We start from the raw sequence: 57,671 nt of genomic DNA, 5'->3' as shown, positions 1-57,671 counted from the left end.
CTCTTATTATCCCTGATCCTCTGGTTCTTCCGCAGGTAAGGCGGCCCGCAGCGGCACGATCTTCCCCCCCTTCTCCAGCTCGAAGAGGTCCCCGCGCCAGCGCACGCGGTTGCCGACAAGAGACAATCCCCACACTACGAACGAAAGCGCGTCGCGCAGCGGTACGAGCCACAGCCAGCGCGGCAGAAGCCGGTCCTTGACGAGCGCCCGGCTGTACGCCGTCGATACCAGGGAGCGCACGAGGTAGAGAAGCGCCGCCGCCCCCCACCCCACCGCGGAGAAGCCGGAAACGAGAACCGCAAGGAGCGCCCCAGGGAAAGGGAGCGTGATCCCGGAGGCGAGATACCCCCCCGGGCGGGAGACGCGCATGGTGCGCCCCCAGCGCAACTGCCGCGACAGGAGTTCGGAGAGCTTCTCGTCCCCGCGCATCATGCTCTCCACGAAGTACGGTGAAAGCTCGAGCCGGTACCCCGCCTTGAAGATCATGTTCCCGAGTTGGTAGTCGTCGGCCAGGTAATCGACCAGCGCCTCGAAGCCCCCGATTTTCTCCAAAGCCTCCCGCCGCACCGCCATCGACGCCCCAAGCGCGAAGGAAAGCCCCTCGAGCTTCAGCGCCGTCATCACGTTGGGCATCATCTCGCAGCAAAAGCCGAGCGCCTCGATGGCGCACCCCGCCCCCCGCACCTCGGTGCTGCGGTATAGCGAGGTGACCAGCCCGACCTTCGGATCGGCGAAGGGGGCGCACACCGCGCGCAGGTACCCCTTTTCCACCCTGATGTCGCTGTCGCAGACGACGATGAGCGGGTGCTTCGCCCTCGCGTAGGCGTGCATGAGGTTGCAGACCTTGTAGTTCGAGCCGTGTATGGAGGAATCGACGACGAGCTCGATGTCCCGCTCGGGAAAGGAGTCGATGAGGCGGCGGATGATGGGGATCACCGGATCGTCGCCCGAGGCGACGGCGAAGACGATCTGGTACTCGGGGTAGTCCTGGACGCAGAAAGAGGCGAAGTTCTCGAAGCTGTCGCCGTCGACGCCGCGCACCGGCTTCAGGATGGAGACCGGCGGTGCGTGATCGGGCAGCGGTTTTATGCCGCGGAAGAAACTCCGCCCGCAGTGCAGGGTGATCGCGGCGTAGGCGAGCGAGGGGGCGACCAGGAGAAACGGGAGGGCGTCGCGTAACATCAGCGGATCCTTTCCACGAAGACGAGATAAGGTGCGATTTCAGGGCGGTTCAACTGCCGGTGGCGCCAGACGTTGAAGCGGCCGGGGTGCAGGGAGGCCGCCCAGTTCTCGACAGCTTGCGCCTCCTCGGGACCGCCCTCGTGCCCGGTGTATAGGGCGACGGTGAGGATGCCCCCCGGGGCTAGGAGTTGTGCCGCCTGCTCCAAAGCGGCGACGGTATTGGCCGGGTCGGTGATGAGGGAGGCGTCCCCGCCCGGGAGGTAGCCCAGGTTGAAGACGGCCGCCGCGATTCCCTCCGGCACGAACTCGCCGAGCCGTTCGTGTCCCGCCTCGATGAGACGCACCGGGTCGAGGCATCCTTCCCGCTCGAGGAGTTCCCGGGTAGCTGCGATGGCGACCGGCTGGACGTCGAAGGCCCATACCGTTCCGGCTTCCCCGACCAGTCGGGCGAGCAGAAGCGTGTCGAACCCGTTGCCGCAGGTAGCGTCCACGACCAGATCCCCCGGTCGCACCCGCCCCCTCAGGAAGTAGTGCGACAAGGGCACCGCCCCGCGCAGGGTTTCAGGTTTTTTCGAAGTACTCAAGACATCCCCCACAGTCTGGATACGAGGGCCGGCCCCAAAGTCGCCGAAGCGTAACAGTCCCCGCCCCCGGAGGGGGAGGGACGGGAGGGGGATGATTTGCTCAGTTGCGCTTCCCCCCTCCCGACCTCCCCCCTCCGGGGGGAGGAGTTATTTATTTTTTCGCAGCCAGCGTCAGCACCGCCGGCAGCGTGACCATGAAGGCGATCTGGCAGGCGACCATCCCGAGCGACATCACGGCACCGATGCTGAATACCCCTTGGTGCCGAGCCACCATGAGTGCGCCGAAACTCGCCATGATGGTCAGCGTGTTCAGCAATACGCCAACGCCGGTGGAACTTAGAATCACGCTCCCCGCACTCCCCTCCTCACGCCGATAGCGGTTGATGATGTAGATCCCGGAGTCGACCGCGATACCGAGCACCAGTGGCATCACGATGATGTTCGCGGAGTTGAAGCTGATGCCGAAAATCCACATGCCGCTCACCATGAAGAGGAGCCCGACGATGAGCGGAACGAGCCCGATGAGCGCGAACTTGACACTCCTGAAGGCGACGAGCAGGATGCCGACGATGGCGGCGAAGGCGTAGATGAAGGCGAGGCGGTAGGAGTCGCGCATGATGGTCATCGACTCGTAGACCATCACCGGCTCCCCGGTCGCATGGGCGTCGACGCTGCGCACGTCTTTGAGGAACGCCTCGAGCGGCTCGCGGTTGAAGATCTCCTTTTTCGGCGCCACCTGGAGCATGAGTTTCCCGGTCTTGCCGACGAAGCGCGAGCGTAGTTCCTTCGGGACATCCGCCTCGGTCACCGGCTTCGCGGCGAGGCTTTGCTTCAGCATTTCTATCTTCGCAGGGAGGTCACGGAACATCCCCCCCTGGAAATCCTGCAGCATGCCGACGGCGTTGCGGTCGCGCTCCTTCTCGAGACCTGCGAAGAACCGGTCCAGGGTTGCCACGAAGGCGGCCGCCTGCTTCGCCTCGGGGCGGTGCTCCTTCTCGAGGCGCTCCTTCACCGCCACTGAGGCGTTCCTGAAGGCCTCGAAGACGCGCGGGAGCTCCATCAGGGAGAGGTCCTCCTCGTACGGGGCGGGCTTCACGTCGGCGAGCTCCCGGCGCACCGCATCGAGTTCCGCGAGCTTCTCCGCCTGGTGGTCCGGCACGAGCGTATTTATGCTCACCACGTGGTCCACGGTCGGGAGCGCCTCGAGCCTCGCGCTCTTCGCGCGCGCATCCTCGGCGTCCTTCGCCATGACGACGGCGAAGTAGCCACTATTCTCCTTGCTCCTCATCAACTTGTAGGCGTAGTTTACCGATTCGAGCCCCTTCGCCTGCAAGTTCATCAGGTTGTAGTCGAAGGAGACGCGCGAGAGGGGATAGAGCGAGGCTACGCAAAGAAGGGCGGTAAGTAGGATCACGCTCTTCGGGTTGCCGAAGACGCTGCGGGCAAGCAGCCTGTCCTCCAGCTCGATGGATCCTTTAACCGGAGATGGCTTCTTGCGGTAACGCACCAGGAGAACCAGCATGGCGGGAAGCACCGTGAAGGTGACGAGGACGCAGATGACGACCCCCCCGGCGGCGATGATGCCGAGTTCGGAGATGCCGCGGAAGTCGGTGAAGACGAAGGTCAGAAAGGCGGCGGCGACGGTGGCCGCTGCCATGACGATGGCCCAGACGTTGCGGGTGAGCCCGGTCTCGAGGGCGGGAAGCTCGGGGGCACCCCGGCGCAGCTCCTCCTGGTAGCGCAGCACCACCTGGATGCCGTACTCGATGCCGATGCCGATCAGCATGACCGCGAACACCATGGAGAGTATGTTCAGGTGCCCGACCGCGACGGTGGCGAAGCCGAAGGAGACCGAGATGGCGACGAGCAGCGAGACCATGGCGGCGACGACGTTAAGCACGCCGCGGAAGGCGAAGAGAAGCAGGACCGTGGTGAGCGCCAGCGAGACCACGGTGGCGAGCGTGATGTCCTTCTCGCTCGTCGCCATCTCCTCGTTTTCCAATACCGGTGTGCCGGTGAGCCCGACGGTCACCCCTTTGAACTCCGGAAGCGCCTTAAGCCGCGCCACCTCGCCCCGCACCACCGCGATGGCCGCCCCGGCCGGCACGAAGCCAGACATGTCGCGCACCGGGAGCGCGGTGAGGATCTGCTGGCGCCCCGCACGTGCAAAGGCCGAATCCTGGTTCATGAAGACGCTTTCCATGGAAGGGACGCTCCCCTTCCCGGTCCCGAAGCTCGTGAACCCGGCGCCCAGCTTGTCCAGCATGAACATTATCTCGGGGAGTTTCTTCTCATCACCGGCCAGGTACTGATCCATGCTCCCGGTCAGATGGGTGAAGAGGGTCTGCACCGAAGGCTTTGCGGAAAGCGCGCGCAGGACGGGTGCGGCGAGGGTCAGGTTGCGGCGCAACTCCTTTATGTCCTCAAGCGGCATGAAAAGCAGGCCGTTGTCCCGGAAAAACGGCAAAGCGTACGGGTAGAAGACGTCCGAGAAATGCGCCTTGTCCTTGGCTAGGACGTCGTGCAGCCGGGTTCCGAAGGCCCCGACCCGCTCCGGGTCCTGCCCCTCGATGACCACGACGATATCTTCCATGCTGCCGAACTCGGCGCGGAAGGCCTGGTAGTCCCGGTTGAAAGCGGTGTTGCGGGGCATGAGGTCGTCACGCCCGGTCAGAAACTCCATACGCTGCGATGTGAGCCACAGCGAAAGTACGGAGAGCACGAGTGCGACGGCGAGCACCAGCCAGGGGCGCCGCGCCGCGAAGGAGAAGAGGAGGCTGCTTTTAGCCGATTCTTTCATGGGAGAGTTGCCTTTGCGTGCGAAAAGTTAAGACGCCGCAACCTAGCACACACTACCAGCACAATCAACACCGCGAAGCAACTCATTGTTTTCATTAGGAAAAAAAATAATATTTCGGAAAAAACAGTGTATTTTTCTGGAAAAGCGTGATAGATTTCGATCCTTGTAACTATCTGCAAAGAAGCTACACTGAGTTAAACTAGACCAATCCGGACCAAAGGAGTATGTGGTGAACGCACCATTCAAACACCCCATATCACATGCACTCACCTCATTTAACGGCATCGTTAGTGAGCCGGAGCAGACCGTCGAACAAAAGACAGGGGCAACGGTACATCAGTTTCCCGCGTCGCTCTGGAAGAGTAAGCCGGGAAAGGCAAAGAGTCCCCTCGATGTCGCGATAGAAGGATGCCGTGACTTCTTCTTCAGGGAACAGCTCCCCAAAGGTTACTGGTGGGCGGAGCTCGAATCCAATGTCACCATCACGGCTGAATATATCATGCTGTTCCACTTCCTCGGGCTCGTTGATCGTGAGCGCGAAAGGAAGATGAGTGCATACCTCCTCTCCAAACAGACGGAGGAGGGTTCGTGGACCATTTACTTCGGTGGCCCCGGGGACCTTTCCACGACAATCGAGGCGTACTTCGCGCTGAAACTTGCCGGGTACCCGGCCGACCACCCCGCCATGGAGAAGGCCCGCGCCTTCGTCCTCCAAAAGGGGGGCATCATCAAGGCGCGCGTCTTCACCAAGATCTTCCTCGCCCTTTTCGGCGAGTTCGACTGGCTCGGCGTCCCGAGCATGCCGGTGGAGTTGAACCTGTTGCCCAACTGGGCCTACATCAACGTGTACGAGTTCTCCAGCTGGGCGAGGGCGACCATCATCCCGCTCTCCGTCGTGATGTACCACCGCCCGGTGCACAGGATCGCGGCTTCCCAGCGGGTGCAGGAACTCTTCGTGAGGCCGCCGCGCGCCATCGACTACACCTTCACCAAGGAGGAGGGGATCCTCACCCTGAAGAACTTCTTCATAGGCCTCGACCACGTGCTGAAGGTCTACGAGAGAAGCCCCATCCGCCCTTTCCGCAAGAAGGCGATGGAGAAGGCGGAGGAATGGATCCTGGAGCACCAGGAGGAAACCGGGGACTGGGGAGGCATCCAGCCCGCCATGCTGAACGCGGTCCTGGCGCTTAGCACCCTGGGCTACGAGAACGACCACCCCGTGATGGTGCAGGGGCTTAAGGCCCTCGACAACTTCTGCATCGAAACGGACGACCAGATCGTCCTGCAGTCGTGCATCTCGCCGGTGTGGGACACCGCGCTCGCCTTGAAGGCCCTCGTGGACGCGGGCGTCCCGACCGACCACCCTTCCCTGGTGAAGGGGGCCCAGTGGCTTTTGGAGCGCGAGGTGAAAAAGCCGGGAGACTGGCGCATCAAGTCCCCCGAGCTCGAGCCGGGGGGATGGGCCTTCGAATTCCTGAACGACTGGTACCCGGACGTGGACGACTCCGGCTTCGTCATGATGGCCCTGAAAGACATCAAGGTGAAGGATCCCAAGGCGCTCGAGGAGTCGGTGCGGCGCGGCATCGCCTGGTGCCTCGGCATGCAGAGCAAAAACGGCGGCTGGGGCGCCTTCGACAAGGACAACACGAAGCACTTCCTCAACAAGATCCCCTTCGCCGATCTCGAGGCGCTCATCGATCCGCCGACCGCGGACCTCACCGGGCGCATGCTCGAGCTGATGGGGAGCTTCGGCTACCCGAAGAGCTACCCCGCGGCGGTCAGGGGCCTCGAGTTCCTGAAGAAGAACCAGGAACCTGAAGGGCCCTGGTGGGGACGCTGGGGGGTGAACTACCTCTACGGCACCTGGAGCGTGCTTTGCGGCCTCTCCGCCATCGGTGAGGACATGGAAGCGCCCTACGTCAAGAAGGCGGTGAACTGGATCAAGTCGCGCCAGAACATCGACGGCGGCTGGGGCGAGACCTGCGAGTCGTACCACGACCCGTCCCTTGCGGGGATGGGAGAGAGCACCGCTTCGCAGACGAGCTGGGCGCTTCTCGGGCTCATGGCGGCGGGCGAGGTGAACTGCGCCACCGTGGTGCGCGGCATCCAGTACCTCATCTCGACGCAGAACGCGGATGGCACATGGGACGAGACGCAGTACACCGGGACCGGGTTCCCGAAGTACTTCATGATCAAGTACCACATCTACCGCAACTGCTTCCCGCTCATGGCGCTCGGCACCTACCGGACCCTGACCGGCGGGCTGTCCGAGGAGTAGATGAAGGCTTTCGTCACCGGAGCCACCGGCTTCATCGGCGCGAGCATCGCGCGCGAGCTCATCAAGGACGGCTGGCAGGTGCGCCTGCTCGTCCGCCCCGGCTCGGACCGGCGCAACCTGAAGGGGCTCGACGTCGAGCTGCACGAGGGGGACCTCTCCGAGCGGGAGCCGCTTGTCAGGGGGCTTGCCGGCTGCGACGCACTCTTTCACGCCGCCGCCGATTACCGGCTCTGGACGAAGACGCCGCAGGCGATGTACGACGTGAACGTCACCGGGACCCGCAACATCCTCTCCGCGGCACTTGCTGCCGGGGTGGGGAAAGTGATCTACACGAGCAGCGTCGGCACCCTGGGGAACCCGGGCGACGGGACCCCGGGAAACGAGGCGACGCCGGTCGGCTTCGACGACATGGTCGGGGACTACAAGAAGAGCAAGTTCCTGGCCGAGCGTGCCGCCGAATCGTACCTCGACAAGGGGCTGCCCCTCGTCATCGTGAACCCGTCCACGCCGGTCGGGCCGATGGACGTGAAGCCGACGCCGACGGGAAAGATCATCGTCGATTTTCTGAACGGCAAGATGCCGGCGTATCTCGACACCGGGCTCAACCTGATCGACGTCGAGGCCTGCGCCCGCGGTCACCTGCTCGCCGCGCAGAAAGGTAGGATCGGCCAGAAGTACATCCTGGGGAACAGAAACTTAACCCTCGCCGAGATCTTCGAGATGCTCTCGGCGATCACGGGGCTCAAGGCGCCGCGGGTGAAGCTCCCCTACTACCCGATCCTCATGGCGGCCTACGCGAACCACGCCATCTCCGCCGTCACCGGGCGGGAGCCGCTCATCCCGCTCGCCGGGGTGCAGATGGCAAAGAAGTTCATGTTCTTCGATTCCGGCAAGGCGACCGCCGAGCTCGGATTGCCGCAAAGCCCGGTGGAAGACGCACTCGAGCGCGCCGTGCGGTGGTTCAAGGATAACGGTTACGTCAAGGCATAGCCTAATCAAGCATCATTCTCAGCGACATAACGTCCACCTCCCCTCGGGAGAGGGCCAGGGTGAGGGCGTCGGTAGCAGCAACGCTTCAGTTCAGGGCGACTCCCCTTCACAGAGTAAAGGCTAACGGGGCAGGCGCTGAGAGAGAGGGAGCGGAAGATCACGCTATTCTGGAAGTCTGGCAGCAGCTGTTGGCACGAGATTAACAATGTTACGGGTTCTCAAGGAGATCCATGTACAAACTGCTAAGTAAAATCAACGGTCCCGACGACCTGAAGAAGCTTGATGCCGAGGAGCTTACGCCACTCGCCGACGAGGTGCGCAGCTTCCTCATGGAGAGCGTCGCCAAGACCGGCGGGCACCTCGCGTCGAACCTGGGCGTTGTCGAGCTCTCCATCGCGCTGCACTACTGCTTCAATTCCCCGAAAGACAAGATCGTCTGGGACGTCGGCCACCAGGCCTATACCCACAAGATCCTGACCGGGCGGCGCGACAGCTTCCACACACAGCGCTGCTACAAGGGGATCAGCGGCTTCCCGAAGCGCTCCGAGTCCCCCCACGATCCCTTCGGCGCGGGGCACTCCTCCACGTCGATCTCGGCGGGGCTTGGGCTTGCGGTCGCCAACTCCCTCAGGGGGGGTGACGCGCGCACCATCGCCGTCATAGGAGACGGCTCACTCACCGGCGGCATGGCGCTCGAGGCGCTGAACCAGGCGGGGCACCTCAAAAAGAACCTGATCGTCGTCTTGAACGACAACGAGATGTCCATCTCGAAGAACGTCGGCGCCCTCTCCTCCTTCATCTCCCGGAAGATGACCGGCACCTACTACCGGAACCTGAAAAAGGAGATGGAGGGGCTTCTTGCCGGCATCCCCGCCATCGGCGGCAACATCCTGCACTTCGCCAAGAAGGCGGAGAACTCGCTGAAGGGGTTCCTCACCCCGGGGACCCTTTTCGAGGCGCTCGGCTTCGAGTACGTAGGTCCCATCGCCGGGCACGACATCCAGAACATGCTCGCGGTCCTCGAGAACGTGAAACGCCTGGAAGGGCCGATCCTCGTGCACGTGATGACCAAGAAGGGGAAAGGGTACGCACCGGCCGAGGACATGCCGGACAAGTTCCACGGCGTGGCACCGACGAAACCCGCGAGCGCCGCCCCGGCCAAACCGGCGCCCCCCTCCTACACCCAGGTCTTCGGCGACACCCTGGTGAAGCTCGGCGAAAAGGACGACAAGATCGTAGCCATCACCGCCGCCATGCCCGACGGCACCGGTCTCACCCCCTTCGCGAAACGCTTCCCGGAACGTTTCTTCGACGTCGGGATCGCCGAGCAGCACGCGCTCACCTTCGCGGCCGGCCTCGCCGTGGAGGGATTCCGTCCCGTCGCCGCGATCTACTCGACCTTCACCCAGCGCGCCTACGACCAGGTGTTCCACGACATCTGCCTGCAGAAGCTCCCGGTCACCCTGGCCCTTGACCGCGCAGGGCTTGTCGGCGACGACGGCCCGACGCACCACGGCGCCTTCGACATCTCCTACCTGCGCCACCTCCCGGAACTCACCGTGATGGCCCCGAAGGACGAGAACGAGCTGCAGCACATGCTGAAGACCGCCATCTACCACGGCCGTCCCATCTCGCTTCGCTACCCGCGCGGCGCGGGATACGGCGTCGCCATGGACAAGGATCCCAAGGGGCTCGAGGTCGGCAAGGGCGAGCTTCTCGTAGAGGGTAGCGATCTGACCCTGGTCGCCATCGGCTCCACCGTCTACCCCGCCCTCGAAGCGGCATCCATGTTGAAGCAGAAAGGGATCTTCGCCTCCGTGGTGAACGCCCGCTTCGTGAAGCCGCTCGACCGCGACCTGATCCTCGCCCAGGCGGGGCGTACCGGCTGTGTCGTCACCGTCGAGGAGAATGCACTGCTGGGCGGCTTCGGCAGCGCCGTCCTCGAGGCGATCGCCGACGCCGGGATGACCGCCGTGCGCGTGAAGAGGATCGGGATACCCGACAAGTTCATCGAACAGGGGAGCCAGGCGCAGTTGCGAGCCGACCTCGGCATCGACGCCGCAGGCATCGCCGCCACCTGCCAGGCCTTCCTGCAGGGCGCGGGGAGCACGCATCCCCAGCTTACCGTAGTGAAGTAACGAAACTTTTGAAGCGGACCGGCAACCAGAGCGGGACAGGCTGAAAGAAGAGTAACCTCGGCCTGTCCCGCAGCCGTGTCAGAAACAGAAAAAACCAGAGACGAGAAGGATATATCTACGATGCGTTTTCCGATGCGACTGAATTACGACCTGACCCGCTACATCATGAGCAACAAGATGAACAAGGTGGAGAAGTATCCCCTCGTTCTCATGCTTGAGCCCACCCACCTTTGCAACCTGGCATGTTCCGGCTGCGGCAGGATCCGCGAGTACGCCGACACCATTCAGGAGATGATGACCCTTGAGGAGTGCCTGGACTCGGTGGACCAGTGCCCGGCACCGGTAGTCACGATAACCGGCGGCGAGCCCTTCCTCTACCCGCACATCTTCGAGCTGATCGACGCGGTCCTCGAGCGCGGCAAGCACATCTACCTCTGCACCAACGCGCTGCTTTTGGAGAAGGCGCTCGACACCCTGAAGCCGCATCCGAACTTCGTACTGAACGTCCACCTGGACGGGATGGAAGAGACCCACGACCGCATCCTTGAGCGTCCCGGCACCTTCAAGATCGCCATGTCCGCCATCAAGAAGGCCAAGGCCCTCGGCTTCCGTCTCTGCACCAACACCACCATCTTCAAGGAAACGAACCTCATCGAGATCGAGATGCTCTTCTCGCACCTGCGCGACATGGGCGTCGACGGCTTCCTGGTCGCCCCCGGTTTCGGCTACGAGGCGGTAGGCGAGAAGCTTTTCCTCGAGCGTCGCGAGATCCAGAAGAAATTCGAAGAAGTGTACGAGATGAGCAAGCGCTTCCGTTTCTTCTCGACGCCTATGTACCTGAGATTCCTGAAGGGAGACAAGGATCTCGAGTGCACCCCTTGGGGGAACCCGACCCGCAACCCTCGCGGCTGGAAGGCCCCCTGCTACCTGATCACCGACGAGCACTACGGCAGTTTCGCCGAGATGATGGAGAAGACCCAGTGGGACAAGTACGGCGTAGGCAAGGACCAGCGTTGCGCCCAGTGCATGATGCACTGCGGTTTCGAGCCCACCGTCGTCTCCGAGATCGGCAAGAGCTGGAAAGACATGTGGGAGATGTTCCTCTGGAACCTGTCCTAAAACGGAGAGTTTGATCATAGTTAGAAAACAAGAAGGGGCAGCCTCACGGCTGCCCCTTCCTCGTTTGCACTGACGGCAGATTAAATTTATAATCCTGAACGCCCTGCGCACTCGGGAAAACCTACTTACGTCGCCGTTTGGGAAGAGATAGGCGGAGAGATCCGACTTGTGGAGCTAACTTATGTTGGAACGCACGAAAAAGCCCCCTACTGACAATAAAGCAGAAGCCCGCTTCATCGGCAGCCAGGACAAGATCAGTATGCTCCGGCACTACGCCAAAGAAATCGGTGTGTTGGAGGCAAGCGAACACCTCACCGTCGAAGAAGCATTTCCGGGGTATGCCGAAAACCCTAAAGGGATGGCCCTGAAAGGTGCACGGCACCGTGAAGGCCTGACTCAGCGGCAACTTGCGGAGTTGACAGGTATTCCGCAAAGGCACATCTCGGAATTGGAAAGTGGCAAACGGCAGATGGGAAAGGAATGGGCCCGAAGGGTTAGTAAAGCGCTCAATGTAAGCGACTATAGAGTCTTCTTATAGTTGGTTTGTGGCAAGCTGTCTCAGTTGACGCGAACATGGTGGTACTGCTTGAAAGAGAGCGTCGGGTGAAATTGTCAAGAATCAAGACCTGACCCTCATGCGTTCTTGCGTTGCAATGAACTGCACGCACTCTCTCGCGTGGCTCATCGCGATGAGGTGCCCACCGTCGACCAGGAGGTCTACTGATTTTGGCGGTGGGATTACCATGTCGTGCCTACCGTGGAGTCGTAATACCTGTGTAGTGGTTCGACCGAGGCCATCCCATTTGAATATTGCAGCGCACATAGTCCGGACAAATGCTGACTCAGCGTCTGCAAACATCTGTGCCAACTCCAAGGGGACTTTACCGGCAGATAGTCTCACCAACTCGATCGGAGCAACCTTTACGAGGGGATGTAGAAAGGTGAGAAGTCTACTGACTTCCTCCTTTTGGGCTGCACTACCGATCAGATACAAGCGACGGATTTTCCGAATCTTTGTTATCTCACAAGCAACCATTCCGCCTAGGGAGGAGCCAATCAAATTGTCTCCATCCTTGATAAGGCAGGAATCACACATCGACTCTGCCATCTCCTGTAAGCTTGTTTCCCCCGAATACCTTACCCAGTTATGAGGCACAAAATCGGGAAGAGAGGACCAGGGTACCGGATACATTCTGTTATCTGCGCCCATACCAGGCAGTGCATGGATCATACATTTCCCGTTGCACCCACTTTCTGCGGGTTTCTTTGCGTCCTCTGCGTCTCCCCGGTTCAATGCCTTGGGTTTTACCAACGGCTGTCGGATGACCGGCGGAGCGTTCAACTTGTAGCACCGGGGGACGTTGGAGCACCGGGGGACGTTGGAGCACCGGGGGACGTTGGTAAGTTAAGTTATGTAAGTTATTTTATTTTCGCCCGTGCCTATCCTTCTTTGCCTCTTCAATCGCGAGCATCACGGCAACGTGAGAACGGGCGGTTATCTTGGCCAAAACAGCTAGTGTGGCTCCTGTCCTTTCGTGAGCAGAGAAATAAAACTCACGTCGGGCTCTGCTGTCTCGGCATATCTCCTCCACGCCTAAAAACTTACATAACTTACCAACGTCCCGTCCCCTCCGTCCCCTCTTATAACTTACCAACGTCCCGTCCCCTCGTCCCCTCTTACTTGTTGGTGACCCTCTTTTTCCGTAAGTCCATAAAGCGCCTCGGCCTATTCGTCTCACAAAAATTCCCGATCCCTTTTTTAATCACTAGTGCTGTAAGACCAATAGCTAAAGAGGGAACAAAAATCTTAAAATCAGCTAGTACTCCAATGACCGCATTAGCCATAAAGCCTTCGTTACATAGGGCATTCAGCCCCCCGTAAACCCAAGCCTTATATGTCTCAGAATTTTCGTCACAGACATAGCCGTACAGCTTTCGCTTAACACCACCGAAGATAATTTGTGAGGCATGTCGATTTTTTACGACATCAGCTGAAGTTGGAAGCAGAAGTCTAGTTTCGTGAGGTAAGAGCTTGCGTGAAAGTATGTCAACCTTCAAGATGAACTCTTTTACCTGTTGTGGGATTCGCGCCCCCAACTCTTCCTCGATATCTTGCTCATTCAGTCCCCTTCTTAGCAGATTCAGAGCGTCTTGGTGAATCTGTGCCTCATCCATTACTTCTGGGTGTACTTTGGCCAGCGCTGCAATAGCGCCCTCTTGGTCAAAGCGGTCGATGGCCTCGCGACGAAAGATGTCTCGTTGTGATTTAGACGTAATGACATTTTCATTACGAAGGGCTTCTGCCATGAGTGGTTCAGCTGAAATCAGATCCTGACATCTGAGGTGAGTTACTGCCAACAATACGGTAGCTTCTAAAAAGAGGCGGGTATTTTTGCTTGCCTCGCGGCGAACAAAGCTGAACCCTTGTTTCGCAGTGTCTAGATCCCAAGCTTCAAGAGCTGATTCATATAATTTAAGATAGGCTTCAAGAACTCGATGCTTATGCTGGTAGCGCTCCAAGATGGGACGGAGGTCATCAAGTGCAATTTTTGCCTTTTTCAGGTCTCCGGATTCTGCTGCAGTTGCAAGAATGTTCTCAAGCCGATGAACTCGCTCAAGTTGCTGCTCGGGAATTTTTATTGGTCTACTCATTCCTTATCCTTCATGCAACGGGATTGCGGATGACCGGCGGCGGGTTTATCGCCGACTGGTCCATGCGCATGTTATCCGTTCCAGATGCGAAAACCTTTAATCGCAACAACAATTCCTATGATAGCTGCAACTCCTAGAAGTATAATGGCTGGCACAGCAATAAATGGATTGTCGAACAGAGAATTAACTATTCGTTCTTTGAGATTCTTCCCTTTTGCCTGATTATGTTCATGTAAATAAAGATCGATTTGTAGTTCAAATTCCGCCTGAACTCTCTCAATTTTGTGTTGTGAATCAATAGCATCCAGAAGAGGTTGGCTCGCCACGTCACGAAGCATCTTCTGCAATTCCTGAACCTTGTATGTTTCAACTTCCTGGAGTCGTTGGTGGAGAAGGCTGCGAAGTATCGCTTTAATATCGCCTTCTTTGGCTTTTTTCCCGTGAACTAAGTGAACATCCTTTAGAACTTTAAGAGCCTCGTCCCCAGACGTATGTAATTCCTCTTCGACAACCTCCTGAACACCTCTTGCAGTAATTCCTGATGGCAATATTCCACGACCATTCATTACTTCGAAAACTCCGTTAACTCTTTGTTTGAAGGCAATATCCCTCTCACAAAAACGTCGCGTCCAGGTTTCCTTAATTTTAGATTCAAACATTTTGGCTCTCTTCGGATAACGGCTTGGGAGAACAGCGGCGGTTTTAGGCCGCTGCTTCTGCCCGGTTGGGCATGATTATCCTTTTCCGTTTTCCGGTTGCGCTTTCTCTTCCTCTAGCTTTTTGAAGAACTCATCTCTGGCTCTTTGGTTGTCTTCCATGTTCTGAAAATAAACAGAGTAGCCACCAAAGTTTGAGTAGGTTCTGAGTTCATCAATTGCAGCTTTGTCATAAATCATTCCGCTGTTTTTTCCCAGAAAGTAAACATTGATGCCTGTAAATATTAAAGTCAGGACCGACAGTAAAGCTCCCTTGAAGCAGAATATGTAATCAGGGATGGCAGTTATTCCCAAAGAAATTGTTGCGTTTTGAGGTAGCGGCATGAACCCCAACGGATAGACTACCCCAATGTAAAACAGGGACATCGAGGCGATAATTGACCATCTGATAACAGGTGAGGATTCGGCGTTGTCTGATAATTCTTCTACGAGGTCATTTAGAAGCATAATGTGGTGTTTGATGTCAGCTATTAGGTCATAGATCTCGTTTTGTTCTTCTCTTATTTGGCTTTCTTCTGCGATTTCGGCCACAGATTTGACATGCATAAAGGCATCAGCAGTTGATTTAGAATAGGCCTTGAATTTCATGATTTGGTCTATTCTCTCTATAAGACCAGCCCTTTTGACAAACAATGGCAGGGTGCTTGTAAAATAATATTCTTCAGCAGTGGCTGGTAACTCACCCGATTTTGCCTTTTCTTGGATTTTCTTGGTTTCCTTGTTGAAGCAATACTGGCAATACCAGCCAATTCTCCGGTATTTTGCAAGTTCCATATATTTCTTGGATTCGTTGAGGAATGAATTCATCCGGCGTTTGTTGCTCTCAAATTGAGCCTGATTACTGATAATTTTGGTAATTATGAAGGCAGAGAATACGGCCACAATAGCCGCCGCCGATTGTGCAGTAGAGCTGAAAAACCAGTTCCAATCCATTACGTTTTCTCCAGGGAATTTGGAATGCTCTAACATCCTGGCCATTCATCACATTTTTTCTGCATAACATAGTATTGACCGGTCAGGAAAGTTACCTATATAGGATGCTGGCTACCTATATAGGCAACTTGTTTCTTATACAGGTGACCACCATCGGCTACCTATATAAGAAACTTCCGTATTAGAGAGCGGAAATCGTGGACGCCCATAAAAATATAAAAAAGTGACCACCTCTGCGTGTTTGGGTGTCTTCCACCAAAGATGACTGAGACGACTGGGGCAGGCTTGCAATGCAGCAAAGTTAACTGTCTGAACGGTAGAGATTGTACTTCGCAAGCCTCAGCCCAGATTTCCCCAGGCCCACCCCTCTCACATCAAACCAAGGGAGCTCTTGCTGAACGCCTTGGCATAGTAACTGTCGTCGGGCTTGGCAAAGACGACAATATTGCTGCCGGTGTCAAATACCCGCTTCGGCTCGGCGATGAGATCCAGCGACAGAACGGTGAATAGACTGTCCTGCTTGATCAACAGCAATTTCTTGATGTTGTCGCTGTTCAGCATGTAGAGGTAGCCCAGGACATCGTCGGAAACCAGATCTGTGAAGGTATGCCCGAGATTGCCGGCATAGGTGATGTCGTCGGGGGAAGATGAAGATGAGATGAACATGTTGCCTGATCCGGTGACGACACGGGTGCCGCTGTTGATGATACGGATGGGCGCCCCGAATAGGTAATCGCCATGGTAGCGGGAATCGCCGATGGCGTCGATGCCGCCGGTCGTGGTGTTGAGGGTCAGGCGGTGCATGTCCGATGGAGACAGGTCGCTGTCCAATGCATATGCAACACCGACACCCGGGTTGTAGGTGAACTCGCTGAGAGGGTACCAGTAGCTTTTAGTCGAGACTACCTGTCCGTTTTCAAGGTTGATGGTCTCATAGGTGTTGGACGGCCCCCAGGTGCTCGCGCTGGCCACCAGCACGAATTTGGACGTCATCGGCACCAAAGCGGTGACCGAGACCAGGGAGTCGGCGAGATAGGTCAGTGTCTCATCGGATACCTTCAGTCGGTAGATCTTGCCCGTCGGGTACCCAAGCAGCAAAGATCCGCCGGTGTTCTCTACCGCCAAAGCCTGCGGTGCGGACGGCAGCACTATATCCTTTTCACGCACCAGGGTATTGGCATTGTAGACTGCGAGCGTCTTCGCGCTGGAGTCGAAAATGTAGAACTTCTGGTCCACCTTGTCTTGAAGGATCTTCGTAACGAACTGCCGGATCTTGGTGTACCCCGGGTACTTGTTCAAGGCCACGGTCAGATTCATCGATCCGGTGGTGGCGGTGGGATCCGACGGAGCAACCGGATCAAAGAGAATTTCCGCTGCGACCTCGGCACCGGCAATCACGTTGACATCCACGGCCCCGTTGTAGAGAACGGATTCACCGCTGAAGACCTTTGCGTCAACGTGCCAGTACCCCTTCTCCAAGTCGGTTATGGTGCCCGTTGCCACGTTGTTAGTCACGGTCATCTGTTTTACGATGTCGGGATAGCCGGTTCGAGAAAGGATAGCCTCTACGCTGGTGATGGTTGTCTCTACGGCCGTCGTGGCCGCGACAGCCTTCGCCGCCCCCTGCGCGCTCTGCTGCAGGCTGGCCAGATCGATCTTGAAAGAAACTGCTCCGGTCGGCCCGTTCGTCGTCGATGCCCCGCCGCCTCCGCCGCATCCTGCCATGACCAGCAGCACCACCAGCAAATACCACATTCCTCTTCTCATCTCTCCTCCTTTTGCCATCTCCTTCTCTGTGGTAGCAAATACCGCAGGGAAGCTTGGCCCCGGCGGGATTGTAGTTATCCTTAACGCACTTCTAAGCGCAGACAGACTCAACACCCAAAAGGCCTGGTGTGGACATCCCGTACAGACATCGGATTCACAGTCGAAATATTTCTGCAATACTAAGGAGAAATACTGATTCCTGAAGGAGGCCACATGGCGCTGAAAGATAACTTTCATGCCTTTGCCCGTTCATCGGCTGAGGCGCTCGGTTCCCCCTATGCGTTCGCGATTGCCATTGTGGTGCTGGTACTTTGGGCGGCAATGGGGCCGGTTTTCGGGTTTTCGGACACGTGGCAACTGATCATCAATACCGCCACGACCATCGTCACGTTTCTGATGGTGTTCCTTATTCAGAACACACAGAACCGCGATGCGCGGGCTCTACATCTCAAGCTCGACGAGCTTCTCAAAGCCCAGAAAGGCGCACGGAACTCGCTCGTAGACCTCGAGGATCTGACCGACCATGAACTGGACCGTCTCCAGGCGGAATTTGCACGGATAAGAAAGAAGAAGTCGCCGGAGAAATAGCCCCACGGTCCCTGTTCCATGTCGCGAGGTGACCGACGGAGTACCAATTCAGCGCCTGCGCGTTTTAATGCACGCGTTTAAATTCACTGCGCCCGCGTTGCAATTCACCATGTCCACGTTGCAATTCACCATGTCGACGTTGCAACTCACCACGTCGACGTTGCAACTCACCATGTCCACGTTGCAACTCACCATGTCCACGTTGCAACTCACTACGTCCGCGTTGCAACTCACCATGTCCACGTTGCAACTCACCATGTCGACATTGCAACTCACCATGTCCACGTTGCAACTCACCACGTCGACGTTGCGACTTACTACGTCCGCGTTCCAATTTGCCACGCCTACGTTTTAATTCACTACGTACACGTTTCAATCCACCATGCACGCGTTCCAAATTTGTCCGCCCCGTTGCAGTTTGTAATATACGGGTGGGAATTCGTAGTCCTAAAGATCTTCCGCGGCGGTCGGGAGCACGCCGCATGCCTCGCGCAGTTGACGCGCCACTTCCTCGGCGACACGTCTTCCTTCCACGCCATCGCCAACGGTGATGCCGGTGCCGTCACTGCATTGGGCGGTGATACGGTACAGCAACCGCGCACAGGGACCTGTACCGCGCGCGCCGCTTCTCTCCGGCTCGACCCGCCTCACCGCTACCGCCGCGATGCGGGATGCGGGGAGGGAGAGCCCCATGAAACGGCGCACCACGTTCAATTCACCTGCACCGGCGCTCACTTCAAGGGAGTTCCCCGACAGCCAGACGGAATAGAGCAGCAGGCCGCCACCGATCAAACCGAATAGCGGCAGCATGACGGCTTCCGCCCCCGGGTTCTTCAACACGACAATGATGACGCCCCCCAGAAACCACGCGCTGAAAAAGGCGGACAGCAAGGCGCTCTTCGCGTTGCGCCGACAGGGAAAGAGCAACTGCACTCCTGCTGGATGGTGTCGGACTCGGACCGTGCGGGGGGGGAGATCCATGGGGGGCTTCAGCTCGCAAGCCAAGGGAACCGTCAGTTGGGAGCGCTTGGGCCGTCCGGCCCTCAGCACCGGTATGATGAAGCTTCGGTCGAGTTCCAGACCGGGCAGTTCGGCGGTTATCCGTATCGTCCAGACATGCACGTTGCTGCTCGACATCTGGTTGGCGGGAACGGCAAAGCGAAACGCGATTCTTGTGCCGACGCCGGCCGGCGTCGATGTGGCATATCCTCTCTCATCCCACATCAGTTCCATGTGGGTGTCATCATCCCTTTTGATGCCTCTTTCGCAGCGAAGGGAAACCAGAAAGACGTTGTCGGCGCTGTAGCGGACCGGGAGGTCGATACTCCCTCCGGCTTCACCGCCGATCGACGCTGGAAAAGGGTCCATCTGCAGACGGATTTCACCGAGATCCCGCATCTGGCGCCTTTTCTTGAACGCCTGCCAGAAAAGCCGCAGCCCCACCAACGGGAACAGCAGGCCGAGTGCCGCCAACGCCTCGCCTTTGATGAGCGCATTGAGACAGATGAAGCCGGTAGGTTGCGCGACGGCATTCCACAAGATGGCACCCCACCAGCAAAAGGCTACCTCCCGGCCGTTTGCCGGTGGGATCGCCGCATCCCCGGTCGTCGCCTGCTCCTGGTTAAACCGGATCATGAAATGGTTCCCTCCTGAGCCAGACATTTTCCTACAAGTCTTTTAATTCTTTTTCATTTTTCTGTCAAAGAATATCTAAATATTCAGTTATAAACCCCGGCCAATTGGGCAGGACAAAGAAAACTGACATCCTCAAGCAGCAAAGCAAACAGGAGACGAAGTGCTATAGTCATATCTGCGGGTTGATGTCACAAATCACGGAGGAATGGAAGATGGGGCAATACCAGATTGGAGTAATCGTGGGGAGTCTGCGTCGGGATTCCATCAACAGAAAGCTTGCCAATGCACTGGTAAAGCTGGGCCCTGCGGAGTTCTCTTTCAAGTTTTTGGAAATAGGCGACCTGCCGCTCTACAACCAGGATGACGATGACAAGCAGGCCCAGTCGGTGGTCCGGCTCAAGAGTGAAGTACAAGGATGCTCCGGTCTCATCTTCGTGACGCCGGAATACAACCGCTCCATGCCTGGCGTACTTAAAAACGCGCTCGACAACGCCTCGCGCCCCTACGGGACGAGCGCCTGGACCGGCAAACCGACCGGCATCCTCGGGGCATCGATCGGGCAAATCGGTTCCGCGATGGCACAGCAGCACCTGCGCAACACGCTCGCCTACCTCGATGCACCGACCATGGGGCAGCCCGAGGTGTTCATCCAGGTGAAGGATGGCTTCTTCGCCGGGGATGGGAACATCGCGAGCCCCGACACGGTTAAGTTCCTGCAGGGGTGGATGGACCGCTACGTCCAGTGGGTGAAGAGGCACGCGGAATAAGCCGTCCGCGAGGAACAATATGGCGCAGACAAGAAGGCCCCCGTCGCACAGACGGGGGCCTTCTTGTTGACGGTGGTCCGGTTCGACCTGCTCGGGGCGGGACGGGGGAGGCGGTTTGCTAGTAAAGGCAAATCCCCCCTGTCCCCCCTTCGCCAAGGCTATGGGGGGCAGGCTCCCCCTTCGCCAAGGCTATGGGGGGCAGGCTCCCCCTTCGCAAAGGGGGGGACGTTATGGCTCAGGTGGCACTTCGTGGATAACTGCACTCGCTGTTCCAGATTTCCTGAAGAACCTTCGCAAGGGGTGACTCGAAGCTTCGGGCTCCACTAGCAGGTTCCCTTTTACGGGTAAACATGCTATTAATGAGCGCCGAGAACCCCTATGAGAAGTGACCGCGTCAACCATATCCGTCCCCAGGCCCTGGTGATTTTCCTGGTCATCCTGTCCCTGCTCTTTGCAGGTGCGAGGGTGCCCGACCTCTCGCGTCCCCATCGTCCGAAGCCGCTACATCGCGTCACCTTCGAACTCCAACAGAAGAATATTTCCAGCCAGTTCAAGCAGCACCACGACCTGGTCGCCGTGTTGCCGAAGGTGGTCGAGTCCGTTGCCGTCACCGGTTACGGCACCGTCGTCCAGGCGACCCCGACGCTGCGCCGCTCCCCCGCCGTCATCCCCCACTCCGGCCGTGCCCCTCCTAGACAACCCCAAGGCTGATCCACACTGACAATTCGTATCCTGCACCGACCGACGTCGGTAAAGGAAATCCGGCTCGCGCCGCGTCACCCGGCACAGTACCCGAATGCGCCACGCACAGCGCTTGGCTCATCGCGTCCATGGTTCGAAGCCGCATGCGCGCTCTGAGTGCCGTCGCGACCGAGTGCCGTCCTGCCGGGATTCGCCGCGACGCACCGCTTTGAGCGCGGGTAAGACGCCCAGGTGCACCTCTGCGTGCTGCACCGCTCCAGCAACTCGCCTGCCGGAGCTGCCGAGCCTTCGTCTGCGCATCTCCTGCGCCGGACGGCAAAGCCTTATGGAGAACCGCATGAAAAGCAGTGTTTTGGTCTTTCTTTTTCTGACGATTTTCGGCATCCGGACCTCTCATGCCGCCTGCAACTGCGAGGACTGGATGGACCGGGGGGGATATTGCGTCGATTACGTCAAGTCGAGGATCCCCTCGTTTCCCATACCGATGCGTGACGACATGCCAACCCTCAAGAACGCCGAGGTCACCGAGATCACCGAGGGGGACGTCGCCATTTTCACCGTCAAGAGCTACTGGCACGTGGCTTATGTGGAGAGGGTGCACCGCAACGCACAGGGCGAACCGATATCTATAGATGTGAGCGAAATGAACTTCGGCGACGAGCCGACCTTCCAGGAGTTCAGGTCAAAGTGGAGAACGACGAGCCGGGAGGAATGGAACCGGGCCCTTTGTTGCGGGATCACCGACAACTACGACGAGATCACCACACGTAAAAACGTGGACATAGCGACGGTGCGCCAGATCTGGTCCCCCGACGATGCCGCACGCGAAGAGACTGCCCGGGGCCGCCTCAAGGCGCTCATGGGAAGGGTGAAAGAGGTCATCAACCGCTTCTACGACCTTGCGGACATCTAGAAAGGGAACATGGCGCGGCGAGACAGGAACGGGCCCAACGCTTTAGCAGGGTCAGATGACGCGTTTCGCCCCAAGGTACCGGGAGTTGTAATAGTCGCTATTCATGTCGGAGACGGTGACCTCCCCCCTCCCGGATGATGCATGGATCATCTTGCCGTCGCCAAGGTAGATGCCGACGTGAGACGGATAGGAGGCGTAGGTCTGGAAAAAGACCAGGTCCCCCTTTTGGAGGTCGCCCGGGGCGACATCGCTGCCCACGGCGATCTGTTCGCGCGCCGTCCTGGGGAGGCTTATGTGATGAGCCTGGAAGACCTGCTGGACGAAGCTCGAGCAGTCGATGCCGCTCGGCCCCTCCCCGCCAAAAAGGTAAGGCGTGCCGAGGAACTCCGAGGCGGTACGGCTGATGCCGTCGGCCTCGGCGTCCCGTGTCGTGGAAGAGGACGGCATCGACGCCTCCCACTCCTGCGCTTCCGCCGTCTCCAGCGCCGCGGTGCTCCGCATCTGCCTGCCGGGTGTCCGGTCGAGGCCCTGCAGGAGCGCGGCAATGGCCCGCTCGCTCCGGGTGGCAGCGTCCTGGCGATCGCCGGACAGGGCGAGGGTACTTTGCATCATCTGGATGCGGAGCAGTTCCGCGGCGGTCTGCGGCGATACCGGCTTCGCCTCTTCGGGGGTGCTCATCGAATTCAGCAGGGACTGGAAATCCGTAGTGGCGGAGTCGTTCTTCTTCTGCACGCGGACGTCACGCGGCGATGCGGTCAAGGCTTGTGTCTGCAGCGGGTTGATTGCCATCGTTTTTCCCATCCGGCCGGGTCCGCATACGGAGGACACGGCGGGTGTTTTTGACACGGAGTCAACGCTCCGTCACCGAAAAGGGTGTCCGGAGCCATAATCGACCGGCTTTGCCGGCGAAAGTGGTCGGTACCGCGTCATGTGTTGCAAATTGGCAGCCAACTTGGCGTGGGGGAAAAGCGCTACTGATTGGCGGGGATCGTGGACGGGGTTTCAGTCGCCGAAGGCTTCGCTGTCGTAAATCTCCTGGGACTCGCGTGAGGTCTTTACCACGGTCCCCCGGTACAGTATGTACTGCCTATGGCAAGCGCACGAGTATGACAGTTTCACACTCCAGTGAGACTGGACATAACCCGGATATTCGTTGCGCAGGCCGCACTCGCATGTGAACCCGCTTTCGTCGTGCTCTATGTCAGCCATGACGTCCTCCAGCCTGCCACCACAACAGAATGAGGAAACTAAAGAGATAGTATCGTGCCGGCATTCATCCTTCTGGTATATAAATCATATTACTAGAGACAGTGCGGGTAAGTCCCATTAAAAGCGACGAACTTTTTCCGTATACGATTCTATGCGCCCTCCCTCGAAAGTCAACTTCGCCGCTCCAAAATGACAGGAATTTTCTCCCTGTCCGTTTCGGATCATCCCGTCGTCCCGCAGCCGCTTCTGTGGACAAAAGGCCATTGCTTTACCATATGCAATCAGTGTAATGTATTCAGGCTTCTACACAAAGGGTCCGCTCTGCGGCCCCCTCATACCGACGATACACGACAATACTAAACCACCCGCGAGGGTGGGGCGGAAAGCCCATTGGGTCTCATGCAGACAGCCGGGTTGCCGAAATATCATTTATAAGGCGACGCGGTTTTTTTATTCGGTAACCGATTCATTCAAACGGGTACTGGAGGTCTCATGCTGGCACTGGATAGCACCATCGGCTGTATCGAAGTCGCGGAATCCGAGGTTCTCGACCTCTTTCGCTCCGCACCCGTCACCCAAAGTTCCTCGCCCGGTTCCCGCCCCGAATCGATGGAGGCGCACGTGTGCGCCATCAGGAAGAAGACGCTGGTAAAGGTCTATCTCACCTTCGTCGTCAACGACCGCAAGATCTTCGTCTATACCGCTCCCGGCAAGGGAACAAGTGAAGCCGAGTACTCCGGTGACCTGGATGAGGCACTGGAGTGTGCCAGGGCCATGGGTTTTTCCCCCGAGCGCGTGGACATGAGCTACAGTCCCGCCATGCGCGAGGTAGTCGTGCGCAACTCGAAAATCCTGCGCCTCCCCGGGGCCAAGGGGACATCCGCCTTGAAACAGGGGCTGGCCGGAGCGCCCACCCTTCCTATCGCCCAGAAGGCCTCGGCAAAGGACTCCACAGCTGCCCCCTCCTCGCTCCTTTCTCCTACCATCCCGGCACCACCGGCATCCCGACCGGAAGCATCGGAGCCGGTCAATCAGTCGAAGACCGAGGCGGGCAAGGCGCACAAGGCCCTTCTAGCGGAGCGCGACGCCCTTAACACCCAGTTGCAACAACTCTCCCTCCAACGCAAGCAGGTCGCGGAAGAACTGTCCTCGGCAATGAAGGCATGCGCCGCCCTGACCGCCGAGAAGGAGGCAATCCTCGGTCAAGCAAGAAAGGCAGAGGAGGAGCTGCGCGTAAAGGAGGCCCAGACCGCTCGGGCCCTCGACGAGGCCGCCGGTCTGGCGACGCGGCTCGACGAACTCACGCGACAGCACGCCGGTACGGAGCAGGAGCACGAGGCCATGGTGGAGAACCTGGCCCAGGCGAGACAGGATCTCTCACTGCTTGCAAAAGAGCGTGATGCGGCACTCGAGTCGGAGCGAAAAGCGGGGGAGGTGCAGCGAGAGACGGCCGCGAAGCTGGAAGAGGCGCACCGGGAGCTGGAGCGGCTGAGGCGGGAGAGGGAGGAAGCTTCGCAGCGGTTGGCCGAGGTGACCAAGGAGAAGGAGCGCCAGGAGCAGGAGCTTGCCGAACTGCGCCGTCACCTTTCCGAGGCGAAAGCGGCGCAGGATGCCGCACAAAACCGTGTCGCGAAGCTGGAGGAGCAGAAAGCGCCCGCCGAGAGCGAGCCGGAGGACCTGCACGGAGAACTCCGGCGGATCGGAGAAGAAAGGGACGACGCCCTGCGACGCGCCACGGCCTCGGATGAAAAGCTCGGCAGCGCCGAAGCGGAACTCGCGGATCTGCGCCGCGAACTGGCCGATCTGCGCCGGGAACTGGAGCAGGTCCGGGTCGAACGCGATCAGCCCCTTTTGCCGGCGGCGGCACCGCAGCTGGAGAAAAGTCCCGCCGAAGACTGGCCCTACCGGCCGCACCTCGAGTCCCCCAAGGTACAGCAAAAGGACGACGGGGCACGGCAGTCTCCTCTCCCCCTCCCCCCGAATCCGGCCTTCGGCGAGGTGCCGCGCTTCGAGGAATTCAACGTCCCGCAGCAGCAGGAGCACGACTGGTCCGCACCGCCCCCCTCAAGCGGCGCCTCAGCCTCAGCCTCAGCCTCAGCCGATGCCGATGCCGACGCCGACGCCGCATTCCCGCCGTCCGGCCAGGAGGCGCCTTTCTTCGTCCCCTTGGGGGACCTTGGGGGCGGCTTCAACTTCGGGGCGGACGACGGAGCGCCGATCCTGTTCATACTGGAAAGCAGCCTCTCGGCCGTCGAGGTGCAAAGTACGGAGGACGTGCTGGAACTGCATCACTCGATCAACAACGCCTACCTGTCGCCGGAAGGAACCGGAGGTCAGGAAAGCTGCCAGGGGTATATCTGCTGTTTGCGCAAAGGGGAGAAGAAAGAAGTCTTTGCGGCGATCTACGGAACGCAGAGCAAGCGGACCCGGGTCTACCTCCCTGAAGAGCAGCCGCAAGACGACGATTCCTATGCGAGGACGGTGAGGGGGGCTATCAGTTTTGCCGAAGAGGTCGGCTTGATGATGGAGCCGGTCTCGCTTGAGGGCTCGGCTGCGAAGAAGATGGAGCGTCTCAAGCGATGCCCGGCCTTGCATTTGGTAGGACCTGCCTGAAGCTAGGACTGCTGGCTTCTCTTGAACAGGAAGTCGCTCCACCTCTCCCCGGATCTGGTAAGAGGTTGCTGCGATTTTCTGATCGGATCACGCCCGATTTCCACCCACCCCGAAGATCTCAAAAAGGCGACGATCTTCCTCTCCCTGATCAGGTAGTCCAGCATATAAGAAGGGACATTCTTCTCTTCGCCGTTTTCAAAAATCACCGTAATTCCCATCTCTAACACGCTCCTTTGTTCCTGGTGAAACTCTTCCCGCCTCCTTCCTCATGAATCATTCTCATCGACCAGTGTCATTCTAGCCTACTCCGGCTATCTATTCAACAAGACATCGCCCTCGACGATACGCCCCATCGCCGGACCCGATAACGGCCGACATCCCTCGGTTCGTCACCCCCTTTCGACCTCCCAAAAAACCGCCTCCAACCGCTTGCCATTTCATGAACAACTGCTAAGTTTCTTCACTGTGTTTGAAATCACTAATAAAACTGAGGAGGTGCTCACATGAACGTGACGGCCTACGACAGCTCATAAGTCACCCCTCCCCGCTCTCACGTAACGCTCTGATCCGGTTATGCAGGCCAGACCCGAGACAAGGAGGAATTATGCAACGCAACGTTTTAGGGAGATTCTCGTCATTTTTGATTGCCTCAACCGCTGCAGCCGCACTTTTCCTGGGCGGCTGCGAAGGGGACAGGGGTCCCAAGGGGGAGCCCGGTGCACCCGGCGGCGCCTTTACCAACCTGAGCACCGCCACCACCGATCAACTGGCAAACATCACCTTCGACCAGAATTCCAGCACGGTCGACAGCGTCACCATCCAAAGCCCGCCCGTAGTCACCTTCACCTTGAAAACGACCAGCGGCCAGGCCGTCGAAGGGATCGGGAGCAGGGATACCTCGGGGCGGCTCAACAACCTCGGTTTCTCGCTCGCAAAACTGATACCCGCATCAAACGGCACGCCTTCGCACTGGGTGAACTATATCGTGACCACCGTCCCTACCGGCGGTGCCGCCGTAGCCGCCTCCAGGCCGACGTCGGACCGTGAAGGGAAGCTCGAATACCTGGGCAACGGCAAATACCGCTACACCTTCGCCCGCGACATAAAGCTGATCCAGGGCCAGGTCAACGCCATGACCTTCACCGGCAACAACCGCAGAAACGATCTTGGCGATCTCACCTACGATCCGACGAAGACGCACCGCCTCGTGGTGGCCTACGGCGGCAACATCCCCGGCACGAGCCCGGCCGTCGCGTACAAGAACGCCATCAACCTCGTCTACGACTTCGTTCCGGCCACCGGGACCCGCGTGACCTCGTCGACCTCCAACGCGGCGCAGCGCAACATCGTGCTCACCAAGTACTGCAACGAGTGCCACGGCAACCCGGGCGACCCGAACAACCTCAACGAGCAGGGCTGGGGCTTGGGCGTCACCACGCCCCACCTCGACCGGGTCGACACGCGCTACTGCGCGATCTGCCATACGAGCCAGCGCGCCTACGGAAGGGCGATCTCGACCGCGACGAGCGGCGCCTTCACCGGCAACACCTACGTGACCGCGGACGTGAGCACCGCCGACCCCTCCACGGACGAGGCCCAGATCTTGGGCGAGTTCGTGACCATGGTCCACAAGATCCACATGGGGAGCAACCTCACCCTGACCGGCTACAGCTATGCAGGGGTGCACTTCAACGAGGTCGCCTACCCGCAAAGCGCCGCACTTTGCCGCAAGTGCCACCGCGCCGACACGGCGAAGGAGCAGGCGGTGACGCCGCAGGGCAACAACTGGCGCACCATGCCGAGCAGGAAAGCCTGCGGTGCCTGCCATGACAACGTCCATTTCTCCACCGGCACCATCACCGAGGGGGCCACCACGATCACGCATCCGGTGCAGTTGAACGATGCAAGCTGCAACGCCTGCCACACCCCGACCGCGATCACCGAATCGCACGCGCAGGCCATCGTGACTCCGCTCAACCCCGAAGCGCCGGCAGGCCTCACGAGCTTCACCTACGACCTGGCCGGTGCCTCCGTCGATGCGAGCAACAACCTCACCATCAAGTTCCGCATCCTGAACCAAGCCACCAACACGCCGATCACCCTGGCAACCCCGGCGGCAGGCCTTACCGCGGCACTCCCGGGCTTCACAGGCAGTCCGAGCTTCCTTCTGGCCTACGCCATGCCGCAGCTCGAGACCGGCACGGCGATCCCGGCCGACTACAACAACCTGGGGAAGGTCGCGGCGCAGCCTGATGCGATCTCCATCGCAACCCTGCTCAACACGAACAACGCCGCGACAGGCAGCATAACCGGTCCGGACGGCAGCGGTTACTACACGGCGACCATCAACGCCGCCTCCGCCTTCCCGGTCGGCGCCAAGATGCGCGCCGTCGCGATGCAAAGCTACTTCAGCCAGACCGGATTCGACAGCTCGATCGCCGGGCGCCACACTAAAGCGGTGATCGTTCCCGTCACCGGCGACGCCGTGCGCCGCACCGTAGTCGATCCTGACAAGTGCAGGAACTGCCACGAGTTCTTCGAAGCCCACGGCGGGCAGCGCGTCTACCAGACCCAGGTCTGCGTGACCTGCCACAACCCGAACCTGACCACCTCGGGGCGCACCATCAGCAATACCAAGCTCTCCGGCTTCAACTTCACGCCGGTCCAGCTCGGCATCCTGACCACCTGGGATCCGGCCTTCAACAAAACTACCGCCGGGTACGCGCTCACCTTCCCCGAGTTCTCCAACAACTTCAAGGACCTGATCCACGGCATCCATGCCGGTGCCACCCGCACCGATCCGATCCGCGACGTCCGCAACGGCCCGAGCACCGGCATCACGCTCATCGCCGGTGAGGAGATCACCTTCCCGAACATGCTGGGCAACTGCGAGGCCTGCCACGTAAGCCAGCAGAGCTACACCCCTGATGTGGTGAGTGCGCTCGTCCCGAGGGCGCTCCCGTCGACCCAGGTAACCCGCAGTGCGACCTCGATAGCGACCCCGACGACGGCGACCCTCACGGCGGCACGCGCCACGGTCCCGAACCCCGAGGACCTGGTGGTGGCGCCGATCACCGCGGCCTGCGTGAGCTGCCACGACACCCCGCTCGCCAAGGCCCACATGCAGGCCAACGGGGCGCAGCTGGGCGCGGCTCTCAACGGCCCGTCCTACACCGACATGGGTACCCTCCGCACGGACCTGCCGTCGCTGACCGAGCAATGCGTGCTCTGCCACGGCCAAGGGAAAGTGGCCGACGTCATCACCATGCACGCGGCGAACCGCCCGGCGGTGGTTTCCGTCACCCCGACGACCACGACCACGAGTGCGACCAAAGCTCTCATCAAGAAGATGTTGAACTGGTAGCAGCACGACCGGCCGGGGGCTTTGCGCCCCCGGCTTTTTCCACTTTGCATTTCCCCACGGCAACCTGAGACAGCATCAAGAAAGGAGGAAATGTCTTGAAAATTAAAACCGCGAAAAAGACGGGAGATCCGCCTCCCTTTGCCTCAAAGCCCATGCGGACCGTGCTTTTGTCCTGCTTCCTGGTGCTCCTTCTCCACCAGGCCGCGAGCGCAACCTCGATCTCGGGGAACTCGACCACCATCCTGCGCATGAGGGAGGGGATGGACGACGAAAACCTCTTCCCGCTTTACGAATACCTGCACCTCTCCGCAAGCGACACCACGAAAAACGGCGCCATCTCACTGGAGATCGGCGGCTGGGGGAGGGTCGATCTGGGCGATCGCAGCTTCGAGCACCGCGAGGAGGGGGACATCCAGTACGGCTTTTTAAGCTACCGCGCGAACCGCAACAACTTCCGGGTGGACGCGGGGCGTCAGTGGGTCGTCGAAGGTGTGGCCACCGAGCGGATCGACGGCCTCTCCCTGCGCAGCGACCTGGCCGCAGGGTTCACCGCCGCCGCCTTTGTCGGCTCGCCCGTGGTGACGCAACCAAACTTCAACGACGGAGATCTCATTTACGGCGGGCGGCTCGCCCACTCCGTCCCCATGTACTACACGATCGGCGTGAGCGCCCTGAGGGACGAGGCGAGCCCGGACGCCGTGCGCGAGGAGGAAGGGATCGACCTGTGGCTGCATCCCATCGCCATGGTCGACATAAGCGGCCGATCGACCTACAACTCGCTCAGCGACGGGTGGATGGAACACTCCTATACCGCCAGCGTCACGCCTACGGACTCCTTGCGCTGCAGCGCCTCGCTGCAGAACGTGCACTACGACGACTACTTCTACCACGTCACCACGAGCGCACTGAGCCTCACCAACGGCATCATCCTTCCCGGCGAGGAGATGTGGAACGCAGGCGGAAGCATCGGCTACAGCGCCACCAAGAGCATCGCCGTTTCCGCCGAGTACAACCACTACGAGTACGACATCGCCGGCAACGCCGATTACTACGGGGCGACCGGCAGCTTCGGCACCGCAGGAGGGCTTGCCGCCGGGGTCTCCTACCACCGGATGGACGGCTCCACCAACCGTCTGCGCTACAACCAGTACCGCGTATGGGCGGCACAAAAGTTCGGCCCCGTCGACGTCGCCCTGGATTTCTTCGACGTCGACTTCGACAGGAGCATCAACGGCAGGGAGAACACTTTTTCCCTGGCCGGTGCGGCCGGATATGATCTCACGCCGAACCTCAGGGTGGCCGCCGACCTCGACTACATCCGGAGCGCCGATTTCGACAACGAACTGCGCGGACTGGTGAAAGTCACCTACGCCTTCGGCATCGGAAAGGAGGGGAAATAGTGAAAAAGACAGCCTTCATCGCCCTGATGCCCCTGATGCTCTCCCTGCTCTACGCCTGCGCCAACACGACCAGCGTCGCCCGCGTGCATCCGGAGGAGGTCAAGGGGCTTCCCAGGTGCGCCGAGTGCCACACCGATCAGTGGGCGGCGCTGAATCACCAGGCACAGGATTTTTATCTGAAGCACAAATTCTACGCCGCCCAGCAGCGGGAGGCCTGCAGCGCCTGCCACAAGGAATCCTTCTGCGTCGAATGCCACGCGCACAAGGAAGAGATCCTCCCGAGCGACAAGTACAAGGAAAGGCCCGAACTGGCGCTCCCGCACCGGGGGGACTACCTGAGCCGGCACAGGATCGAGGGGCGTATCACCCCGGCCTCCTGCCTTAAGTGCCACGGACGGCAAAACAACGAGAGGTGCAAATCATGCCACAAGTAACCAGACCAGCCCGAGCTACCGTGATGCTTTGGTGCCTGCTGCTGTCGCTTGCCGGCTGTGGGGACACCAACAAACACGCAAGTTTCGACCCGGACAAGGGTGAACATCCCGACGACTGGCTCCCCGCCCGCCACGCCGTGGCCGCCATCGGCCGCCTGCAGGATTGCACGCCCTGCCACGGCACGGACTTCAAGGGGGGGATCTCCAAGGTAGCCTGCACGCAGTGCCACCTCGGCAACGAGACGGATGTTCATCCCCTTGAATGGGACGGATATGACTACGCGCGACATGGCGCGTGGATAAGAAGCCGCGTCATCGCCTCCGGGGTACCCTCAGCCGACCTCGTCCCCGGCGCGCTCGGCACCATCTTTACCTCCCATGCGAAAACCGCGACGGCCGGATGCGCCAACGTGTTCTGCCACGGCGCCGACTACCGGGGCGTCCGCGGCTCCGGCCCTTCCTGTTTCGACGACCAGCCGGGCGTCGTCGATTCCAGCTGCCACGCGGGTAACGCCTTCTCCTTCCACCCGTTAAGCTGGTTCCCGGCAAGGCTTACCACTGCCCCCGGCATCGCGCCGACCATCCTCCCCGCCCACGGCTCTTACGTGCAGACCTACGGCGCGGCGGAGTGCTCCATCCCGGTCTGCCACGGCACCGGGAGTCCGCCGACCATATCCGTCGGCATCGGCAGTACCCGGATCACCGGCACCACCCCGACGACGCCGAACTACCAGAGCTACGGCCCGGCCTTCACCGGATTCACCACTGCGAGGACACAGGTCGTGGTCACCAACACCGGACGCCTCTGCGCGGCGTGCCACTTCTAAAAAGTCGTACCGGAAAGAACAAAGGGGGGCCTGCCGTCGCAGCGCCCCCCTCTTTTTTCACTTTCCTGATTACGGCGATCCTACGTCCACGTCCCCTCTCTCTCCGGGAGAGGGCCAGGGTGAGGGCGTCGGCAGATGCAACTACTCACTTCGAGGCAGCGCCCTCACCCGCCCTTCGGGCACCCTCTCCCGGAGGGAGAGGGTATGCGTTACCAAGGCGTCAATTGTCCCCCAACCGCTCATGCACCTCTTCGCGCTCCTTTGCCTGCCGCCCCCTGTCCCAGCCGAGCTCGGACGCCATCAGCTCGTGCACGGCGGCTGCGGCGGAGCGTGCCCCCGCACGGTCCAGGAGAGCGAGCGGAACACGCCGCTCGACGAAATCGAGCACGGTAAGCGCCATCTCGCAGCGCACCGCGTAAATGACCTCCCCCTTCAGGTACGGATGCCCCGGAGCGAGCCTCTCGCCCAGCCCCCCCTTACAAAGCCGCGCCACCTCGAGGGCATGGTCGCCGTAGGAGCGGTGCAGGTGCAGGGCCACGTCCGGGTCGAGATCGAAGTTGCGGGCAAGCTCCACCGCGCTCCCGTCCCTGAAGTTCTCCCCGCCGTCGAGCACGAGGCGGTCGGTACGACACGGCCCGGTGGCGGCAAGCCCCACGTTTTTCACCACGTAGTCCACCGTGTCCAGCGCCATCTTCCGGTAGGTGGTCCACTTGCCGCCGACTATGGTGATGAGGCCGGTGGGAGAGCAACTGATGACATGGTCACGGGCGAGCTCGGCGGTGTCGGCGGTGAAGGGATCGTGCACCAAAGGCCTGAGCCCGGCCCACGAGGCCGTGATGTCCTGGCTCTTCGCCCCGAGGTTGAAGTAGCGCCTTAAGTGGCGCAGCAGGTACTCCACGTCCTTTTCCCGCGCAAGCGGCAGTTCGTCGGCATCGGCCGGTTCCTCGGTGGTGCCGACGAGACACGCCCCCTCCCAGGGGAGGATGAAGAGGACGCGGCCGTCGTCCGTCTTCGGGATCATCACCCCCGCCTCCATGGGCGCAAAACGCCCGGGAAGCACGATGTGGATGCCGCGGCTCACCCTGAGCAGCGAGGCGGCGGTCGGGTCATCCATGCGGCGCACCATGTCGGCGGAGGAGCCGCAGGCGTTGATCACGCAGCGGGCGCGGATCTGCCAGGAAGTCCCTAACAGAGGATCGCGCACGACCGCCCCGGCCACCCTCCCCTTCTCCCGGACCAGTCCGGCCGCCTCCACGTAGTTGCAGATAACCGCCCCCTCCCTGGCCGCGGTCCTGGCGAGGGCTATGTTCATGCGCACGTCGTTGAACTGCCCGTCGTAGTACTGCACCCCCCCCTTGAGCCTTTCCTCCCGGATCATCGGGAAGCGCCGCAGCATCTCCCCGCGGGAAACGAAACGGCTGTGCCCAAGCCCCGCGTCGCCGGCGAGAAGATCGTAGAGCTTCAGCCCGGACCAGACGTAGGGGACCTGTCCCAGGCTGTACAGCGGCGTCACCAGGGTGAGGCGATGGCAAAGGTGCGGGGCGATCCTCAAAAGGACCGTGCGTTCGTGCAGCCCGTCGCGCACCAGGTTGAACTGCACCCGGTCCATGTGCATGACCGCCGATTCCAGATAGCGGACACCGCCATGGAGCAGTTTGGTGCTCTTGCCGCTCGTACCGCCGCCGAAGTCGCCCCGGTCGACGAGGGCGACCGAGAGGCCGCGGTTGGCCGCATCGACGGCGATGCCGCAGCCGGTAGCGCCTCCGCCGATCACCAGCATGTCGAAGGTCCGCCCGCTTTTCAGTAGATCAAGATTCGCGTTCCTGTCCGTCACAAAATCCTCCAAAGATTGCAAGGCATCCCCTCTCCCCCCGGGAGAGGGTGGCCGAAGGCCGGGTGAGGGCATCGCCACGAAGCGACGCATCGCCCATCGCAGCGCCCTCACCCCGTCCCTCTCCCGGAGGGAGAGGGGGCTCCTGGCCTCCGGAGCCCGAGCCGCCTTTACTCTTTAGCCCAACCGAGCGAGAGTTGCACGCATTTTTGCCATCCCCGGTACATTTCCGCGCGCCGCTCCGGCAAAAGGGAGGGCTCGAAGCTCCGGTCGAGACTCCAGCTCTTCCCGATGCGCTCCTTGTCGAGGACGCCCGCGCCGAGCCCGGCGAGAAACGCGGCCCCAAGCGAGGTACTCTCGGTGCAGCGCGGCCTCAGCACCGGGACGCCGAGAAGACCCGCCTGGATCTCCAGCAGGAGGTTGTTGCGGGTCGCTCCGCCGTCCACCCGCAGTTCGCTGAGGGGAATCCCCCCCGCGCGTTCCATGGCGCGGATCGCGTCGACGGTCTGGAAGGCGATCGCGTCGAGGGCGGCGCGGGCCAGATGCGCCTTGCCGCTCCCCCTGGTGAGCCCGGCGATGACACCTCTTGCGTACGGGTCCCAGTAGGGGGTGCCGAGCCCCGACAGGGCCGGGACGAAGTAGACCCCGCCGCTGTCGGCGACGCTTCCGGCAAGCCCCTCGACCTCGGCGGCTCCCCCGATCAAACCGAGCCCCTCTTCGAGCCATTGCACCGCGGCGCCGGCGATGAAGATCGACCCTTCAAGGGCGTACTGCACCGCCTCCCCCGGCAACTGCCAGGCGATGGTGGAGAGCACCCCCTCGCCGCTTCCCGGTCGCTCGCCGCAGTTCATCACCACGAAGGCGCCGGTGCCGAAGGTCGCCTTGGCCATACCGGGTGCGAAGCAGGCCTGGCCGAAGAGCGCCGCCTGCTGGTCCCCGGCCGCGCCGGTGATCGGGATGCGGCACTCAAGGAGTTCGGCGGAGGTCTCCCCGAAACTCCCCGCACTCATGCGCACCTCGGGGAGGATGGCGCGCGGCACGCCGAAGATCCTCAAGAGCTCGTCGTCCCACTGAAGCGTCTTGATGTTGAAGAGCATGGTGCGGCTTGCGTTGGTGATGTCGGTCACGTGGCTTTTGCCGCCGGTCAAGCGGTAGATGAGCCATGAGTCGACGGTGCCGAAGCAGATCTCGCCGCGCGCGGCGCGCTCCCTGAGCCCCGCCTCGTCCAGGATCCAGGCGATCTTCGTCGCGGAGAAGTACGGGTCGAGGAGAAGGCCGGTCCGCTCCCTGACCTCACCTTCCAGCCCCTCCCCCTTCATACGCTGCGTGACATCCGCCGTCCTGCGGTCCTGCCAGACGATGGCCCGGTGCAGGGGGCGCCCGGTCGCGCGCTCCCAGATGAGCGTCGTCTCGCGCTGGTTCGTTATGCCGATCCCGGCGATGAAAGCGCCACGCTCCGCGGCGTAGGCGAGTACCTCGCGCAGACAGGATAGCTGCCCCTCAAGGATCTCCTCCGGGTCATGCTCGACCCAGCCGGGCTCCGGGTAGTGCTGGGTGAGCGGGGCCGATGCGGTGAAGAGCGCCTCTCCTTGCGCTCCGTACAGCGTCGCCCGGCTGCTGGTGGTCCCCTGGTCGATGGAAATCAGGTATGCCACGCGTCCTCCTTTTCCCTATTTGAACCTGAAGATGAACCTGGTGCCGAGTCGATCCTCCTGGTGCTGGCCGCTGTAGGACCAACCGGTGACCGGCTCCTGGTCGTAGTAAAGCATGAGGTCGGTGCGCGGGGTGAGGTGCAGGCCGAGCTCGCCGGTCCACCTCGGTGTGCGGTTTGGGGTGAACTCGTAGACGTTGCGGTAGCCCGACTCGGGACGGATGCCGAATTCCTCGCCTGCGGTGAGTCCCCGGGTTTCCACGGAAAGCATGGAGAACTTCGCCCCGGCCGAGAAATAAAGCGCCTGCGAAAGCGACAGGCGCCAGCCGGCCTGGGCGTGCAGCCGGTGCATCGACTGTTCGATGCCGCCGTGCAGCTCCTGTCCGGCGCCGCGATAGCTTATGCCAAGCTCTGGTTCGAGCGTCAGCTCCGGCGCGGCCGAGAAACTCATGCCGGCGCTGGTGAGGAAGTGGTCGGTCTTGAAGAAACGCGCCGTATCGTCGCTTTTGGGGCGAGGCAAGGCGGTAATGGGAGGAGAGAGGCTGGGTGTACCGAGATCCTCGGCACCGGCAGATGTCACCATCAGGCATAGTAGTACGCTGACAAGCCTCAAGACTCTCATGTGCGACAGTGTAGCAAAAAAGATGAGGAGATGCTCTCTATTTGCTCCTGCGTCGGCAACAAAAAAGCCCCGAACCGGTCGGGGCTTTTGCTTGCAATCTGTTCCTTTGCCAGCTCGATAAGTGGGCGTGTCAGAAGTAGGAAACGACTTCGAAGTCCCTGTTCGCTATCTTCTCGAACACCTCGCTGGAAAAGGCGAATTCGTGAACCTGCTTTGCCTGGAACGGGTGATCCACCTGCAGCAGGGGGAGTTTCAGTTCCTTGACCGTCTTCCCGGTCTTGTCCTTGATGGCATCCTCCGCCTTGGTATAGGTCACGCTGACGGTGTGCACCAGGTGTTTGACCGGCGTCAGCTCCTGGCTGGTTCCGGTGATTTTTATCGTGGCGGACGCGGGGAGCACCTTGCGCAGCTTGTCGGCGAAGAACTCGATGTCTCCGGAGATCTTCAGCACGCTCTCGCATTCCGCACGCTGGGCGTCCGTCATCTTGTTCTGCTTGATGTGGACGAGCTTGTCCAGACACGACTTGATCTCTTCCGGGGTAAGGTTTGCCGCCTTTTGCATCTTGGCCTTGTCGCCTGACTTCACGCCGTCCAGAAAGGCGGCGGCAAGTTGCTGGTTGGCGGCGCTATCCTCAGCGGAAACCTTCGCGTCCCCTTTTTTCGATGGCTGATCAACCGGTTTCCCATTGCATGCTGCCAACGCCGCTACCAATACGCAAAGAACAATCAGCCGAACTACTTCTCTCATGGCATCTCCTGGATAGAAAATAGCCCGAGGGCGTCGCCACCCTCGGGTTATCGTGTTGCGGATTATCTTGATGCCCCGTCGGGGGGAAGGCTGACCTTCCCCCTTACGGAATGCATCATTTTACCACCAGCGGTGTACTGCCTTGATGGTCGGGACCCTTTCGTTCAGCACGTTGGAAGCGGTACCGTGGCAGACGAGGCAGGTCTCGGACTTGAGGAGCGCCGTGCTGCGCGCTTCGTAGATAGCACCACCGAACTGCTTCATGTGCGCCTGCGCCTGGGTGGTGTCGTGGCAGGAGAAGCAGGCCGCGGTGATCGGCGAGATGATCAGCGTGGTGTCGGCGGCAGGGGTGGTCACGCCGGTATTGCCGTTGTAGCTGAAGGCGGCACCGTAGGAGGCGCCTGCAGTGACGAACGGCGACTTGACGAAGTCGGTGGAGAGAACGTTCTCTGTACCGCTGACTATCGAGTAGGCCGCGGCGTTGATGGTGCCGTTTGCCGCGGTGCTCGGCAGCAGGCTGGTGACGGCAGCGGCGGATGCGGTTGCGCTGAAGTCATAGGTGCCGGCTACGTGGCACTGCTCGCAATCCTGCAGGTAGCCAGGATAGGTGGTGTTCCAGTACTTGTCTCCTGCAGTTGCCTCCCAGGAGAACTTGTTGGTACGTTTAGCGGCCGCATGGATCGAGTGGATCGCATCCTTCGCGTTGATTGCCCAACCCGTGTTGGTCTTGTTCACGGTATGGCAGAACGTGCAGGTCGGTGCATCGTTCCTCTGGCCGGAGTGGAAGGTCGGTGCGATGCCGAGTGCGGCATGGCAGGCGTTGCACTTCGCGTTGGCAACGATGGTGCGGCGTGCGGTAAAGCCGGTTGCGGTTTTCCAGACGTTAGGAGTCACCACGATGAGGCCGCCCACGTTGGTGGTGGCGTTGTAGGCCCACTTGGTCTTCAGCGACGACGGAACGGTCAGCGTGCTGAGGTCGGTCTGGGTCAGAGGTGTGCTGCCACTGCCGTAGCTGTAGCCAACGCCGCCGGTCAGCATCTTCGCCGAGGTCGGCACGGTCTGGTTGTTGATCACGATGGTGTAGTAGCCGTTACTGTCTGGTCCGGTCATGGTCGCATTGGTGTTGGTACCGTTCCAGACCGCCTTGATCCATGCATTAGCCGAGGCGTTGAAGTCAGCCGGAGCCACTGTCGCGGACGGGATGTTGTCCTGCGGTACCGAGTATGCGAAGTATACGCTCGGCGCGCCGGTGAAGCCGGTCATCATGTCGGTCACTACGCCGGCCTGGTAGGTGTTGAATGCAACCGGGGTACCGTTCTTCACGAAACGGAAGGTGATGGACGGGTGACGGTTGGAATCGAGGCCTACGGATTTCACATCCCAGGTGACGACTGCAGCGCCCGGAACGGTGATCCCTGCTGCCGGGAGGTAGCCGGCATAGGTGTGGGTGTTGGTGCCGCCAAGCTCAGGAGCAGCCGGGTCCGGATCCTGCACCGCGAGGTGGGCGGTGGCTACTTCCACGGTAGAGGTGGTGCCGGCGTGGCAGCCTGCGCAGGAAGAGTCATCGGTCTGGCCGCCCTGGTGGTTGGCGAAGTCGAAGGCGTTGTGGCAGGAGCCGCAGGCCTTGCGGGTCGGTTTGGACTTCCAGTTGTTGACGTCTTTGCCTTTGTGGCAGAAGACGCAGTTCCTCATATCCTGGGGATAGGTCTGCTCGCCGTAGGTGACGAGGACGCCGGTCGGAACGGTCCAGGTGTCGTTGGCTTCGTTGAAGGTTTCGCCCATGTGGATGCGGTGGATGAAGGTGACGAACTCGCCTTCGCCGCTGTCGAACTGGTTGGTGTGGCACATTACGCAGAGCTTCGTGTCAACCCTGGAGCCGGTGTGGCCGGAGAGCATGTTGCCGGCGGCAAGGCCGAGCTTGTAGTGGCAGCTGTCGCATGCGCTGGTGGCGACGATGTCGCGTGCGTAGGTACGCGCGTTGTTCGTGTCGACCAGAACCGCACCGGTTGCCGGGGTGAAGTCGTAGAACATGTTGGTGGTGTTCGGGGTGGTGAACACGGCCTGTACTGCGTTGGTTGCCGGGTTGATCGGGCCGGCGTAGCCGCCCGGAACCGCTACGGAGCGTACCGAGATGCCGATACGGTGGGTAGCGTTCGCGTCGTAGGCTACGTTGGTGTTGGCGGTGATGTCGGCGCCGAAGGTGACGGTGTAGCTGCCGTCGCCGTGGTCGATGACGGTGTAGCCGCTCTGGGTTTTCACGCCGTTCACGTACAGGTCGGCAGCGTCGGTGCCCGGAACGGTCGGAGCAGTCGGGGTGCTGCTACCCCTGGGAACGTTGGCCGGGATGGCGGAAAGCGGAAGGCCGGCGCTGATGTAGTTCTGCCAGTAGGAGTTGGAGCCGTTGGTCTCCGGAACCAGCTTGGCGACGTGGAGGGCGAAGGTCCTGAGACCCTTGATACCCTTGCCGGTTGCCTTGTTGGTGACGGTGAAGTTGACGATCGGCTTTTTGCCCGGGATGAAGGCGCTGGTCACGGCGCCATTGAGCTGGATGTTGTTCAGGTCGTCGACGGTGAGGGTGGAGGCATCGGCCGCCGGCAGCATGTCGGCGTTGGAGACGGTACCCGTCAGGGCGAGGCCGCTGGTGGTGTAGGAGAGGATCTGGCCGCCTGCGTTGGTTACCTGGGTCGCACAGTCGGTGTAGGTCTTGCCTACGGAATTGAGGGTCTGACCCGCATCGCCCAGTACACCGGAAAGGCCGAGCATGGCCGACACGGTTTTCGCGATGTCGGTGGACTGCTGGCTGATCAGGATGGAGATCGGGCTTGCGCCGGTGATTACGCCCGGAGCAGGAGGATTGCTGAGATCGATCGGCACCAGCGAGCGGAAGGTACCCTGAGCCACGACGGCCTTGAAGACGAGGACGGTCTTGGTCGCAGGGAGGGTGAAGGTGAGCCCGCTGAAGCTCCCGTTGCTGTCGATGACGGCGGTGCCGAGCTGGGCGCCGTCCTGGGCATCATAGACGAAGACATGGTTCGTCGCGGTAGCCGAAGTAGCTGACAGGAACGCGGTCTTCGCGGTGGCCTTGGAGACGTCGACCTTGCCGCCGACGGTCACCTCGGTCCCCTTGCTGGTGATCTTGGTGGTGGACCCCCCTCCGCTGCAGCCTGCGAGAGGCAGCAGCACGCATACTACGAGTGCTACGAGGTACCTTAAGTTTCTGCCAATCATAGTTTCCTCCTGTTTGTTGTGTCCTGCTCGGATAGTGCGTTGTCAACTGCTAACGATTCCAGAATTTTCCCCCTTTGTTCCAGATCTATGTTCTTTACGGGCCGGTGGTAACCTGGCCGTTTACCGTCACCCCGAGAGACGCCTTGTTCGGGGTTACGGCGAGTGCTGTGCTGGCTGCGGAGCGGTTGCCTGCCTTGTCGAAGGCCTTCACCGTGTAGGAATAGGTAACGGCGGAGGTAACCGACTGGTCGGTGAAGCTGGTCGAGGTCGAGGTGCCGACCTTAACGCCGTCCCTGAAGATCTCGTACCCGGTGACGCCGACGTTGTCGGTCGCGGCGGTCCAGGTGAGAGCGACCGAACTGTTGGTGCCGGAGATCGCCGAGGTCACCGCGGCAAGACCGGTCGGCGCGGCGGGTGCGATGATATCGAGCTGCGAAAGCAGGTCGTTCGAGAGCTGACCGCTCACGGTCACGTTCAGCGATGCCTGGTTCGGCTTCACGGAGAGCGGCGCGCTGGCGGCCGCCATGTTGCCGGCGCCGTCGAAGGCGACCACGGTGTAGGAGTAGGTGACGTTGGAGGTCACCGGCTGATCGGTGAAGGTGTTCGAAGTCGAGGTCCCGACCTTCACGCCGTTGCGATAGATGTCATAGCCGGCCACGCCGTTCGCGTCGGTGGAATTCTCCCACACGAGCACGACCGAGCTGGTCGACGAGGTGAGGGCAAAGGTGGTCGCGGAAAGGCCGGTGACCACGGTAGGCGGCGTCACGTCGCCGAAGTCGGGCTCGGGCGGCGGGGTGGTGACCTGCTGCGTGATGCTGTTCACCGTGGTGGCAAGGGTCGGGTTGTCCGCCGCCACCTGGGTTGCCGCGGTGGTGAAGACGTCGACGAAGGTCTGATACGCAGGGGCGCTCGTGTTGACATCGACGATGGCGTCGTTCAGAACGGACATTACGGCGGTCGTGTCGGACAACTGCGAATCGACGATCATCTGATCGATCACCGCGAGAGCGGCCTGGTAGGTGGTGCTTTCCGCAGGCGGCGCCAGGATGTCGGTCACGTTGAAGAGATCGCCCACCTGGGCGTTTGCTGCCACGACAGATTCTTGCAGTACCTGGGTGGTGACGGTGCCCGGTTTCTGCTCGAGGATCACCGGCAATTTCTGGTACGCCATGTCGGTCAGCGGACTGACCGTGACGGGAACGGCCGGGTCGAAGTTGTCCACCACGGCGCTGAAGGAATCGGCCGTCGTGAACGGCACGGCTTCGCCGGTGCTCTCGCTCAGGTAGGTGGCGCCGGGGCGCCCGGTAACGGTTACCACCACCGGGCCGGTGACCGTGGCGGGAATCTTCACCGCGTAGCTGCCGTCGACAGCCGTGGTTCCCGATCCGACGAGATCACCGCGCGTCCCGTTCAGGGCAAGCCGGTACACGGAGACGAGTCCGTTCGCTATCGGCCCCTTCACTGCCACGCCCGAGATGATCCTCGTCTCGCCGCCGCCACCACCGCCGCCACCGCCGCAGCCGATGAGGACCAACGGCAGACAGAGGAGCAGTAATGCAGCAGCAATGTATTTCTTCCAGGGGATGCACATATTATGTTCTCCTTCTGCTATCAGGGAAATGAACCACCGGTTCCTAGTTCAGCGGGCTCGTCGGCGGACCGTTGTTGTGACAGTTGTAGCAGCTCGGCCCACTCAACCACGCGCCTCTCAGATCAGTCCCATGGCAGACTGCGTTCTTGCAGGTCGAGAAATCATAATTGCCGCCGGACAGGTTGGCTTTGAGCCAGGTCGCGTGCTTGCTGAGGTCCGGGTCGCCGGCGGCACCCCACGGATGGATCGTGGGTGCCTGCGCCGTGCCGCCCTGGTGGCAGCTGAGGCAGGAAGGCCCGCTGTCGGTCACGCCGAGGAGATCGGTGCCGTGGCAAAGCGCCGTGGCACAGGTACCGGTGCCGTTGGCGTCGATGTAGGCCGGGTGACGCAGGTACGCGACCTGCCCCCACCCCAACGGATGGATCGCCGTGGTTCCGCCGATGTGGCACCCCGCCGTGCCGAAGCAGGTGACCTTCGAGATACCGCCATTGAGGTCTTCGCCGTGACACTCGGCACAGCCGTTCACGTCCTCCTCGGCGGCCGCGGAGTGGCCCGCCGGAAGCCAGTTGGCCGGGTGCTTTCCTGCCGCCGGATCGAAAGAGGCCTTGGGGTTGGCATCCCCGCACCCCGACAGGGCCAGTGCCAGCGCACCAAGAACCGCAAAAGACAGAACTTTTGTCGTTATTTGTGGCATGTCACGCACCTCTCGTTGTTCTGACGTCCGTGGCACTTGGCGCACGAGGCAGGATTCATCTTGCCGTCGATCCTGTGCTGGCTCATGTAGTCACCGCGATGCGGCATGGTGCGCTCCACCGCCTCGGAGTACTTGACGTTGGGGTTTAACTCTTCCTTGTGCGCATGGCAGTCGCTGCAGAAGGACTCGGCATGGCAGGAATTGCAGGAGCGTCTCGCGTTGGTGGCGAAGATGCTGTGTTTTTTGAAGAAGTCGACGGCCTGGTGGTTCATCGCCGCATAGGCGTCGGTATGGCACTCGGTACAGTTCGGGGTTCCCGTAACCGCTTCCGGATGGATCCTCGCGCCGCTGTTCGTGTTGGCACAGGCAAAGAGAACACATGCCATAAGCGGCATCATCAGCAGAATCAGAAGTTTACTTTTCACTCTTGCCCCCCTTTTCGCCGGTTTTCATGTCGAAAGCATAAGCGACCTTCACGAGCGCCCTCCACTCCCTGTCGAAATCCGGGCTCTGCGAGTACTCGACGTCCCCGCCGACCTTCAGTTTCTCGGTGACCTCGTAACCTGCGATGCCGGTCAAGGCGAAGCTGCTCTTCACGCCGTCGATGGGGCGATCGAAGATTACGTTGTAGAAGTCGAGTCCCAGTTCGGCGTGTCCGACTTTTTTCAGCGCGTAAAGGCGGTAGTCGTAATAGCGCAGCCGCTCGGAGTCACCGATCATCCGGTGCACCGAGCCCCCGAGGGAGAGCGCTCCCGGCGCGGTCCAGGCCACCTTGCCGCCCACGTAGTCACCGGAGCCCTGAATCTCGTAGTCGTACTTTTTGTACTCGGCCGCGACGGTCAGGTCCTTTTTGGGGGTCCAGGCGGCGCTCGCGCCGTACGTGGTCAGCTCCTCGTTGGGATCGAGCGCGCCGCCGTTATTTTTGAGGGCGAACGCGGTGGTGGTCACGTTGTAGAAGTAGTCACTGTAGTTGATCCGCGAGAAGTCGGCGCTCAAGGTCACCTGGTCGATGGGAGCCACGGACAGGGTGTAGGCATGCTCCATCCACCCCGAGGTGATCGAGTTGTAGCTGGAACGGCCGGTAAGGTCGACCTGCTTCACGGGATGAAGCCAGACGTCGACCCCCTCTTCCTCGCGGTCGCGGGCGACGTCGGACTCGTTTCTGAGCGCGCTCACCCCGATGGTGTAGAGCCCCGCTTTCCCCTGGGCCACGCGGCCGCCGTAGATGTAGTCGCCTCCCTTGTAGCTCGGGTCGGTAACGACGGGCTGCCCGACGAAGGCGGCGGCGGTGAAGCCGGCGGCGAAATCGCTTCTCGCGTAGAGGCCGTCGATCCTCTCGGCTGCCACCCCTTCGGTGACGAACTGGCGTCCCACGTTCACCACCAGGTTGTTTTTCGCACCCTGGTAGCTCAGGAAGCCGTACTGGAGGTCCCCGTCGGTGTAGTGATCGCTGGACTTGTCGACGAGGTCGAGCCGCCCCCACGCACCCAAGTGCAGCGAGACGGAGCTGCCGTCCTTCTCTGCCGTGGATACCGAGAAACGCAGGTACTCGTACAGCGGGTAGAGGTCGTCCTTGCTGATCGTCCTGGTCATGCGCAGGTAGGTGTTGGAGCTGCCGGTGATGGTGTAGTCAGCTGCCAGGACCGGTTGGGCCAGCATCACCGAAGACGCCGCCAGCACCACCCACGCAGTCCTCAGGAGACTACATTTTTCGCGTCCTGATCCTTCTTCTTGGTGGCTTATCAAGACATCCCCTCCTTTTCGTAGTGTGAATCGTTATCCAGTAATCCGTTGCTGCGTGAACGAACGACAGGGAGCCGGGTCTCCAAGCGGAGATGCCGCCATCCATTACTGTCATAAATTTTAAAGTTTCTGCTTATAAGAAAAACGAAATAATTGGGAATACTCTTAGGCGTGCTGACACACCAGTCATTATTCTATATTAATAAAAATTTAGAATCATGTTAGCGGATGTGCTTGACTAATTGGGACCACTGCTAAAGTTACAGCAGCTTTTTCGTAGTGCAAGCCAGGTTGCAAACATTTTTGATCGCCGACATTAAATATATCTTAAAAATATTTCACACAATGGCAGCCTGCCATCGGCATCAGCAGAACTAATATTAACCAAATCTTACAATGCGATCATCCTGCAACTACAAAAGGTCAATGAGAGAAGTCAGTTTTTTGTCACAACAAGCGTCTGTCGTTTTGTGCGGGCAACCCCGCATCAGTCATGCTTATGTCTTGATTCAGGGGGCTTCTGGCCTTTGTTGCGCCGGAATCGTCGTTTGTCGGTCTTCGCCGCTGAACCGGTTTCAATTTGCATCGGAGCGTGCACTCTGAACAATTTGCACGATCTTTACCAATTGCATAAACATCTGAAATACAAGCCAACTCACCCGGAAACCACTCTAATAACAGGAACCTCGAAGTCATAGAGTCGTCTTTTAGGTCTGTTTTTTGACATAAAGAGTAAGCTTCCAGACACAAAAGACATTATCGGCAATGCTAATACTGGCTTTAGGGAAAAAATGCTCTCACGAGAGGAAAAGTCACAAGGACTTTTGTATCCAGCGGGGAATCAATGACTTTGGCTGCAAGGGAAATGACTTCAGGAGGGTGAAACAAAGTCAGTGCCGGGGCGGAGACGGCACTTTGACCACGGTCACAAGTAGAATGGCAGCCACGGCGGACAGGGACGCGCCGAAGAGAAAGGGAGCCGCGCCCCCTTCAAGCTGCCAGATGCTTCCGAACAGCAGGCTCGCCGGCAGCGCGCCCGCACCGACGGCGAAGTGGAACCAGCCGAACGCGGCGCCGACTTCAGCTTCCCTGGCCAGGTCGGCCACGAACGCCTTTTCCACCCCTTCGGTAAGGCCGAAGAAGATTCCGTAGAGCGCGAAGAGGAGCCAGATCTCGACCTCACTTCCGGCGAGGCCGAAGCCAAGGTAGGACACGGCATAGACGCACCAGCCGGCAACGATCACCGACCGCCGGCCGATACGGTCGGAGAGGGCGCCGAAGGGCATGGTGGCAAGCATCTTCACCAGGTGAAAGAAGGCCCACAGAAGCGGCAGGCGGTATGCAGGAGTTCCGAGCGCTCCCGCCTTCAAGAGAAGAAAGGCGTCCGAGGAATTGCCGAGGGTGAAAAGAAAGAGGATCAGCAGGTACCTTCTGAGAGGACCTGCGGGAAGCGCGGTCAGGCGCAGCCGCCGTCCGGGCTGGAGGACCCGCCGGGTCTCCCGCACCTTCCAGATGATGAGAAGGACCGCCGCGATCCCGGGGATGCCGGCAAGCCAGAAGAGCTGGCGCAGGTCGCTTATGAAGTAGGCAAGCAGAAAGGTCGCGATGAGAGGCCCGACCAGGGCGCCTGCGTGGTCCATCGACCTGTGGAACCCGTAGGCCTTTCCGCGCATGGAAGGCTCCACGGAATCGGCGATCAGCGCGTCGCGCGGCGAGGTGCGGATCCCCTTCCCCACCCGGTCGCCGGTCCGGATGAGCAGCACGGCGAGCGGCGTGCCGGCGCTCCCGATCAGAGGGCGCATCAGCGAGGAGATCGCGTACCCGGAAAGCACCAGCCCTTTCCTGCTGTGCACACGGTCGGACACTATGCCGGAGACGAGCTTCAAAAAGGAAGCGGTCGATTCCGCCACTCCCTCAATGGCCCCGAGGAATACAGGACCTGCTCCGAGCACTCCGGTAAGAAACAACGGCAAAAGCGGGTAGATCATCTCGCTTGAGACGTCGGTGAAGAAACTGACGAGGCCCAGGATGAGAACGTTGCCGGTAATGCCTTTGAACACGGCGCACCTCCAGGGTTTCAGTCTAGCCTATGCGGTCACTGTGACAACCGCCTCAGCCGCCGCACCAACAATAATTAAATCTAATCAATTCTGTTGACATTTGGGGGCGGATTTATTACCTATCACTGGAACTAAATCCTTACTGAGGCGGGAGGCAAGGCATGGAGAAGAGAACGGGTTTCATCGGCGGCGGCAACATGGCCGAGGCGATCATCAAGGGGCTTTTGGCGGGCGGCGTCCCTGCCGCCGAGCTGGCGGTCTCCGAGCCCTCCGAGCCGCGCCGCAAGCTGCTCGCCGAGCGTTACGGCGTGCAGGTGCTCTCGGACAACGTCGCGCTGTGCCGTATGAGCGACACCGTGATCCTCGCCGTGAAACCACAGGTCGCCTCCCAGGTGCTCTCCCACCTCGACGCGACGCCTGAGAAGCTCTTCATATCGATAATGGCCGGGGTCAAAAGCGCCGCCATCGAGGGGATGCTGGGTGCCGGCGCCCGCGTGGTGCGGGTCATGCCCAACACGCCTGCGCTCGTGCTTGCAGGGGCATCCGCGATCGCCCGCGGCTACAACGCCACCGAGGACGACCTGGCGCTCACCCGCAGGATCTTCGACCTGGTCGGGACCACCTGCGTCGTGGAAGAGAAGCTCCTCGACGCGGTAACCGGCGTCTCCGGCAGCGGCCCGGCCTACGTGCTCACCTTCATCGAGGCGTTGAGCGATGCCGGCGTGAAGCACGGCCTCACCAGGGACGTTGCGACCGCCCTCGCGTCCCAGACCGTCTACGGCACCGCAAAGCTCCTCCTGGAAAGCCACGAGCACCCGGCGGTCCTGAAAAGCAACGTCGCCTCCCCCGGGGGGACCACCATCGCCGCGATGCACTCCCTCGACTGCGACGGCTTCCGTGCCGCCACCATCAATGCGGTCGATGTCTGCGTCGCGCGCTCCAAGGAGCTGGGGGAAAAGTGAAAATAAGGACGATGGTCCTCGTGCGCGGCCGGGTGCAGGGAGTCGCCTTCAGGCACCACACCGCCCGAACCGCGGCCGGGCATAACGTCTCCGGCTGGGTGCGCAACCTGGCCGACGGCTCCGTCGAGGCGTGTTTCGAAGGGGAGGAAGACGACGTCCGGGCCATGGTGCAGTGGTGCCGGCGGGGTCCGGAAGCCGCGCGCGTGGACGAGTTGATCGAGAAGGCGGGGGAGTACACCGGGGAGTGCGCCGGTTTCAGCATCAGGTACGGCGATGAATAGTCACAGGAGAGACGGAATGAATAGATGGATGATGCCGCTTGTGGTCCTGCTCGCGCTGATCGTCGCGGCATCGGCGTTTGCGGCGAAGGACAGCCTCGATCTGGACAAGGCGGTCAAGATCGGCAACGGCAAGACCACGGTGATCGAGTTCACCGACCCGGACTGCCCCTTCTGCCGCAAGGCCGAGGCGTACTTCGAGAAACGGACCGACGTCACCCGCTACGTCTTCTTCATCCCGCTGAAAAGACATCCGATGTCCAAGGACAAGGTCCAGTACATCCTGTCCGCGAAGGACAAGGCGAAGGCGTTCCACGAGGCCGCTTCCGACACCTTCGACAAGAGAAAGCTCTCCGAGATCACCCCTGCCGGGATCAAGCTTCAGAAGGAGCACGAAGAGATCGCGAAGGCGAACAAGATGAACGCCACCCCCACCTTCATGATCTACGGCAGGATCGTCGAGGGTTTCGACCTTAAGAAGCTGGAGCAGTTGCTGAAATAGCCGCGACGGCCCCCCTAGTAATGCAACGTATGGAAAGGCCGTTCACTGTCAATTGTCAATCGTCAACTGTCAATTGCCTTTGATCGGCCACCCTTTCTCAAACCCCTCCGGGAAGAACTTCTCGCGCGTCCTGTTGAAGTAGCCGTACTGGATCTTCGGGAACTCCCGTTTCACCTCCTGCAGCATCCGGTACATCCCGATCCCCCTCTTTTCCACCCCCATCCTCTCGTTGTAGAAAGCGGGATCGATGGAGAGGTTCCTCATCTGCAGCATGTCCACGCCGGTCGTGTCGATGAACTTGAGGAGCGCCTCGACCTCGGACGGGCTGTCCGTCACGCCGGGCGAGACGAGGTAGTTGATCATGGTGAAGAGACCGCGCTCCTTGGCCGTCTTCACCGATTCCACCACGTCGGCGAAGCGGTACCCCTTGGGACGGTAGTAGTTGTTGTAGAACCCCTCCTGCACCGAATTCATCGAGAAGCGCATGGAGTCCATCCCCGCGTCGCAGAGCATGCGGATCCGGTCCGGCATGGAGCCGTTCGAGTTGAAGTTCACCGTGCCGCGTGAGCTGCCGGCCTTGAGTCTCCTGGTCGCCTCGGCGACGGTGTCCGCCTGCATGATCGGGTCCCCCTCGCACCCTTGGCCGTAAGAGACGATCGGCTCCGGCGCCTGCAAAAGATGCGGCAGCATGAGCTCGACGATCTCCTCCGGTGTCGGCACGAACGGGATGCGCTCGTGGTTCGAGGGGCAGCAATCGGACGGCTGCAGGCTGATGCACCCGAGGCAGCGCGAGTTGCAGACCGGCGAGGTCGGGATGGGTGCTTCCCACCTGCGGAAGAAGAGGTTCTTGGCCGCGAAGCAGTGGTAGTCGACGGCGCAACGGGAGAGCTGCTCGATGAGCCGGTTCTTCGGGAACTCGGCGAGCAGCTTGCGCACCAGGGGATCGAGCTTTCTGTCGTCGTAATTCTTCGGCAGCCAGTTCTCGTTGGCGTCCACGCGGGTCGCCGCCACGACGAAGCGCTCCGTCTCCTCGTCCCACCCCACGGCGGTGTAGGACCAAAGCGGCAGATGCACCCTCTTCTTCGCGTATTCGCAGGCGGGAAGCAGGGTGCGCATGTAGCCTGGGGCCATGAAGGCTGAGACGGCCTGGACCTTCATGCTGCGCCGCCCCTCCTTGACGTGGCTCACGGTGCGAAAACGCCCCTCGCGCTCGTCCCAGGCGACGGGCGGGGTGTCGGGTATGGTGAAGAGGCGGCTGTCCTCGGGGAGCGGGATCAGCTCCACCGACTCGGGGAGTACGGCTTCGTTGGCGCTCATGCCTGCCATGTTGAGGTAGGGGTGATCGTAGATGTTGCCCTGGCTGTCGGCGTAGAGCAGTTTCGGCAGTTTCTTGCGTTTCATGTTTATCCTTTGAAAACCGTTGGCCACGGAGAAAATCTGAGAACATCGGAGAAAGCGCACGACTTAAAATCTTCGATTCCAGGTTCCAACCCTGTTTTCGCAGTTCTCAGATTGTCTCAGAAGTTCTCCGTGGCTACGGGTTTTGATTCTGTGCCTTTCTCAGAAGTCTCAGATTTTCTCCGTGGCCAATGGCTCGGGTTTTGTTTCAGCAGCCGCTTACAGTAACAAAAAAGCGTGGCGCGGGCAAGGGATGCGTCCCGTGCCGCTCCGGGTGCCGCGACGCGCGTGCCACCATTTTTCTGGCACCGCCGCACATAAATGGGCTACAATCCCCGCCCATGAAGATACTGTTCACCACACTGCACGCCAAGTACGTCCACGCCTCTTTGGCCCTCCCGTATCTCGCCGTATCGGCCCCTCGGGTTTCCGGTGTCGAGTACCGCATCCTGGAGCTCACCATCAACGAGCACCCGGACCTTCTGCTCGCGAAACTCCACGCGGAGCAGGCGGACGTCGTTCTTTTTTCCTGCTACATCTGGAACACCGAACTCACGTTGAAACTCGCCTCCGACCTGAAACAACTGCAGCCTCACTCCTTCATGGCGCTTGGAGGCCCCGAGGTCTCCTTCGGAGCCTTCGACCTCATGGTTCGTAACCCTTCGGTGGACTGCATCGTCCGGGGGGAAGGGGAAGCGACCTGCCGGGAGCTGATCGACGCCCTGCACCTGGGGCACCCACTGGACGAGATCGCCGGTCTCACCTACCGCGAAGGGGAAGAGGTGATCGCCAATCCGGAGCGGGGCGCCATGGCGCACCTCGACGACATCCCCTCCCCTTTCGCCGCGGCACTCGTCGACCTCAAAAAGCCGCTCGTCTATTACGAGACCTCGCGCGGCTGTCCGTTCTCCTGCGCCTTCTGCATGTCGTCGATCGAACAGGGGGTGCGCTCCTTCTCCATGGAGAGGATCAAAAAGGACCTGCTCGTGCTCATCGATGCGGGGGCTCAGACCGTGAAGCTCGCCGACCGTACCTTCAACTACGACGCGGGACGGGCGAACGAGATCTGGCGCTTCATCCTCGAACACAACCGCGGCAGCAAGTTTCATTTCGAGATCGCGGCGGAACTGCTCACCGAGGAGAACCTGGCCCTCCTGGCGCAGGTCCCGGCCGGTGTGTTCCGTTTCGAGATCGGGGTGCAGTCGGGGGGAGAGGAGACGCTTGCCAAGGTGGAGCGGAAATCGAGCCTGGAGAAGCTTTACGCCAACGTGGCGAGACTCAGGGCGACGACGGGTGTGACGGTTCATCTCGATCTGGTGGCGGGGCTTCCCGGCGAGTCGCTGGACGGCTTCCTAGCCTCGGTGCAGGGGCTTTTCGCCCTCGGTGCCGACCACATCCAGGTAGAGCCGTTGAAGGTGCTGAAGGGAACCGCCATGCGCGGCATCGCCAGGAAGGAAGGTTACGCCTACGCGGAAGCGGCGCCTTACAAGATACTGCGCACCCCCTGGCTTTCCTTTGACGACATCCGTCGCATCGAGGGGATCAGCCGCCTGCTCGACCAGGTCTACAACAGCGGCAGGTTCTCGGCGAGCCTGCACGAGTTCGCCACGCACTTCCCGCTGTCGCAGCTATTCTCGATGGCGGCGGAGTTCCTGGAGGGGGAAGGGGTGAGCGGCAACCTCTCCCTCGCCGCGCTCTTCGAGGCGTTATGGCGCTTTGCCGGAGAAGCCCTCAAGGACGAGGGGCTCGAGCGCCTGCGCGACGCCCTCTGCTACGATTTCTGCCTCACCGGTTATCCCGGCGGCAACACTCCGGCCTTTTTCGACAAGGAACGGCAAGCCGCGGCAAGCCCCCCACCAGCGCGCCCGGCCTCAACTCCCGGCGAGCGGATCAGGCAGTATCGCCACGGCTTCGCACGGGACTACCGCACCTTGCCATGGCGCGAGGAGGCGACCGAGATCACCTTCATCTATCGATCCGCACCGGGAGAAGGACTCAAGGTGCAGGTCCTCTAGCCCCTATCCGTTGCATCCCCTTGCAGTCCCGACGCCGCGGGCGATACTTAATCGTCTCCAATCAAGGACCGGAAGGGGGGAGCATGGAATACTTCACCGTTTCCTGCCAGCGCCGGGGCAGCGTCAGCATCGACGGGCTCTACCAGGGCGAGAACACCAACGGCGACACGCTCCGGGTCTTCCAGTGCAGCGCGGGGCTGCACGACATCTCGCTTAAGTGCCGGCTCGGGCGGCGGTGCCGGGAGATGACCCAGAGGGTGCTCATCTCCCGGACCAACGCCATCGTCCCCATGGTGATCCGCTTTTTCTGCGAACTTAACCAGTAGTGCCGCTACACCGTCTTCAGCACCTCGAGCAGAAAATTCCAGTAGTTGCCTACGCTTTCGATGTAGACCCGCTCGTCCGGGGAGTGCACCTTCTCCATGTTCGGACCGAAAGAGATCATGTCGATCCCCGGGATGCGCTCACCGATGATGCCGCACTCGAGCCCGGCGTGCACCGCCTTCACCTCGGGATCCCTGCCGTACAGGTGCCGGTAGCACCCTTTGGCGACCTTCAGGACGTGCGAGTCCATGTTGGGCTGCCACCCCGGGTACCCCTCGCTCACCTCGAGCTCGGCGCCGGAAAGCTGCAGGGTCGACTCGACCGTCTCCACCATCTCGGCAAGGCGCGATGCGCTGGAGCTGCGCTGGCTCGTGATGAGGACAACCGCATCGCCGGTGGTGCTGACCACCGAGACGTTGGTGGAGGTTTCCACGAGCCCCGGGATGTCGCTGCTCATGCGCTGGACGCCGCTGGGAAGCCCGGCGATGGCCCGCATGACGCGCCGCTGCAGGTCCCGCTCCAGCACCTTTTTGGGCGGCGCCACCTCCCGTGCGATGGTGAGCCGCACCCCCGGATCAACCCCGGCCAACTCCGCCTTGAAGGTACCCTCGAGTTCGGCCACCAGTTCCTCGCCCCTCCCCTGCTGTTCGGACGGCAGGTACAGGACCGCGGCGCACTCGCGCGGGATCGCGTTTCTCATGTTGCCGCCGTCGATCGCAACGAGGCGCGCGCCGAGCTCAGCCATCCGAAGCAGGGCCCGGTTCAGGAGCTTGATGGCGTTGCCAAGCCCCTTGTCTATGTCGAGCCCCGAGTGCCCCCCCCTCAGCCCTTTGACAGAAAGGCGGAACGCCACCGCCTCATCCGGCGCAGCTTCGGTCGCGAGGTGCCAGCGCCCTACGGTGTCCTTGCCGCCGGCACATCCGATGTAGAGCGCCCCTTCCTCCTCGGAGTCCAGGTTCAGCAGCGTCCGGCTTCCGACCAGGGCCGGGTCCAGGTTCTTCGCCCCCCTGAGGCCGGTCTCCTCCTCGACGGTGAAGAGGAGCTCTATCGGTCCATGTTCGCCGCTTCCCCCCTCCATGACGGCCAGCGAGGTGGCCACGCCGACCCCGTTGTCGGCGCCGAGCGTGGTTCCGTTCGCGGTGAGCACATCCCCCCGTCGCACCAGCTCGATAGGATCGTTCATGAAGTCGTGCACCGTGTCCGCGTTCTTCTCGCAAACCATGTCCAGGTGGGACTGCAGACAGACCGAAGGGACCCCCTCCCTTCCCGGCGTGGCCGCTAGCCGCACCACGACGTTGCCGCAATCGTCCTTCGCCCCCTCCAGCCCGAGTTCCCCGGCCCGCTTCAGGATGTAGTCAGCGAGTCTCTCCTCGTGCCCGGAGGGCCTGGGAATGGCGGCAATAGCCGCAAAACAGCGCCAGAATATCTGGGGTTCAAGGCCTCGTATCGCTTCCGTCATGACTGCTCCCGTAAATAAAGATGCCCCTGCGGCGCTGCCGCAGGGGATGATGTTTCCTCTTTGTCACTATGCACGCCCCGCTCAGAGCTTTTGCACCTTGGCCTTTATGCGGTTGAACTGCGAGTTGGACTCGGGGGGCCAGCTCTTCGGCGGCAGTTGGGCGATTTCCTTCTGGATGTCCTTGATCCGGTCAATGGTCTCGGGGTGCGACGAGAAATACCTGGCGATCGTGCTTGGTTGCCGCTCCTCGGCCGCGTCGAGCTTCTTGAAAAAGCTCACCATACCCTCCGGGTTGTAGCCTGCCTTGTACATGGTCTCGACGCCCAGGTAGTCGGCCTGGCTCTCCATCTCCCTGCTGTAATACATCCCCCCCGCCTTGCCGAAAAGGTCGGCCGCAAGCTTCGAGAGCTCCCCGCTTTGCCCCCCAAGGAGGAGGCTGACGATGAGGCTGTAGCCGTACTGCTGGGTCATCTGCCTCGTCGAGTGCCGGGCCACGACATGGTTCATTTCGTGGGCCATGACTGCGGCGAGTTCGGTTTCGCTGGATGCCGCCTTGATGAGTCCGGTGTTCACGTAGGTGTGCCCTCCCGGGATGGCGAAGGCGTTGACGCTCTCGTCCTGCACCACCTGGAAGGTGAAGGGGAAGTCCTGCTTGCGCACCCCGGTCAGGAGCCTTTTTCCGACACCGTCGATGTAGGCCTGCACCTCCGGGTCCCTTATGACCTTGTGCTGTTTTTCCACTTCCACGGCGAACTTGTCCCCGAGTTGCTGCTCTTCGGAGACCGAGATGAGGTTGAAGCCCCCGACCGATGACTTGTTGACGGCACAGCCGGAAATGATGGAAAGGCAGACCAGAACGGGCAGCAAAAGCCTCTTCAAGTATTTCATCTACACACCTCTCTTTCTTTTTATGACAACATTGAAATTAAGCAGCGGCACTTACTGTTCCGCTGAATCCCGCCACTCAACCGCACCGAACGTTCTGTCACTCACGAAGCTATACACAAGACTTATAGTCCCTTCTGAGCGCGACTTGCTGCTTATATTAGCATAGTTCGTCTGGCGTATCGACTCGGAATATTGTATGCCGAGGGCGTGATTCCCATGGACTCTCAAGGTGAAAAGCGCGTGTCCCCTGAAAACGGACTCCGAGCCGTCATGATCCGGCCCCAGGCTGCTGACGTAATACCCTCTTCCTGTCACGTCCAGCATCGCTCTCTCCCCGAAGAGTCCCCTAAGACCGATATACATCTGCGGCGTCGCTCCGAAGTGATAACCGCGTTCCTCGACCACGTCGGTCTCCAGTCCCGTGGCTCCGAAACCGACGCCTCCAAGTATCGAGCCCTGCAGTGCTACGTCGGGCCCGACCCACAACTGGCCGGTAGTTCCCAGGGAGAGTGCGGTGCTCGAGACACGGAACAGGTACGGGGAGATGTAGTCATAACTCCCGTAAAGGCCCCAGATGCCGCGGTAATTGTCTCCCAGCCCGTACCGTTTTCCTTTCAGCAGGCCGTGCACGGTCAGCGTATCGACCAGGTTGTTGGATGTGGGCCTCGCCGAGACTTCAAAGTTGAAGTAATCAAAGGGGCGGTGATAGGTGTATCCGGGTTTGCCTGGGAGACCGTAGCTCATGGAAAACTCGAGGATGCCGATCCCCTCGCGCGAGCGGTCCGCCACCTTCGCGCTGATGTTGTTGGAGTGCGTGTCGACGCTCGCGCCGCCCCTGAACATCCAGAGCGTTGCCGGTTTGTGATTGGGAAAGATAACATCGAACCGCTTGCCGAAAGCCGCCCTGTTGAAGGCTGTCGACGGAGAAATCGCCGCTGCGGCCACTTCGTAACCGAAGGTTGGGCGACTCCCCCCTTCCTCAAGCACGAGTTCGGCCATGCGGAAAAGGGCCTCCCCCAGAAGGCTCCCCGCATTTCCAGTGGTGATCAGGTCGTTCAAGGACGGCCGGGAATTCTCTCCGGCCATCTCCCAGAGAAAGCTTCCGGCGTTGCTGTAGACAAGCGATTGCCAGAAGTTGAGGCCGGATGAACGGGCAAACCCGTACATGGTCGCCCCTTCGTAAGGATGGCCGAACTGGTTTACCTGGAAGGTGTCCTGATCGAAGGTCCAGTCCTGGTGCGTCAGTTGGCGCCAGAAGGAGGAAGGGTTGGTTGAGTAGGTTTTTCTTCCCTCTTCCGTTCTTTTGTCGTTTAGAAAGGTCCTGTCGAAGGCGTTGAGGGCGATGATGAAACCGGGTATCTCGAGGGCCGGGATGAGGTAGCTTTTCCCTTCGCCGGTCTCCCAGGAAAGGACCGGCCTCAAATCCACGGCAACTGTTTGCGGACGATCGACATCAGCTTTTGCTACTTGGAAATTCGGGTGAAGGCGCTCTGCCGTTCTCCACGTAAAAAAGGATGTGGCTGCGTCGCCGGCTGCAGGCAGCGTAACGTCAGACGCAGGCGGGACTTGAGCTTCACGAGCGGGCAAGATCGCTTGGTCGGCATGACCTATCCCTGTAGTAAAAAGCGACACCGCCAGGAACACCACGGCGATCGACGGAGAAACCAAAGCATGTAGAGTCCACTTCATTCCGCCCCCTGTCATCTGGAAGATCAAGGAACCAGCCACTGCAGGATAGACAGCATGAAGCGACAGCCTGCGGAAATGTTGCTGCAGGAAATGTCGGCAAAATTAACATATGACAATCTACACAGGTAGTCTGCTTTGTCAAGAAAGCTCTCCCCCCGGCAAAAGACACAAAAAGCCCCGCAGGTTGTACCTGCGGGGCTTAGAGAATGACTCGGGGAGAAGAACTACAACTTGCGGAAAGTCTCCATCTCGCGGTGCACGGCGCCTATGAGGCCGTTGATCGCCTCGATCTCTTCCAGCATCTTCTTCGCCTCTTCCGCGGTCCCCTGGATCAGCCGGTCGACTTCGGTGACGTCATTTCTGAGCACATCGCCGATGGCGATCTGTTCCATGCAGGTCTCTTTCAGTCGTTTGACCTTGTCGTTGTCCTCCTGGACGCTCTTCATGTACATCCTGTTGCCGCGCACCTGCTCGTCGGTCGAGCGGGTGATCTTCTCTGAGAGACTGCGCATCCGCTCGAGGCTGCGAACGATGAGTTGGGCCCCGGCTTCTTCCTCCTGGATGGCACGGCTGAACTGTTTGACGCGTGAGAGGTTCTTCTCCGCTTCATCGGTGATGAGGCGGCTCCCCGACGCCTGCTCGTTGGTGGCCGCAGCGATCTGCTGAACCATCCGGGAGGCCTCTGCGGCACTTTCCTCGATCCGGTGCAGTGCCGCGTCTGCTTTTTCCGAAACCCTCACCCCTTCGGCAACCTTGTCCTTGCCAAGCCTTGCGGCGGTCTCGGCGGCAGCGGTCTCCTTCTGTATGTTGCCGACCAGCTCCTCGATCTCGTCGGTGGAGGCGGAGGTCCGTTTCGCAAGGGCGCGCACTTCCTCTGCGACCACGGCGAAAGCCTTGCCCCGTTCGCCGGCCTGAGCGGCAATGATCGAGGCGTTGAGGGAGAGCAGGTTCGTCTGTGAAACGACCTCCTTGATGACCTCAAGGAACTCGCCGACACGCAGGGAGTGTTGGGATAGCCGATTGATCGCCTCAACTGAATGATCGCTATACTCCTCTATTTCCGTCATGGCGGCTATGGTGGCCGTCATCGCGTCCATGCCGTCCGCAGCCTGCACCCGCACCTTGTCGGAACAATCCGATGTCCTTTTGGCCTTGTCGCGGATATCGACGATCGAGTTACCGATGGCGAGAATGGAGTTGTAAGTCTGTTCGGTGGAGTTGGTCAGTGCCTCGATGTTGGTGGAGGTACCTTTTATGCTGGCAGCCATTTCCTCGATGGAAGCGGAAGTCTCCATCACAGAAGCGGAGTATTCCTGGATGCTGAGGGCAATGGCATCGGTTGCCGCACTCATTTCAGCCGAGATTGAGGCGCGCTCGTCGGTACGCGAGGCGATGTCTTCTATCTCATGGAGCAGGTCGCGGAAAAAGGCGTTCATATCATCGATGGCCCCGAGGGTCTCTTTCTCCCTTGCGGCCTGTTTTTCGTTGTCCTCGACCGTCTTGGTGAAGTCGGCGGTGAGCCGGTCATGGCGTCCGGAGATGTCGGCGGCGAGCCTCGTTACGTTTTCGACCATCACCAGGACGCGGTTCATCAGAGCGTCGTTGCACTCGATAAGCCGGTGCAGTTCGTCACCGGTCCCGGTAGCCTCACCGACGGAAACCTCTCCGGTAATCTTTACGAGTGTTTTTAGTTGCTGCTCGACGTAAAGCCGCAATGCTTCTTTTATGATGTGATAGCAGAAGGTGCCGACGATGAACCCAGCGGCCAGGCAGCCGAAGGCGTACAGGGGGGCGAAGGCCTTGCTGCCGAAAAAAATCCAGGAGTAGAACGGAAAGACGGCCCCCATAAGGAGACCGAAACAAACCATGAATATGTAGGTGCTGCGTAGTGAGGAAAGATATTTGCGGAAAAACATAAATGCCCCAATTGCATATAAATATGCCAATTAGTACATTAAAAATGTTGAAGTGTCAATCTAATAGGTAGATCTCCCCAGGCAACGACCTTGCAGGATTTACGAACTTTGAAAAGCGAAAAGCCCCACCGGGATTCCGGTGGGGCTTTTCTATTAAATTCCCTGCGGCGACCTACTCTCCCACACCGTTACCAGTGCAGTACCATCGGCCCAGAGAGGCTTAACTTCCGTGTTCGGGATGGGAACGGGTGTGACCCTCTCGGCATTGCCACAGAGAAACTTTTACGCGCTTAGCGCGAAGCTCTCTATCGTCGGACGTCGGACCAGTCGGACTGGTCAGACTAGTCTGACAGTTTTACAATTGCATTTCGTGATCGTAGGATTCGGCAGTATATGATCGGGGGGTGGAGGTCCACCCCCCTCTCGAGAATTTTTTATGGTCAAGCCTCACGGCCGATTAG

General features: G+C 60.4%; 48 protein-coding genes, 1 rRNA gene and 1 riboswitch (1 of these 50 running past the window's edge). Of the genes, 20 read left to right on the top strand and 29 right to left on the bottom strand.

All coding sequences use genetic code 11. The annotated features are described in order from the left end of the window. Window positions 1-39, top strand: partial view of a DUF2905 domain-containing protein gene (locus tag D6Z24_RS10990; RefSeq protein WP_129126639.1) — the 3' end only. 174 nt of this gene lie to the left of the window's left edge; only the last 39 of its 213 coding nucleotides appear in the window; the start codon falls outside the window, past its left edge; it ends in the stop codon at window positions 37-39. On the opposite strand, the gene hpnI is transcribed toward D6Z24_RS10990, so the two are convergent. The 3 genes from hpnI to D6Z24_RS10975 form a co-directional block, all read right to left on the bottom strand. Further along, window positions 7-1,182, bottom strand: a complete 1,176-nt coding sequence (gene hpnI / locus D6Z24_RS10985) for a bacteriohopanetetrol glucosamine biosynthesis glycosyltransferase HpnI (RefSeq protein WP_129126638.1) — start codon at window positions 1,180-1,182, stop codon at window positions 7-9. The genes D6Z24_RS10990 and hpnI overlap by 33 nt on opposite strands. After that, complete coding sequence (locus tag D6Z24_RS10980; protein ID WP_162605116.1) at window positions 1,182-1,766, bottom strand: tRNA (mnm(5)s(2)U34)-methyltransferase; 585 nt, start codon at window positions 1,764-1,766, stop codon at window positions 1,182-1,184. Before D6Z24_RS10980 ends, hpnI begins: the two co-directional genes overlap by 1 nt. Window positions 1,767-1,917: 151 nt before the next feature. Continuing rightward, window positions 1,918-4,566 (bottom strand): MMPL family transporter, encoded by a 2,649-nt coding sequence (locus D6Z24_RS10975; protein WP_129126636.1) that lies wholly within the window; start codon window positions 4,564-4,566, stop codon window positions 1,918-1,920. A gap of 229 nt (window positions 4,567-4,795) precedes the next feature. On the opposite strand from D6Z24_RS10975, the gene shc reads away from it, so the two are divergent. The 5 genes from shc (at window position 4,796) to D6Z24_RS10945 (ending at window position 11,629) form a co-directional block, all read left to right on the top strand. Beyond that, window positions 4,796-6,844, top strand: a complete 2,049-nt coding sequence (shc, locus tag D6Z24_RS10970; RefSeq protein WP_129126635.1) for a squalene--hopene cyclase — start codon at window positions 4,796-4,798, stop codon at window positions 6,842-6,844. Next, the gene (gene hpnA, locus D6Z24_RS10965; protein ID WP_129126634.1) at window positions 6,845-7,834 is read left to right on the top strand and encodes a hopanoid-associated sugar epimerase; all 990 of its coding nucleotides are present in this window, start codon (window positions 6,845-6,847) and stop codon (window positions 7,832-7,834) included. Window positions 7,835-8,064: 230 nt separating this feature from the next. Then, a complete protein-coding gene (gene dxs, locus D6Z24_RS10960; RefSeq protein WP_129126633.1) occupies window positions 8,065-9,972 on the top strand; it encodes a 1-deoxy-D-xylulose-5-phosphate synthase in 1,908 nt (635 codons plus the stop codon). 120 nt (window positions 9,973-10,092) lie between these two features. Next, a complete protein-coding gene (hpnH, locus tag D6Z24_RS10955; RefSeq protein ID WP_129126632.1) occupies window positions 10,093-11,091 on the top strand; it encodes an adenosyl-hopene transferase HpnH in 999 nt (332 codons plus the stop codon). Window positions 11,092-11,272: 181 nt separating this feature from the next. Further along, complete coding sequence (locus D6Z24_RS10945; protein WP_129126631.1) at window positions 11,273-11,629, top strand: helix-turn-helix domain-containing protein; 357 nt, start codon at window positions 11,273-11,275, stop codon at window positions 11,627-11,629. 81 nt (window positions 11,630-11,710) lie between these two features. Here the strand turns inward: D6Z24_RS10945 and D6Z24_RS22080 are convergent, their stop codons facing one another. From D6Z24_RS22080 to D6Z24_RS10925, 5 genes are all read right to left on the bottom strand, one after another. Beyond that, on the bottom strand, window positions 11,711-12,301 hold the full coding sequence (locus D6Z24_RS22080; RefSeq protein WP_407925419.1) for a hypothetical protein: 591 nt from the start codon (window positions 12,299-12,301) through the stop codon (window positions 11,711-11,713). Between the two features lie 467 nt (window positions 12,302-12,768). Continuing rightward, window positions 12,769-13,743, bottom strand: a complete 975-nt coding sequence (locus tag D6Z24_RS10940; protein WP_129126630.1) for a hypothetical protein — start codon at window positions 13,741-13,743, stop codon at window positions 12,769-12,771. 71 nt (window positions 13,744-13,814) lie between these two features. After that, window positions 13,815-14,402: a hypothetical protein gene (locus tag D6Z24_RS10935; RefSeq protein ID WP_129126629.1), complete on the bottom strand. Its 588-nt coding sequence runs from the start codon at window positions 14,400-14,402 to the stop codon at window positions 13,815-13,817. A 75-nt stretch (window positions 14,403-14,477) separates the two neighbouring features. Continuing rightward, window positions 14,478-15,392 carry a hypothetical protein gene (locus D6Z24_RS10930; protein WP_129126628.1) on the bottom strand — a complete coding sequence of 305 codons (915 nt, stop codon included), beginning with the start codon at window positions 15,390-15,392 and terminating at the stop codon, window positions 14,478-14,480. 369 nt (window positions 15,393-15,761) lie between these two features. Further along, window positions 15,762-17,159 carry a hypothetical protein gene (locus D6Z24_RS10925; RefSeq protein ID WP_129126627.1) on the bottom strand — a complete coding sequence of 466 codons (1,398 nt, stop codon included), beginning with the start codon at window positions 17,157-17,159 and terminating at the stop codon, window positions 15,762-15,764. 213 nt (window positions 17,160-17,372) lie between these two features. Between D6Z24_RS10925 and D6Z24_RS10920 the strand changes: the two genes are divergently transcribed. Next, window positions 17,373-17,747 carry a low affinity iron permease family protein gene (locus tag D6Z24_RS10920; protein WP_129126626.1) on the top strand — a complete coding sequence of 125 codons (375 nt, stop codon included), beginning with the start codon at window positions 17,373-17,375 and terminating at the stop codon, window positions 17,745-17,747. A 48-nt stretch (window positions 17,748-17,795) separates the two neighbouring features. Here D6Z24_RS10920 and D6Z24_RS10915 read toward each other — a convergent pair whose 3' ends face one another. Next, window positions 17,796-18,089, bottom strand: a complete 294-nt coding sequence (locus D6Z24_RS10915; protein ID WP_129126625.1) for a hypothetical protein — start codon at window positions 18,087-18,089, stop codon at window positions 17,796-17,798. A 105-nt stretch (window positions 18,090-18,194) separates the two neighbouring features. Further along, a complete protein-coding gene (locus D6Z24_RS10910) occupies window positions 18,195-19,382 on the bottom strand; it encodes a hypothetical protein (RefSeq protein WP_129126624.1) in 1,188 nt (395 codons plus the stop codon). Between the two features lie 212 nt (window positions 19,383-19,594). Here D6Z24_RS10910 and D6Z24_RS10905 point away from each other — a divergent pair, with 212 nt between their 5' ends. The 3 genes from D6Z24_RS10905 to D6Z24_RS10895 all read left to right on the top strand — a co-directional run bounded on the left by D6Z24_RS10905 (window position 19,595) and on the right by D6Z24_RS10895 (window position 21,764). Continuing rightward, complete coding sequence (locus D6Z24_RS10905; protein ID WP_129126623.1) at window positions 19,595-20,149, top strand: NADPH-dependent FMN reductase; 555 nt, start codon at window positions 19,595-19,597, stop codon at window positions 20,147-20,149. Window positions 20,150-20,527: 378 nt separating this feature from the next. Beyond that, the gene (locus D6Z24_RS10900) at window positions 20,528-20,860 is read left to right on the top strand and encodes a hypothetical protein (protein WP_129126622.1); all 333 of its coding nucleotides are present in this window, start codon (window positions 20,528-20,530) and stop codon (window positions 20,858-20,860) included. Between the two features lie 328 nt (window positions 20,861-21,188). Further along, complete coding sequence (locus D6Z24_RS10895; RefSeq protein ID WP_246014643.1) at window positions 21,189-21,764, top strand: hypothetical protein; 576 nt, start codon at window positions 21,189-21,191, stop codon at window positions 21,762-21,764. Between the two features lie 51 nt (window positions 21,765-21,815). Here D6Z24_RS10895 and D6Z24_RS10890 read toward each other — a convergent pair whose 3' ends face one another. Both D6Z24_RS10890 and D6Z24_RS10885 read right to left on the bottom strand, forming a co-directional pair. Continuing rightward, a complete protein-coding gene (locus tag D6Z24_RS10890; protein ID WP_129126621.1) occupies window positions 21,816-22,553 on the bottom strand; it encodes a C40 family peptidase in 738 nt (245 codons plus the stop codon). Window positions 22,554-22,766: 213 nt separating this feature from the next. Then, window positions 22,767-22,973 (bottom strand): hypothetical protein, encoded by a 207-nt coding sequence (locus D6Z24_RS10885; RefSeq protein WP_129126620.1) that lies wholly within the window; start codon window positions 22,971-22,973, stop codon window positions 22,767-22,769. Window positions 22,974-23,318: 345 nt separating this feature from the next. Then, a riboswitch (cyclic di-GMP riboswitch) is annotated at window positions 23,319-23,395 on the top strand. 70 nt (window positions 23,396-23,465) lie between these two features. Between D6Z24_RS10885 and D6Z24_RS10880 the strand changes: the two genes are divergently transcribed. After that, the gene (locus tag D6Z24_RS10880; protein ID WP_129126619.1) at window positions 23,466-25,586 is read left to right on the top strand and encodes a coiled-coil domain-containing protein; all 2,121 of its coding nucleotides are present in this window, start codon (window positions 23,466-23,468) and stop codon (window positions 25,584-25,586) included. 2 nt (window positions 25,587-25,588) lie between these two features. Here D6Z24_RS10880 and D6Z24_RS10875 read toward each other — a convergent pair whose 3' ends face one another. Next, the gene (locus D6Z24_RS10875; protein WP_129126618.1) at window positions 25,589-25,804 is read right to left on the bottom strand and encodes a GSU3473 family protein; all 216 of its coding nucleotides are present in this window, start codon (window positions 25,802-25,804) and stop codon (window positions 25,589-25,591) included. Window positions 25,805-26,190: 386 nt separating this feature from the next. Between D6Z24_RS10875 and D6Z24_RS10870 the strand changes: the two genes are divergently transcribed. The 4 genes from D6Z24_RS10870 (at window position 26,191) to D6Z24_RS10855 (ending at window position 31,611) form a co-directional block, all read left to right on the top strand. Further along, window positions 26,191-28,950 carry an OmcA/MtrC family decaheme c-type cytochrome gene (locus D6Z24_RS10870; protein ID WP_129126617.1) on the top strand — a complete coding sequence of 920 codons (2,760 nt, stop codon included), beginning with the start codon at window positions 26,191-26,193 and terminating at the stop codon, window positions 28,948-28,950. A gap of 95 nt (window positions 28,951-29,045) precedes the next feature. After that, window positions 29,046-30,350: a porin gene (locus D6Z24_RS10865; RefSeq protein WP_246014642.1), complete on the top strand. Its 1,305-nt coding sequence runs from the start codon at window positions 29,046-29,048 to the stop codon at window positions 30,348-30,350. Further along, a complete protein-coding gene (locus tag D6Z24_RS10860) occupies window positions 30,350-30,784 on the top strand; it encodes a cytochrome C (protein WP_129126616.1) in 435 nt (144 codons plus the stop codon). Before D6Z24_RS10865 ends, D6Z24_RS10860 begins: the two co-directional genes overlap by 1 nt. Beyond that, a complete protein-coding gene (locus tag D6Z24_RS10855; protein ID WP_129126615.1) occupies window positions 30,772-31,611 on the top strand; it encodes a cytochrome C in 840 nt (279 codons plus the stop codon). The genes D6Z24_RS10860 and D6Z24_RS10855 overlap by 13 nt, the downstream gene beginning before the upstream one ends. Window positions 31,612-31,831: 220 nt before the next feature. Here D6Z24_RS10855 and D6Z24_RS10850 read toward each other — a convergent pair whose 3' ends face one another. From D6Z24_RS10850 to D6Z24_RS10805, 10 genes are all read right to left on the bottom strand, one after another. Beyond that, the gene (locus tag D6Z24_RS10850; protein WP_129126614.1) at window positions 31,832-33,445 is read right to left on the bottom strand and encodes a glycerol-3-phosphate dehydrogenase/oxidase; all 1,614 of its coding nucleotides are present in this window, start codon (window positions 33,443-33,445) and stop codon (window positions 31,832-31,834) included. A gap of 167 nt (window positions 33,446-33,612) precedes the next feature. After that, window positions 33,613-35,097 carry a glycerol kinase GlpK gene (glpK, locus tag D6Z24_RS10845; RefSeq protein WP_129126613.1) on the bottom strand — a complete coding sequence of 495 codons (1,485 nt, stop codon included), beginning with the start codon at window positions 35,095-35,097 and terminating at the stop codon, window positions 33,613-33,615. A gap of 15 nt (window positions 35,098-35,112) precedes the next feature. Then, a complete protein-coding gene (locus D6Z24_RS10840) occupies window positions 35,113-35,715 on the bottom strand; it encodes a hypothetical protein (RefSeq protein ID WP_407925417.1) in 603 nt (200 codons plus the stop codon). Window positions 35,716-35,845: 130 nt separating this feature from the next. Continuing rightward, a complete protein-coding gene (locus D6Z24_RS10835) occupies window positions 35,846-36,463 on the bottom strand; it encodes a DcrB/PsbP domain-containing protein (RefSeq protein WP_129126612.1) in 618 nt (205 codons plus the stop codon). 120 nt (window positions 36,464-36,583) lie between these two features. Continuing rightward, window positions 36,584-39,691 (bottom strand): OmcA/MtrC family decaheme c-type cytochrome, encoded by a 3,108-nt coding sequence (locus tag D6Z24_RS10830; protein WP_129126611.1) that lies wholly within the window; start codon window positions 39,689-39,691, stop codon window positions 36,584-36,586. A 94-nt stretch (window positions 39,692-39,785) separates the two neighbouring features. Continuing rightward, entirely contained in the window at window positions 39,786-41,282 is a 1,497-nt protein-coding gene (locus tag D6Z24_RS10825) for a fibronectin type III domain-containing protein (protein WP_129126610.1), read from the bottom strand. 43 nt (window positions 41,283-41,325) lie between these two features. Beyond that, window positions 41,326-41,976, bottom strand: coding sequence for a hypothetical protein (locus D6Z24_RS10820; RefSeq protein ID WP_129126609.1), 651 nt, complete (start codon window positions 41,974-41,976; stop codon window positions 41,326-41,328). Beyond that, window positions 41,964-42,401, bottom strand: a complete 438-nt coding sequence (locus tag D6Z24_RS10815; protein ID WP_198419542.1) for a cytochrome C — start codon at window positions 42,399-42,401, stop codon at window positions 41,964-41,966. The genes D6Z24_RS10820 and D6Z24_RS10815 overlap by 13 nt, the downstream gene beginning before the upstream one ends. Further along, window positions 42,391-43,659 carry a hypothetical protein gene (locus tag D6Z24_RS10810; RefSeq protein WP_246014641.1) on the bottom strand — a complete coding sequence of 423 codons (1,269 nt, stop codon included), beginning with the start codon at window positions 43,657-43,659 and terminating at the stop codon, window positions 42,391-42,393. Before D6Z24_RS10810 ends, D6Z24_RS10815 begins: the two co-directional genes overlap by 11 nt. 950 nt (window positions 43,660-44,609) lie before the next feature. After that, window positions 44,610-45,779: an MFS transporter gene (locus D6Z24_RS10805; RefSeq protein ID WP_129126607.1), complete on the bottom strand. Its 1,170-nt coding sequence runs from the start codon at window positions 45,777-45,779 to the stop codon at window positions 44,610-44,612. Window positions 45,780-45,940: 161 nt separating this feature from the next. On the opposite strand from D6Z24_RS10805, the gene proC reads away from it, so the two are divergent. The 3 genes from proC to D6Z24_RS10790 are packed head-to-tail and all read left to right on the top strand — an operon-like array spanning window position 45,941 to window position 47,521. Beyond that, window positions 45,941-46,741, top strand: a complete 801-nt coding sequence (proC, locus tag D6Z24_RS10800) for a pyrroline-5-carboxylate reductase (protein ID WP_129126606.1) — start codon at window positions 45,941-45,943, stop codon at window positions 46,739-46,741. Beyond that, window positions 46,738-47,022 (top strand): acylphosphatase, encoded by a 285-nt coding sequence (locus D6Z24_RS10795; protein WP_129126605.1) that lies wholly within the window; start codon window positions 46,738-46,740, stop codon window positions 47,020-47,022. Before proC ends, D6Z24_RS10795 begins: the two co-directional genes overlap by 4 nt. Window positions 47,023-47,038: 16 nt before the next feature. Next, window positions 47,039-47,521: a DsbC family protein gene (locus D6Z24_RS10790; protein ID WP_246014640.1), complete on the top strand. Its 483-nt coding sequence runs from the start codon at window positions 47,039-47,041 to the stop codon at window positions 47,519-47,521. A gap of 69 nt (window positions 47,522-47,590) precedes the next feature. On the opposite strand, the gene D6Z24_RS10785 is transcribed toward D6Z24_RS10790, so the two are convergent. Beyond that, window positions 47,591-48,922 (bottom strand): radical SAM protein, encoded by a 1,332-nt coding sequence (locus D6Z24_RS10785; protein ID WP_129126603.1) that lies wholly within the window; start codon window positions 48,920-48,922, stop codon window positions 47,591-47,593. Window positions 48,923-49,260: 338 nt separating this feature from the next. On the opposite strand from D6Z24_RS10785, the gene D6Z24_RS10780 reads away from it, so the two are divergent. Together D6Z24_RS10780 and D6Z24_RS10775 are read left to right on the top strand one after the other, a co-directional pair. Further along, a complete protein-coding gene (locus tag D6Z24_RS10780; RefSeq protein WP_129126602.1) occupies window positions 49,261-50,934 on the top strand; it encodes a B12-binding domain-containing radical SAM protein in 1,674 nt (557 codons plus the stop codon). A gap of 83 nt (window positions 50,935-51,017) precedes the next feature. Then, window positions 51,018-51,260: a hypothetical protein gene (locus D6Z24_RS10775; RefSeq protein WP_129126601.1), complete on the top strand. Its 243-nt coding sequence runs from the start codon at window positions 51,018-51,020 to the stop codon at window positions 51,258-51,260. A 5-nt stretch (window positions 51,261-51,265) separates the two neighbouring features. Here D6Z24_RS10775 and D6Z24_RS10770 read toward each other — a convergent pair whose 3' ends face one another. The 5 genes from D6Z24_RS10770 to rrf all read right to left on the bottom strand — a co-directional run bounded on the left by D6Z24_RS10770 (window position 51,266) and on the right by rrf (window position 57,486). Beyond that, window positions 51,266-52,717 carry an aminoacyl-histidine dipeptidase gene (locus D6Z24_RS10770; RefSeq protein WP_129126600.1) on the bottom strand — a complete coding sequence of 484 codons (1,452 nt, stop codon included), beginning with the start codon at window positions 52,715-52,717 and terminating at the stop codon, window positions 51,266-51,268. Window positions 52,718-52,798: 81 nt separating this feature from the next. Next, on the bottom strand, window positions 52,799-53,605 hold the full coding sequence (locus D6Z24_RS10765; RefSeq protein WP_129126599.1) for a M48 family metallopeptidase: 807 nt from the start codon (window positions 53,603-53,605) through the stop codon (window positions 52,799-52,801). 51 nt (window positions 53,606-53,656) lie between these two features. Beyond that, window positions 53,657-55,033 (bottom strand): DUF3943 domain-containing protein, encoded by a 1,377-nt coding sequence (locus tag D6Z24_RS10760; protein ID WP_246014639.1) that lies wholly within the window; start codon window positions 55,031-55,033, stop codon window positions 53,657-53,659. 485 nt (window positions 55,034-55,518) lie between these two features. Then, complete coding sequence (locus D6Z24_RS10755) at window positions 55,519-57,210, bottom strand: methyl-accepting chemotaxis protein (protein WP_129126597.1); 1,692 nt, start codon at window positions 57,208-57,210, stop codon at window positions 55,519-55,521. A 159-nt stretch (window positions 57,211-57,369) separates the two neighbouring features. After that, a 5S ribosomal RNA gene (rrf, locus tag D6Z24_RS10750) occupies window positions 57,370-57,486 on the bottom strand. Window positions 57,487-57,671 lie beyond the last annotated feature (185 nt).

This window comes from Geomonas oryzae (genome assembly GCF_004117875.1).
In the GTDB taxonomy this organism is placed as follows: domain Bacteria; phylum Desulfobacterota; class Desulfuromonadia; order Geobacterales; family Geobacteraceae; genus Geomonas; species Geomonas oryzae.
This window is presented reverse-complemented; position numbering and strand designations above follow the sequence as displayed.

Bases quoted from the DNA above. Each gene is read 5' to 3' on its own strand.
- D6Z24_RS10930 (WP_129126628.1), bottom strand. From the start codon at position 15,392: ATGGATTGGAACTGGTTTTTCAGCTCTACTGCACAATCGGCGGCGGCT.
- proC (WP_129126606.1), top strand. From the start codon at position 45,941: ATGGAGAAGAGAACGGGTTTCATCGGCGGCGGCAACATGGCCGAGGCG.
- D6Z24_RS10880 (WP_129126619.1), top strand. From the start codon at position 23,466: ATGCTGGCACTGGATAGCACCATCGGCTGTATCGAAGTCGCGGAATCC.
- D6Z24_RS10940 (WP_129126630.1), bottom strand. From the start codon at position 13,743: ATGAGTAGACCAATAAAAATTCCCGAGCAGCAACTTGAGCGAGTTCAT.
- D6Z24_RS22080 (WP_407925419.1), bottom strand. From the start codon at position 12,301: ATGGGCGCAGATAACAGAATGTATCCGGTACCCTGGTCCTCTCTTCCC.
- D6Z24_RS10775 (WP_129126601.1), top strand. From the start codon at position 51,018: ATGGAATACTTCACCGTTTCCTGCCAGCGCCGGGGCAGCGTCAGCATC.
- D6Z24_RS10780 (WP_129126602.1), top strand. From the start codon at position 49,261: ATGAAGATACTGTTCACCACACTGCACGCCAAGTACGTCCACGCCTCT.
- D6Z24_RS10975 (WP_129126636.1), bottom strand. From the start codon at position 4,566: ATGAAAGAATCGGCTAAAAGCAGCCTCCTCTTCTCCTTCGCGGCGCGG.
- D6Z24_RS10870 (WP_129126617.1), top strand. From the start codon at position 26,191: ATGCAACGCAACGTTTTAGGGAGATTCTCGTCATTTTTGATTGCCTCA.
- D6Z24_RS10765 (WP_129126599.1), bottom strand. From the start codon at position 53,605: ATGAAATACTTGAAGAGGCTTTTGCTGCCCGTTCTGGTCTGCCTTTCC.
- D6Z24_RS10835 (WP_129126612.1), bottom strand. From the start codon at position 36,463: ATGAGAGAAGTAGTTCGGCTGATTGTTCTTTGCGTATTGGTAGCGGCG.
- D6Z24_RS10755 (WP_129126597.1), bottom strand. From the start codon at position 57,210: ATGTTTTTCCGCAAATATCTTTCCTCACTACGCAGCACCTACATATTC.
- D6Z24_RS10935 (WP_129126629.1), bottom strand. From the start codon at position 14,402: ATGTTTGAATCTAAAATTAAGGAAACCTGGACGCGACGTTTTTGTGAG.
- D6Z24_RS10830 (WP_129126611.1), bottom strand. From the start codon at position 39,691: ATGATTGGCAGAAACTTAAGGTACCTCGTAGCACTCGTAGTATGCGTG.
- D6Z24_RS10925 (WP_129126627.1), bottom strand. From the start codon at position 17,159: ATGAGAAGAGGAATGTGGTATTTGCTGGTGGTGCTGCTGGTCATGGCA.
- hpnH (WP_129126632.1), top strand. From the start codon at position 10,093: ATGCGTTTTCCGATGCGACTGAATTACGACCTGACCCGCTACATCATG.
- D6Z24_RS10890 (WP_129126621.1), bottom strand. From the start codon at position 22,553: ATGGCAATCAACCCGCTGCAGACACAAGCCTTGACCGCATCGCCGCGT.
- D6Z24_RS10840 (WP_407925417.1), bottom strand. From the start codon at position 35,715: ATGAGAGTCTTGAGGCTTGTCAGCGTACTACTATGCCTGATGGTGACA.
- D6Z24_RS10895 (WP_246014643.1), top strand. From the start codon at position 21,189: ATGAAAAGCAGTGTTTTGGTCTTTCTTTTTCTGACGATTTTCGGCATC.
- D6Z24_RS10855 (WP_129126615.1), top strand. From the start codon at position 30,772: ATGCCACAAGTAACCAGACCAGCCCGAGCTACCGTGATGCTTTGGTGC.
- D6Z24_RS10905 (WP_129126623.1), top strand. From the start codon at position 19,595: ATGGGGCAATACCAGATTGGAGTAATCGTGGGGAGTCTGCGTCGGGAT.
- D6Z24_RS10920 (WP_129126626.1), top strand. From the start codon at position 17,373: ATGGCGCTGAAAGATAACTTTCATGCCTTTGCCCGTTCATCGGCTGAG.
- D6Z24_RS10910 (WP_129126624.1), bottom strand. From the start codon at position 19,382: ATGATCCGGTTTAACCAGGAGCAGGCGACGACCGGGGATGCGGCGATC.
- hpnA (WP_129126634.1), top strand. From the start codon at position 6,845: ATGAAGGCTTTCGTCACCGGAGCCACCGGCTTCATCGGCGCGAGCATC.
- dxs (WP_129126633.1), top strand. From the start codon at position 8,065: ATGTACAAACTGCTAAGTAAAATCAACGGTCCCGACGACCTGAAGAAG.
- D6Z24_RS10825 (WP_129126610.1), bottom strand. From the start codon at position 41,282: ATGTGCATCCCCTGGAAGAAATACATTGCTGCTGCATTACTGCTCCTC.
- D6Z24_RS10790 (WP_246014640.1), top strand. From the start codon at position 47,039: ATGAATAGATGGATGATGCCGCTTGTGGTCCTGCTCGCGCTGATCGTC.
- D6Z24_RS10785 (WP_129126603.1), bottom strand. From the start codon at position 48,922: ATGAAACGCAAGAAACTGCCGAAACTGCTCTACGCCGACAGCCAGGGC.
- D6Z24_RS10885 (WP_129126620.1), bottom strand. From the start codon at position 22,973: ATGGCTGACATAGAGCACGACGAAAGCGGGTTCACATGCGAGTGCGGC.
- D6Z24_RS10875 (WP_129126618.1), bottom strand. From the start codon at position 25,804: ATGGGAATTACGGTGATTTTTGAAAACGGCGAAGAGAAGAATGTCCCT.
- D6Z24_RS10770 (WP_129126600.1), bottom strand. From the start codon at position 52,717: ATGACGGAAGCGATACGAGGCCTTGAACCCCAGATATTCTGGCGCTGT.
- D6Z24_RS10900 (WP_129126622.1), top strand. From the start codon at position 20,528: ATGAGAAGTGACCGCGTCAACCATATCCGTCCCCAGGCCCTGGTGATT.
- D6Z24_RS10945 (WP_129126631.1), top strand. From the start codon at position 11,273: ATGTTGGAACGCACGAAAAAGCCCCCTACTGACAATAAAGCAGAAGCC.
- hpnI (WP_129126638.1), bottom strand. From the start codon at position 1,182: ATGTTACGCGACGCCCTCCCGTTTCTCCTGGTCGCCCCCTCGCTCGCC.
- D6Z24_RS10820 (WP_129126609.1), bottom strand. From the start codon at position 41,976: ATGCCACAAATAACGACAAAAGTTCTGTCTTTTGCGGTTCTTGGTGCG.